Source organism: Methylobacterium terricola, assembly GCF_006151805.1.
Classification (GTDB): Bacteria; Pseudomonadota; Alphaproteobacteria; order Rhizobiales; family Beijerinckiaceae; genus Methylobacterium; species Methylobacterium terricola.
On the sequence record NZ_VDDA01000002.1, the window covers coordinates 327,674 to 385,200 of the forward strand.

The 57,527-nt window shown below is 71.9% G+C and carries 49 protein-coding genes (2 of these 49 running past the window's edge); 23 read left to right on the plus strand and 26 right to left on the minus strand.

Going from position 1 to position 57,527, the window contains the following annotated elements; translation table 11 throughout:
* Positions 1-874: the 3' portion of a glycosyltransferase family 4 protein gene (locus FF100_RS05880; RefSeq protein ID WP_246101934.1), read on the plus strand. The gene continues 260 nt to the left of window position 1, outside the view; the window shows 874 of its 1,134 coding nt (coding positions 261-1,134); its start codon lies beyond the left edge, outside the window; the stop codon is at positions 872-874.
* 505 nt (positions 875-1,379) lie between these two features.
* Positions 1,380-3,650 carry an amylo-alpha-1,6-glucosidase gene (locus FF100_RS05885; protein ID WP_139034630.1) on the plus strand — a complete coding sequence of 757 codons (2,271 nt, stop codon included), beginning with the start codon at positions 1,380-1,382 and terminating at the stop codon, positions 3,648-3,650.
* 134 nt (positions 3,651-3,784) lie between these two features.
* Here FF100_RS05885 and infC read toward each other — a convergent pair whose 3' ends face one another.
* Together infC and FF100_RS05895 are read right to left on the minus strand one after the other, a co-directional pair.
* Positions 3,785-4,306, minus strand: a complete 522-nt coding sequence (infC, locus tag FF100_RS05890) for a translation initiation factor IF-3 (protein ID WP_246101935.1) — start codon at positions 4,304-4,306, stop codon at positions 3,785-3,787.
* 223 nt (positions 4,307-4,529) lie between these two features.
* Positions 4,530-5,762, minus strand: coding sequence for a glycosyltransferase family 4 protein (locus FF100_RS05895; RefSeq protein WP_139034632.1), 1,233 nt, complete (start codon positions 5,760-5,762; stop codon positions 4,530-4,532).
* A 226-nt stretch (positions 5,763-5,988) separates the two neighbouring features.
* Here FF100_RS05895 and FF100_RS05900 point away from each other — a divergent pair, with 226 nt between their 5' ends.
* Positions 5,989-6,750, plus strand: a complete 762-nt coding sequence (locus FF100_RS05900) for an alpha/beta hydrolase (protein ID WP_139034633.1) — start codon at positions 5,989-5,991, stop codon at positions 6,748-6,750.
* Positions 6,751-6,788: 38 nt separating this feature from the next.
* On the opposite strand, the gene FF100_RS05905 is transcribed toward FF100_RS05900, so the two are convergent.
* The 16 genes from FF100_RS05905 to FF100_RS05980 form a co-directional block, all read right to left on the minus strand.
* Positions 6,789-7,058, minus strand: coding sequence for a BQ00720 family protein (locus FF100_RS05905; protein WP_139034634.1), 270 nt, complete (start codon positions 7,056-7,058; stop codon positions 6,789-6,791).
* A gap of 88 nt (positions 7,059-7,146) precedes the next feature.
* Positions 7,147-7,581 carry an Hsp20 family protein gene (locus FF100_RS05910; protein WP_139034635.1) on the minus strand — a complete coding sequence of 145 codons (435 nt, stop codon included), beginning with the start codon at positions 7,579-7,581 and terminating at the stop codon, positions 7,147-7,149.
* A 162-nt stretch (positions 7,582-7,743) separates the two neighbouring features.
* Positions 7,744-8,415, minus strand: coding sequence for a DUF2939 domain-containing protein (locus FF100_RS05915; RefSeq protein ID WP_139034636.1), 672 nt, complete (start codon positions 8,413-8,415; stop codon positions 7,744-7,746).
* A 34-nt stretch (positions 8,416-8,449) separates the two neighbouring features.
* Positions 8,450-8,983, minus strand: coding sequence for an RNA pyrophosphohydrolase (locus FF100_RS05920; protein ID WP_139034637.1), 534 nt, complete (start codon positions 8,981-8,983; stop codon positions 8,450-8,452).
* Between the two features lie 80 nt (positions 8,984-9,063).
* Positions 9,064-10,257 carry a divergent polysaccharide deacetylase family protein gene (locus FF100_RS05925; protein ID WP_139034638.1) on the minus strand — a complete coding sequence of 398 codons (1,194 nt, stop codon included), beginning with the start codon at positions 10,255-10,257 and terminating at the stop codon, positions 9,064-9,066.
* Between the two features lie 150 nt (positions 10,258-10,407).
* Positions 10,408-11,736 (minus strand): S41 family peptidase, encoded by a 1,329-nt coding sequence (locus FF100_RS05930; RefSeq protein WP_139034639.1) that lies wholly within the window; start codon positions 11,734-11,736, stop codon positions 10,408-10,410.
* Positions 11,736-13,010, minus strand: coding sequence for a murein hydrolase activator EnvC family protein (locus FF100_RS05935; protein ID WP_139034903.1), 1,275 nt, complete (start codon positions 13,008-13,010; stop codon positions 11,736-11,738). The genes FF100_RS05930 and FF100_RS05935 overlap by 1 nt, the downstream gene beginning before the upstream one ends.
* A gap of 44 nt (positions 13,011-13,054) precedes the next feature.
* Positions 13,055-13,543: a 23S rRNA (pseudouridine(1915)-N(3))-methyltransferase RlmH gene (rlmH, locus tag FF100_RS05940; protein ID WP_139034640.1), complete on the minus strand. Its 489-nt coding sequence runs from the start codon at positions 13,541-13,543 to the stop codon at positions 13,055-13,057.
* 28 nt (positions 13,544-13,571) lie between these two features.
* Positions 13,572-13,904, minus strand: coding sequence for a ribosome silencing factor (rsfS, locus tag FF100_RS05945; protein WP_139034641.1), 333 nt, complete (start codon positions 13,902-13,904; stop codon positions 13,572-13,574).
* A gap of 264 nt (positions 13,905-14,168) precedes the next feature.
* Positions 14,169-14,786 (minus strand): nicotinate-nucleotide adenylyltransferase, encoded by a 618-nt coding sequence (locus FF100_RS05950; RefSeq protein ID WP_139034642.1) that lies wholly within the window; start codon positions 14,784-14,786, stop codon positions 14,169-14,171.
* Between the two features lie 37 nt (positions 14,787-14,823).
* The gene (locus FF100_RS05955; protein ID WP_171070079.1) at positions 14,824-16,113 is read right to left on the minus strand and encodes a glutamate-5-semialdehyde dehydrogenase; all 1,290 of its coding nucleotides are present in this window, start codon (positions 16,111-16,113) and stop codon (positions 14,824-14,826) included.
* A 135-nt stretch (positions 16,114-16,248) separates the two neighbouring features.
* Positions 16,249-17,670: a pilus assembly protein TadG-related protein gene (locus FF100_RS05960; protein WP_139034644.1), complete on the minus strand. Its 1,422-nt coding sequence runs from the start codon at positions 17,668-17,670 to the stop codon at positions 16,249-16,251.
* A gap of 265 nt (positions 17,671-17,935) precedes the next feature.
* The gene (lepA, locus tag FF100_RS05965) at positions 17,936-19,741 is read right to left on the minus strand and encodes a translation elongation factor 4 (protein ID WP_139034645.1); all 1,806 of its coding nucleotides are present in this window, start codon (positions 19,739-19,741) and stop codon (positions 17,936-17,938) included.
* Positions 19,742-19,914: 173 nt separating this feature from the next.
* Complete coding sequence (locus FF100_RS05970; RefSeq protein ID WP_139034646.1) at positions 19,915-21,000, minus strand: NAD(P)/FAD-dependent oxidoreductase; 1,086 nt, start codon at positions 20,998-21,000, stop codon at positions 19,915-19,917.
* Between the two features lie 110 nt (positions 21,001-21,110).
* A complete protein-coding gene (locus FF100_RS05975; protein WP_139034647.1) occupies positions 21,111-22,721 on the minus strand; it encodes a phosphoenolpyruvate carboxykinase in 1,611 nt (536 codons plus the stop codon).
* A 229-nt stretch (positions 22,722-22,950) separates the two neighbouring features.
* Entirely contained in the window at positions 22,951-23,730 is a 780-nt protein-coding gene (locus tag FF100_RS05980; protein ID WP_139034648.1) for a HugZ family pyridoxamine 5'-phosphate oxidase, read from the minus strand.
* Positions 23,731-24,040: 310 nt separating this feature from the next.
* Here FF100_RS05980 and FF100_RS05985 point away from each other — a divergent pair, with 310 nt between their 5' ends.
* The 5 genes from FF100_RS05985 (at position 24,041) to FF100_RS06005 (ending at position 28,096) form a co-directional block, all read left to right on the plus strand.
* Positions 24,041-24,757: a response regulator transcription factor gene (locus tag FF100_RS05985; RefSeq protein WP_048432104.1), complete on the plus strand. Its 717-nt coding sequence runs from the start codon at positions 24,041-24,043 to the stop codon at positions 24,755-24,757.
* 55 nt (positions 24,758-24,812) lie between these two features.
* Positions 24,813-26,648, plus strand: a complete 1,836-nt coding sequence (locus FF100_RS05990) for a stimulus-sensing domain-containing protein (RefSeq protein WP_425463287.1) — start codon at positions 24,813-24,815, stop codon at positions 26,646-26,648.
* Between the two features lie 3 nt (positions 26,649-26,651).
* The gene (locus FF100_RS05995) at positions 26,652-27,101 is read left to right on the plus strand and encodes an HPr kinase/phosphorylase (protein WP_139034649.1); all 450 of its coding nucleotides are present in this window, start codon (positions 26,652-26,654) and stop codon (positions 27,099-27,101) included.
* An 88-nt stretch (positions 27,102-27,189) separates the two neighbouring features.
* On the plus strand, positions 27,190-27,591 hold the full coding sequence (locus FF100_RS06000; RefSeq protein WP_043749418.1) for a PTS sugar transporter subunit IIA: 402 nt from the start codon (positions 27,190-27,192) through the stop codon (positions 27,589-27,591).
* 175 nt (positions 27,592-27,766) lie between these two features.
* Positions 27,767-28,096: an HPr family phosphocarrier protein gene (locus tag FF100_RS06005; protein WP_139034650.1), complete on the plus strand. Its 330-nt coding sequence runs from the start codon at positions 27,767-27,769 to the stop codon at positions 28,094-28,096.
* Between the two features lie 6 nt (positions 28,097-28,102).
* On the opposite strand, the gene FF100_RS06010 is transcribed toward FF100_RS06005, so the two are convergent.
* The 4 genes from FF100_RS06010 to FF100_RS06025 all read right to left on the minus strand — a co-directional run bounded on the left by FF100_RS06010 (position 28,103) and on the right by FF100_RS06025 (position 32,619).
* Entirely contained in the window at positions 28,103-29,065 is a 963-nt protein-coding gene (locus tag FF100_RS06010) for a GNAT family N-acetyltransferase (protein WP_139034651.1), read from the minus strand.
* A gap of 116 nt (positions 29,066-29,181) precedes the next feature.
* Positions 29,182-30,279 (minus strand): CobW family GTP-binding protein, encoded by a 1,098-nt coding sequence (locus FF100_RS06015; protein ID WP_139034652.1) that lies wholly within the window; start codon positions 30,277-30,279, stop codon positions 29,182-29,184.
* 53 nt (positions 30,280-30,332) lie between these two features.
* Positions 30,333-31,112: a hypothetical protein gene (locus FF100_RS06020; RefSeq protein WP_139034653.1), complete on the minus strand. Its 780-nt coding sequence runs from the start codon at positions 31,110-31,112 to the stop codon at positions 30,333-30,335.
* Positions 31,113-31,116: 4 nt separating this feature from the next.
* Positions 31,117-32,619, minus strand: coding sequence for a D-alanyl-D-alanine carboxypeptidase family protein (locus FF100_RS06025; RefSeq protein ID WP_139034654.1), 1,503 nt, complete (start codon positions 32,617-32,619; stop codon positions 31,117-31,119).
* Between the two features lie 376 nt (positions 32,620-32,995).
* On the opposite strand from FF100_RS06025, the gene queE reads away from it, so the two are divergent.
* From queE to dnaN, 5 genes are all read left to right on the plus strand, one after another.
* Positions 32,996-33,628, plus strand: coding sequence for a 7-carboxy-7-deazaguanine synthase (gene queE / locus FF100_RS06030; protein ID WP_139034655.1), 633 nt, complete (start codon positions 32,996-32,998; stop codon positions 33,626-33,628).
* A 91-nt stretch (positions 33,629-33,719) separates the two neighbouring features.
* Complete coding sequence (gene queD / locus FF100_RS06035; protein ID WP_139034656.1) at positions 33,720-34,076, plus strand: 6-carboxytetrahydropterin synthase QueD; 357 nt, start codon at positions 33,720-33,722, stop codon at positions 34,074-34,076.
* 146 nt (positions 34,077-34,222) lie between these two features.
* Positions 34,223-34,933 (plus strand): nucleotidyltransferase family protein, encoded by a 711-nt coding sequence (locus FF100_RS06040; RefSeq protein WP_246101936.1) that lies wholly within the window; start codon positions 34,223-34,225, stop codon positions 34,931-34,933.
* 499 nt (positions 34,934-35,432) lie between these two features.
* Positions 35,433-36,935, plus strand: coding sequence for a chromosomal replication initiator protein DnaA (dnaA, locus tag FF100_RS06045; RefSeq protein WP_139034657.1), 1,503 nt, complete (start codon positions 35,433-35,435; stop codon positions 36,933-36,935).
* 146 nt (positions 36,936-37,081) lie between these two features.
* Positions 37,082-38,203 carry a DNA polymerase III subunit beta gene (gene dnaN / locus FF100_RS06050; RefSeq protein ID WP_139034658.1) on the plus strand — a complete coding sequence of 374 codons (1,122 nt, stop codon included), beginning with the start codon at positions 37,082-37,084 and terminating at the stop codon, positions 38,201-38,203.
* A gap of 279 nt (positions 38,204-38,482) precedes the next feature.
* On the opposite strand, the gene FF100_RS06055 is transcribed toward dnaN, so the two are convergent.
* Entirely contained in the window at positions 38,483-39,901 is a 1,419-nt protein-coding gene (locus tag FF100_RS06055) for a M20 family metallopeptidase (protein ID WP_139034659.1), read from the minus strand.
* 271 nt (positions 39,902-40,172) lie between these two features.
* Here FF100_RS06055 and FF100_RS06060 point away from each other — a divergent pair, with 271 nt between their 5' ends.
* The 4 genes from FF100_RS06060 to FF100_RS06075 are packed head-to-tail and all read left to right on the plus strand — an operon-like array spanning position 40,173 to position 45,725.
* The gene (locus FF100_RS06060; protein ID WP_139034660.1) at positions 40,173-41,981 is read left to right on the plus strand and encodes a peptide ABC transporter substrate-binding protein; all 1,809 of its coding nucleotides are present in this window, start codon (positions 40,173-40,175) and stop codon (positions 41,979-41,981) included.
* A 9-nt stretch (positions 41,982-41,990) separates the two neighbouring features.
* Positions 41,991-42,950, plus strand: a complete 960-nt coding sequence (locus FF100_RS06065) for an ABC transporter permease (RefSeq protein WP_060846339.1) — start codon at positions 41,991-41,993, stop codon at positions 42,948-42,950.
* Complete coding sequence (locus FF100_RS06070; RefSeq protein WP_139034661.1) at positions 42,916-43,845, plus strand: ABC transporter permease; 930 nt, start codon at positions 42,916-42,918, stop codon at positions 43,843-43,845. The genes FF100_RS06065 and FF100_RS06070 overlap by 35 nt, the downstream gene beginning before the upstream one ends.
* A gap of 11 nt (positions 43,846-43,856) precedes the next feature.
* Positions 43,857-45,725 (plus strand): ABC transporter ATP-binding protein, encoded by a 1,869-nt coding sequence (locus FF100_RS06075; protein WP_139034662.1) that lies wholly within the window; start codon positions 43,857-43,859, stop codon positions 45,723-45,725.
* Positions 45,726-45,946: 221 nt separating this feature from the next.
* On the opposite strand, the gene FF100_RS06080 is transcribed toward FF100_RS06075, so the two are convergent.
* The 3 genes from FF100_RS06080 to FF100_RS06090 form a co-directional block, all read right to left on the minus strand.
* Complete coding sequence (locus FF100_RS06080; RefSeq protein WP_139034663.1) at positions 45,947-47,416, minus strand: heme biosynthesis protein HemY; 1,470 nt, start codon at positions 47,414-47,416, stop codon at positions 45,947-45,949.
* A 146-nt stretch (positions 47,417-47,562) separates the two neighbouring features.
* Entirely contained in the window at positions 47,563-50,109 is a 2,547-nt protein-coding gene (locus FF100_RS06085) for a COG4223 family protein (protein WP_246101937.1), read from the minus strand.
* A 121-nt stretch (positions 50,110-50,230) separates the two neighbouring features.
* Entirely contained in the window at positions 50,231-50,986 is a 756-nt protein-coding gene (locus FF100_RS06090) for a uroporphyrinogen-III synthase (RefSeq protein WP_171070081.1), read from the minus strand.
* A gap of 208 nt (positions 50,987-51,194) precedes the next feature.
* Between FF100_RS06090 and tsaD the strand changes: the two genes are divergently transcribed.
* The 6 genes from tsaD to FF100_RS36930 all read left to right on the plus strand — a co-directional run.
* Positions 51,195-52,265 (plus strand): tRNA (adenosine(37)-N6)-threonylcarbamoyltransferase complex transferase subunit TsaD, encoded by a 1,071-nt coding sequence (gene tsaD / locus FF100_RS06095; protein ID WP_139034664.1) that lies wholly within the window; start codon positions 51,195-51,197, stop codon positions 52,263-52,265.
* A complete protein-coding gene (locus tag FF100_RS06100) occupies positions 52,262-53,161 on the plus strand; it encodes a GNAT family N-acetyltransferase (RefSeq protein ID WP_139034665.1) in 900 nt (299 codons plus the stop codon). The genes tsaD and FF100_RS06100 overlap by 4 nt, the downstream gene beginning before the upstream one ends.
* Positions 53,158-54,153 carry an NAD(P)H-dependent glycerol-3-phosphate dehydrogenase gene (locus FF100_RS06105; protein ID WP_139034666.1) on the plus strand — a complete coding sequence of 332 codons (996 nt, stop codon included), beginning with the start codon at positions 53,158-53,160 and terminating at the stop codon, positions 54,151-54,153. Before FF100_RS06100 ends, FF100_RS06105 begins: the two co-directional genes overlap by 4 nt.
* 292 nt (positions 54,154-54,445) lie before the next feature.
* Complete coding sequence (locus FF100_RS36920; protein WP_171070064.1) at positions 54,446-55,918, plus strand: outer membrane protein; 1,473 nt, start codon at positions 54,446-54,448, stop codon at positions 55,916-55,918.
* A 585-nt stretch (positions 55,919-56,503) separates the two neighbouring features.
* On the plus strand, positions 56,504-57,025 hold the full coding sequence (locus FF100_RS38305; RefSeq protein ID WP_171070046.1) for a PE family protein: 522 nt from the start codon (positions 56,504-56,506) through the stop codon (positions 57,023-57,025).
* Positions 57,026-57,326: 301 nt separating this feature from the next.
* Positions 57,327-57,527, plus strand: partial view of a translational initiation factor gene (locus tag FF100_RS36930; protein ID WP_171070065.1) — the 5' portion only. 465 nt of this gene lie beyond the right edge of the window; only the first 201 of its 666 coding nucleotides appear in the window; its start codon is at positions 57,327-57,329; the stop codon falls past the right edge of the window.

Consider the following 57,527-nt stretch of genomic DNA (forward strand, 5'->3'; position numbering starts at 1 on the left):
CGACGTCATTCACTTCCACATCGACCTCCTGCAGTACCCGCTGTTCGAGGACCTGAACCACAAGTGCGTCACCACCCTGCACGGGCGGCTCGACGTGCCGGACTTCATGCCGGTCTACCGCACCTTCACGGGCATGCCCCTGGTGTCGATCTCCGACCACCAGCGCGGGCCGATGCCCGAGAACGCCAACTGGCTCGAGACCATCCATCACGGCCTGCCGGCGGAGAATTGCCGCTTCTCGCCCAACCCGAAGGACGGCGGCTACCTCGCGTTCCTCGGCCGCATCTCGCCGGAGAAGCGCCCCGACCGCGCGATCGAGATCGCCAAGGCCTCGGGCGTCAAGCTGAAGATCGCCGCCAAGGTCGACAAGGCCGATCAGGAATATTGGGACGAGGTCATCGAGCCGATGACCCATCATCCGCTGGTCGAGTATATCGGCGAGATCAACGAGGACCAGAAGCACGAATTCCTCGGCAACGCCCTGGCGCTCGCCTTCCCGATCGACTGGCCGGAGCCCTTCGGCCTGGTGATGATCGAGGCGATGTCGGCCGGCACGCCGGTGATTGCGTGGCGCAACGGCTCCGTGCCGGAGGTCATCAAGGACGGCGTCTCGGGCGTCGTGGTCGAGTCGATGGACGAGGCCATCGCGGCGGTCGAGACCTGCAAGGCGATGAGCCGCGAGGGGGTGCGCCGCTACTTCGAGACCCGCTTCACCGCGAGCGTCATGGCCCGCTCCTACGTCGCCGCCTACGAGTCGCTGCTCGCCGGCGACAGGGACGCGATCAAGATCCCGGGCCTGACGATCGGCGCGCCCGCCACCCTCAACGGTGCGACCAACGGCGCCGCCACCCGTCCGGTGCTCCGCGCGATCTGATCCACCCGACGGTTCCGACGACACGAGGCCCGGTCCCCGCGAGGGGGCCGGGCCTTTTTTGTTGGCAACACCCGTCGCGATCCAGGACGATTCTTGAGGTGCCAATCCCCTTTCCCGGACGACTGAAGCGGGAGCGGAAGGAGATCCGGGAACCGGCACGAAAAGCCGCGAAGCGTCTTTGTATCTGCAACGTTTCAGCATACGGAGCCGCTTCGCGGCACGTCTCCCCTGGATCCCGGATCTCCTTCCGCTTCGCTCCAGTCGTCCGGGAAAGGGGTGTTTCCTGCGCAAAGCTGTCCGGCCTGCCCGAAATCCGGGCCGCCCCCGCGCCGTACACCCCCTGGCACCCGCCGCATGATGGCCCACATTCGCTCTAGCGTAGGGCCGAACCTGCGAATCGCTGCGGGTCTCAGCCCCCGCTGCCGCCCGGGCGTCCCCGGGAGCCCCGAGATTTCGCCTCCGATCCCCGCGACGCGTCGCGGAGCGAAACCCTAAGGAGTCCACCGTGCTGAAGGTCGCGACCGCCCCCGACGACGAGACGCTGCCGCAATACCACATCGAGGCCCAGACCTCGCTGGTCGAGCGCCAGCTGCGCTCGCTCAAGCACGGCGACGCCTTCGCGGTGCTCGACAGCTACGGCGATATCGGCGTGTTTCCGGGGCCGGAAGGGCTGTATTTCCAGGATACCCGTTTCCTGTCGCGCCTGGAGCTGACCGTCGAGGGCCAGCGGCCGATGCTGCTCGGCTCCGTGGTGCAGGACGACAACGGCGCCCTCTCGGTCGACCTGACGACGCCGGACATCCGGCTGGAAGCCGGCGACGAGACCAGCATCCCGCGCGAGATCATCGCGCTTGAGCGGACGAAATTCCTGTTTCGCGGCACCTGCTACGACCGGATCGGCCTGCGCAACTACGACACCAAGGCGCGTCACCTGCGGGTGGTGGTGAGCTTCGACGCCGATTTCCGCGACCTGTTCGAGGTGCGCGGCAGCGACCGGCCTCATCGCGGCACCCGCAGCGTCGAGGTGACGGCCGCCAACGAGGTGACGTTCACCTATGACGGGCTCGACCGTCGTCGGCGCACCACCCGCCTGCGCTTCGGCCCGAAGCCCGCGCGGCTGGAGCCGCACAAGGCCGAGTTCGAGGTCAAGCTCGCTCCCGGCGGGCGCGCCTCGATCTTCGTGCGGGCGATCTGCGACACGGTCGATCACAGCCGGGACGGCGAGGCGGTGGTCGGCAATGCCCTGCCGTTCACCCACGCGGCCTATCCGAGCCCGCGCCGCGAGGACGGTCACCCGAAGGGTGAGGGCATGACCTTCGCGCTGGCCTATCGCGACGCGCGCCGCGACCTGCGCAAGGCCACCGCCAACATCACCACGATCGAGAGCTCGAACGACCAGTTCAACGAGGCCGCCTGCCGCTCCACGGCCGACCTCTACATGCTGCTCAGCCGCACGCCGAACGGCATCTACCCCTATGCCGGCATCCCCTGGTACAGCACGGTGTTCGGCCGTGACGGCATCATCACCGCCATGATGACGCTGTGGATCGATCCGGAGATCGCCAAGGGCGTGCTGCGCCACCTCGCGGCGACGCAGGCGACCACGATCGATCCGGCCGCCGACGCCCAGCCCGGCAAGGTCCTGCACGAGACCCGCAACGGCGAGATGGCGATCCTCGGCGAGGTGCCGTTCAAGCTCTACTACGGCACGATCGACGCGACGCCGCTCTTCGTGATGCTGGCCGGGCAGTATTACGAGCAGACCGGCGACTTGGCGACGATCAAGGCGATCTGGCCCAACATCCTGGCGGCGCTCAACTGGATCGACGAGTACGGCGACCGCGACAAGGACGGCTTCGTCGAATACGCCCGCGAGACCGAGAAGGGCCTGGCCAACCAGGGCTGGAAGGACAGCCACGATTCGATCTTCCATGCCGATGGCCGGATGGCGCAGGGCCCGATCGCGCTGTGTGAGGTCCAGGGCTACGTCTATGCCGCCAAGAAGGGCGCCTCGAAGCTCGCGGGCCTGATGGGCGACGACGTCCTGTCGGAGCGGCTGAAGGGCGAGGCCGAGCGGCTGCGCAAGGCCTTCGACGAGAAGTTCTACCTCGCCGAGATCGGCACCTACGCCATCGCGCTCGACGGGGAGAAGCGTCCATGCGCGGTGCGCTCCTCGAATGCCGGCCACGCCCTGTTCACCGGCATCGCCTATCCGGAGCGGGCCGCGAGCGTCGCCGCGGTGCTGATGTCGAAGGACGGGTTCAACGGCTGGGGCGTACGCACCATCGCGGTCGGCGAGGCGCGCTACAATCCGATGTCGTACCACAACGGCTCGATCTGGCCGCACGACAACGCGCTGATCGCGCTCGGCTTGGCCCGCTACGGCCTGAAGGCGGAGGCCGCCCGGGTGTTCGAGGGCCAGCACGGTGCCTCGCTCTACCAGGAAGGGCGGCGGCTGCCGGAGCTGTTCTGCGGCTTCATCCAGCGCAAGCAGCGCGGGCCGACCAACTATCCGGTCGCGTGCAGCCCGCAGGCCTGGGCGGCGGCGGCGCCGTTCGCGTTCCTGGCCGCCTGCCTCGGGCTCGAGCTGCGTCACGACCGCAACCGGATCCGCTTCCGCGATCCGATCCTGCCGGCCTTCCTCGACGACGTCCTGATCCGCAACCTGAAGCTCGGCGGCAGCCACGTCGATCTGCTGCTGCACCGCCACGGCAACGACGTCACCGTCAACGTGCTGCGGCGGACCGGCGACGCGCAGGTGATGCTGCTGAAGTAGCCTGGAGAAAAGCGATGGGCCGGGACATGCCCGGCCCTTCGATGTTCCCCGCGCGGGTTTCCATGAAGCCCGCGCCCAGGGAGCGTTCCATGATCCGTCCCGCGCCTCAGAACCGCGCAGGAATGCCGTGAGCCTTAGCGCGGCGCCAGGATCATGATCATCTGGCGGCCTTCGAGCTGCGGCTCGCTCTCCACCTTGGCGATTTCTTGCGTCTCGTGCTTCACGCGCTCGAGCAGGCGCAGGCCCAGATCCTGGTGCGCCATCTCGCGACCGCGGAACCGCAGGGTCACCTTGACCTTGTCGCCTTCCTCGAAGAACCGCTGCACGGCCTTCATCTTGACTTCGTAGTCGTGCTTGTCGATGCCGGGACGGAGCTTGATCTCCTTGACCTCGACGGTCTTCTGCCGCTTGCGCGCCTCGGCCTGCTTCTTCTGCTCGTTGAAGCGGAAGCGGCCGTAGTCGAGAAGCTTGCAGACCGGAGGCACGGAGTTCGGCGCGATCTCGACGAGGTCGAGGCCCGCTTCCTCGGCGACCTGCAGCGCCTCGAAGAAGCCCATGACGCCACGGTTCTGGCCGGTATCGTCGATGAGCTGCACCTCGCGGACGCCGCGGATGTCCCGGTTGGCGCGCGGCCCGTCCTTCTGCGGGGCCGGCATGGCTCTCATAGGTCTGCGAATGGCTTCATTCTCCTCAATCACGTCGTCCGGCGGCGGTCCGCCGACCGGAAACCACTCTGGGTCGGTCCCGAACCACCGCGCGGGTAGACTCCGGTGTACGCTATCACCTTGGCGAGATCGCCCATTTTGTCAACTCGCCGGGCGCTGCGTTGGTTGCGGATCGGTCAAGCATCCGTGAAGTCTTGACCGGATCCGGATCGTCTCAGGGCCCCTCCCCCGCCACGCCGACGCCGAGCAGGTCGGCGTAGATCGCCAGGGTGTCGGCCAGCATCAGCTCGAGGGAGAAATGCGCCTCGACGTGGCGGCGGGCGCGGCGCACCAGGGCGTCGCGGGCGCTGGCTCCGAGCTGCAGCGCCTCCGAGAGCGCCCCGGCCAGCGCCTGCGGGTCGCCGGCCGGGACGCGCCAGCCGGTGCGCTCGGACGCCGCCACCTCCGGCGGGGCCAGGACCGTCTCGGGCACCGCACCGAGATCCGAGACCACCACCGGCGTGCCGAGGGCCTGGGCCTCGACCGCCGAGCGGCCGAAGGCCTCGGGCTCGGTCGACGGCACCGCGACCACCGAGGCGGCCCGGTAGGCCGCCGGCATGTCGCTGCAATGCCCGACGCGCTTGACCTGGCCCGCGAGGCCGTGGGCGGCGATCATCGCGTCGAGCTCGCGCAGGTAGGCGGTGCGGCCCTGCGGATCGCCGGCGAGCACCACGGTGAACTCGCCGAGACCCTGGGCCCGGAGCGCCGCGGCGGCCTCGATCAGGACCCGGTGGCCCTTCCAGGCGGTGAGCCGGGCGGCGAGCAGCACCACCCGCTCGTGCGGGGCGACGCCCCAGGCCCGGCGCAGGGCCTCGACCCGCTGCGGCGCGACCTGGCCGGCGGCGAAGGCCGCGAGATCGGTGCCGCGGTGGATCACCCGGACCCGGTCGCCGGCGACCTGCGGGAACAGGCGGCGGATCGCGTCGGCGGTGAAGTGCGAGTTGGCGATGACCACGTCGCCGCGGGCCATCACCGAGTTGTACAGGAGCTTGGCCGGCGAGCGGCCGGCATAGCTGCCGTGATAGGTGGTGACGAACGGAATCCGCAGCCGCCGCGCCGCGCCCAGGCCGACCCAGGCCGGGGCCCGGGAGCGGGCATGGATCAGGTCGACCCCCTCGGACCGGCAGATCCGCGCCAGCCGCCCGACATTCAGCGCCATCGCGAACGGGTTCTTGCTGCGGGCCGGGAACGGCACCCAGGCGCCACCCTTGGCCTGCAACTCCCCGACGAGGCGCCCGCCCTCGGTGGCGACCAGCGCCCGGGCGCCGGCGGCGGCAAGGGCCGCCGCCACGTCGACGGCGGTGCGCTCGGCGCCGCCGGCGTCGAGTTCGGGGATGATCTGCAGGATGGTCCGGCCCGCCAGCGGGTGGCTCGCGGCCGGGAACGGCGTGGCCTGGCTCGACGGCATGGGACTCCGGGTCAGGGTCAGGGGTCTGATCGCAGCACTCGTGGCGTGTCGGTGCCCGCTCCGCGCAGGAATCGAGGGTGCGCCGGCGGCCGCCGGTGTAGAAGCCGCCTGTCACGATCCGCACCGGGACGATGCATCAAGGTCGCCCGACGCCGTTGCGGATCGGTAAACCTTGGTCACCGACGGCCCGCGACCAGGGGCAATGCCGGAATAACGGGGATAACACATGGACGACACACAACGCCCGCCCGCCACCATGCTGACCGTCGGGGGCCGCCGCCTCGCCACCCTGGTGCGGCCCGGCGCCGGGCCGCCGGTGGTCTGGCTCGGCGGGTTCCGCTCCGACATGCGCGCCAGCAAGGCCGAGGCGCTGGACGCCTGGGCGGCGCGGGAAGGCCGCGCCTTCGTGCGCTTCGACTATGCGGGACACGGCGAATCCGAAGGGATGTTCGCCGAGTGCACCATCTCCGACTGGCTCGCCGACGCCGAGGGCGTGATCGCCGCCCTGGCGCCGCAGCGCCCGGTGCTGGTCGGCTCGTCGATGGGCGGCTGGATCGCGCTGCTCGCCGCGGCCAAGGTCCGGCCCGCCGGCCTCGTGCTGATCGCGCCGGCCACCGACTTCACCGAGGCGCTGATGTGGGCGCAGTTCCCGGAGGAGATCCGGGCGCAGATCCTGCGCGACGGGGTGTGGCAGCGTCAGTCGCAATACTCGCCCGAGCCGACGCCGGTGACCCGCGCGCTGATCGAGGACGGCCGCCGCCACCTGATGCTCGGCACGCCGATCGATCCCGGCTGCCCGGTGCACATCCTGCAAGGGATGGCGGACCCGGACGTCCCGTGGCCGCACGCGATGCGGCTCGTCGAGCGGCTGCCGGATACGGGCGTGATCCTGACCCTGATCAAGGAGGGCGACCATCGCCTCTCCGGTCCCGCCGACCTCGACCGCCTGGTCGCGGCGGTCGAGGGGATCGCGTCGCGGGACGCGTAAGGCCTTCCCGGGAGGCGTCACCGCCTCCCGCCGCGCGCTCAGTGCACGCTCACCGCCTGCAGGTCGTGCGCCCAGGCATTGGCGAAGGCGGCATCGCGGCTGTCGGTCAGCAGGATCGGGGCGCCGCTCGCCGAGAGCAGGGCGAACAGGTCGAGGCCGGGGGTGAGGTCCGGGGCCTCGGGGAAGAGGCGCTTCACCTCCTCCGAGCGCATCGCGCGGACATAGGCCACGTGGCCCTCGCCGAGGGCGGCGAGCGCGGAGGGGTCGAGGGAGGAATCGAGGTCGGGATTCAGGGGGGTGTCGGACATGGTGCGCCCTCCTCACAGGCGGCAGGACGGGGTGTCGGTGCGGGCCCCGGGGCGGCCCGCCGACGGTGTGCCCCTCATATGGGGATGGTCATTCGACGTCGCGCGACCCGATGTCGATCCGTCGCACGATGCGCTCCGGCTCGGGCCGGGCGAGGTCGATCGACAGGAGGCCGTTCGACAGATCGGCGCCGAGCACCTCCATGCCGTCGGCGAGCAGGAAGGCACGCTGGAACTGCCGCGCGGCGATGCCCCGGTGCAGGAAGGTCCGGCTCTTGTCGTCGGCCTGGCGGCCGCGGACGATGAGCTGGCTCTCCTCCAGGGTCACGTCGAGCTGGTCGCGGGTGAAGCCGGCCACCGCCAGGGTGATCCGCAGCCGCTCCGGCTCGCGCTCGGTGCGGGGCAGGCGCTCGATGTTGTAGGGCGGGTAGCCGTCATTGGCGGCCTTGGCGACGCGGTCGAGCGCCTGCTCGATCTCGTCGAAGCCCAGCAGGAACGGATGCCCGAACGGCGATGGACGCGTCATGATGTCGGCGAAGCCCTGTTGCGGAGGCACTTCGGTCAGGTCCGGGCCCGCATCCGCAGCGCCCGCCGGGGCCGACCGCAACTCCGCCGGCTCCACCCGGAAATATGAGGGGCGCAGGGGACCGCATCAAGGGCGAGCTTGACCGTCAGGAACCCGCAGCCGTCAGCGCTGCATCGCCCCGGTGAGTCGCTGGCTGATGCGCTCGCGGAGCGCCGAGGGCAGCTCGAGGTCGACGACCCGCCAGGTCCAGCCGCGCAGGCGCAGGCGCAGGCGGAAGCGGTTCTCGAGCGGTCGGTCGGGCGGGTAGCTCACCACCATCCCGCGAAAGCCCCGCGGCTCCGACGAACGGAACAGCGCGAAGAGCTGGCCGACGGTCGAGGCGTGCAGGCCGAGGCCGCCGGTGGTCTCGGGTGGCGGGGGCGCGTCGGTGCCCGTGACCTCCGTCTCGGCGCCGCCCTGGCCCGCGCCGCCGGAGGGGGTACGGCGCGCCAAGCCGGCGCGGACCGGCCAGCCGTCGTCGAGGAGGTCGATCAGGGTCTCGGGCGTGACCAGGGACTCGACCAGCGGCCCGGCAAGCGCACCGCTCGCCTCGGTCAGGATGGTGCGCTCGCGGGCCGAGAGGTCGCGGCGGGCCGCGATGGCGTCGACCGCGGCGGCGAGCGCCTGCCGGGTCAGGGACAGCCGCAGGGTGCGGAAGTTCACCCTTTGCGCCACGGCCGCCGCGTCGTGGGCCTGCACCGCCTGCGACAGCCGGTAGAGCGCGATGTAGGGCGAGAGGCCGTAGGCGAGCCACAGCAGCAGGACCGCGAGCCCTGAGAGCCACCAGCGCGTCATGCGGGCTCGCGGTCGGAGCGGTGCGGGGGAGCGGTCACGCCGGGCGCGCGAGATGCGCGAAGGCGGCGATCACCTGCTCGTAGACCGGGCGCTTGAACGGGATCACCAGGGCGGCGAGGTTGGCGAGCGGCTCCCAGCGCCAGCCGTCGAACTCCGCCTTGTGGACGCCGCCGCCCGGCCGCAGGATGTCGATCTCGCGCTCGTCGCCCTCGAAGGCGAAGGCGAACCACTTCTGCGTCTGGCCGCGATAGCGCCCCTTCCAGGGCTTGCCCGCCGCGACGATGGGCAGGTCGTAGGAGTACCAGCCCGGCGCCTCGGCCAGCAGGCGCACCGAGCCGGGCGCGACGTTGGTCTCCTCGTAGAGCTCGCGCAGGGCGGCGTCGCGCGGCGCCTCGCCCTCGTCGATGCCGCCCTGCGGCATCTGCCAAGCATGGGCGCCGAGATCGGCGGATTCGTGCCGCCGGTGCCCGGCGAAGACCAGGCCGTCGCGGTTGAACAGGGCGATGCCGACACACGGCCTGTAGGGGAGATTGGCCAGGGCGGTCTCGGGGCGGTGGAGCGATGCCATGCGGCGACCTTAGAGCAATTTCGCGGGCTTTGGACGGGAGATCCGGCAAAAATGCGGGGCCCGTGCGGTCGTGCGCCGTTTCAGGCGCCGGAACGCATGGCTCGGCTCGCCGGCACCAGCAGGATGCCGCGGGATTCGAGGTCTCGCGCCCAGCGGGCGATACGGTCGATCGAGAGCGGCAGGGCCGTGGCCGAGGCGAGGACGACGCCGGATTTGCGCGCCGCCTCCTCCAGCCGGGCGAGCTCGCGGTCGATGGCGTCGGGGCGCGGCACCGCATCGACGACGATCTCGGCCCGAGCCACCGGCACCTTGGCCTTGCGGCCGACCTCGCGGGCGAGCGAGCGCGGCGAGGTGCCGTCGTCGAGGAAGCCGAGTCCGCGGCCCCCGATCTCGCGCAGGACCGGCTCCAGGGCGGCGGCCTCGCCGGTGAGGCGCGCGCCCATGAAGTTCATGACGCCGACCGCGCCGGGCACCCGGGCGAGGACGAAGGCGAGGCGGTCGAGATTCTCGGCGGGCTTCGCTCCGGTCAGCAGGGTCTGGGGTCCGGGATCGTTGTCGGGATAGTCGAACGGCTCCATCGGCGCCTGCACCATCACCTCGTGCCCGGCCTCGCGGGCGCGGGTGGCGCTGCGGGTCACGTCGGCGCCGTAGGGCGCGAAGGCGAGCGTCACGGCGGGCGGCAGGCGCTGGATCGCGTCCTGGGTCGCCGCCTGGCCGATGCCGAGGCCCGACACCACGAGGGCGATGCGGCCCGCGACCGCCCCACCCCGCTCCAGCCCGGCGGCCTCCGGCCTCGCATAGACGTCGAGGGCGCGGGCGCCGTCCGGCCCGATCTTCGGCAGGCTGCCGTAGCGGCCGCGCTCGGCGAGCCGCGGGTCGGGGGCGGGCTTGAGCTGCACCGGGGCGTTGGGGGGGACCCGGATGACCACCGAATCCGGCGCCGTCGTGCCGTCCGGCCGGCTGACCGAGACGCCGGAGGCGCGCTCGACCTCGTCGGCGGTGCGGCTCGCCGGGCCCGGCCGGGCCGGCACCGCCGGCTCGGGCACGGGCGCGCTCGGCGCCCGCACGGCGATGGTCGCGACGGCGTAGGGCTCGCCCGCCAGCGGATCGTCGCCGACGACCAGGACGGCGCCGAGCGCCAGGGCGCCGATGCCGAGGGCGGCGCCGACGAGCGGACGGTGGGTCAGGGCGGAGCGCCAGCGCGCGGTGCGGGCGGTCGCCTCGTCCCGCAGCCCGAGGGGACGGGTCAGGATGGTGTCGGACGCGAGCGGCACAGGCGTGAGGTCCCGCGACCGTGTCGCTGCCACAGAAGCGGAAGGCCCGCAGCGCCGGTCGTGACCGGTATTGCGGGCCTTCGTGGTAAACGCGGCGTTAAGACGGGCGCCTGCGATCGTCGGCGGGCGCCCGGACCGGACCGGTCCCGGTCAGTTCGGCTTCGGATCCGTGGTCTTCGCGGTGTTGGCCGCGCCCTTCTGCACGCCGTGCAGGAAGTCGACCGCGGCAATCAGCTGCTTGTCCTTGGCCGGATCCGGCGGGACGTAGGCCGACGAGCCGCCGCGCTCCTCGGTGTCCTTCTGCTTGAGGTGGCCCTTGAGGCCGGCCTCGCCCTTGGTCTCGTCCTTGCCCTTCAGCTCGTCGGGCACGTCCTGCAGCACCTCCTGGTCCGGCTCGATGCCCTTGGCCTGGATCGAGCGGCCGGACGGGGTGTAGTAGCGCGCGGTGGTGAGCCGCAGGGCGCCGTTGCCGCCGAGCGGGATGATCGACTGCACCGAGCCCTTGCCGAACGAGCGGGTGCCGAGCACGGTCGCCCGCTTGTGGTCCTGAAGCGCGCCGGCGACGATCTCGGAGGCCGAGGCCGAGCCGCCATTGACCAGGACCACGATCGGCTTGCCCTTGGTCAGGTCGCCGGACTTGGCCGAGAAGCGCTGGGTCTCGTCCGGGTTGCGGCCGCGGGTCGAGACGATCTCGCCGCGGTCGAGGAAGGCGTCGGAGACCATCACCGCCTGGTCGAGCAGGCCGCCCGGGTTGTTGCGCAGGTCGATGATGAAGCCCTTGAGCTTGTCGCCGGGCAGCTCGGTCGAGATCTTGTCGATGGCGGCCTTGAGTCCGTCATAGGTCTGCTCGTTGAACTGGGTCAGGCGGACATAGCCGATATCGCCGCCCTCGGTGCGCGAGCGCACCGGCTTGATCCGGATCAGGTCGCGGTTGAGCGTGACCTCGAGCGGATCCTTGGCCTCCTTGCGGGTGATCTTCAGCTTGACCGGCGAGTTGACCGGGCCGCGCATCTTGTCGACGGCCTGGTTGAGGGTCAGGCCCTGGACCTGGTCGCCGTCGATCTGGGTGATGACGTCGTTGGCCAGCAGGCCGGCGCGGGCGGCCGGCGTGTCGTCGATCGGGGTGACGACCTTGATCAGGCCGTCCTCCATCGTGACCTCGATGCCGAGGCCGCCGAACTCGCCCTTGGTCTGGACCTGCATGTCACGGAAGCTCTTGGCGTCCATGTAGCTCGAATGCGGGTCGAGCGAGGTCAGCATGCCGTTGACGGCCGCCTCGATCAGCTTCGCCTCGTCGGGCTTCTCGACGTAGTCGGTGCGGATCTTCTCGAACACGTCGCCGAACAGGCTGAGCTGGCGATAGGTCTCGGCCGAGGCGGCGACGGCGCTCGTGCTCGAGAGCAGGTGGGTCTGGGTCGCCACCGTGGCCGTCCCGGCGCCCAGGATGGCTCCGAACAGGACGAGGGAAACTTTGCGCATTATCCGCGAACCTTCTCGCTTGACCCTTTGGCCCACCAAGGATCCGGGTCGATGGAGCCACCGTCTTTTTTGAACTCGACGTACAGGACGGGATCGTTCCGCCCACCGGCTCCTGCCGAAGGTGCGGAGCCCGTGTCTCCCATCACGGCGACCGGCTCCCCCGCGAGCACGAACTGACCGACCTCGACGTTGATCTGGTCCATGCCCGCCAGGAGGAGATAGTAGCCGTCGCCCGCGTTGATGATCAAGAGACGACCGTAGGAGCGGAACGCCCCCGCGTAGGCCACCCAGCCGTCGGCCGGAGAGGAGACGACGCCCCGCGGGCGCGTCATGAGCGATATGCCGCGGCTCGTGCCCCCTGCCCCGTCGGGGCTGCCGAAGGTCCGCACCACCTCCCCGCTCACCGGTCGCGGCACCAGGCCGCGAACCTGGGGAAACGGCACCTTCGGGGCGAGCCGTGCGGGGTCGCGAAGCGCGGCGGCGGCGAAGCGCTCGCGGGTCTCGCGGCTCTCGGCCTCGGCGGCCTCCTTGGCGGCGCCGGCGGCGCGGCGGGCAGTGGCGAGGTCGCCGTCGAGGCGGTCGACCAGGTCCTTGAGCGAGCGCGCCTGGCCGGCGAGGCCAGTGGCGCGGTCGCGCTCGGCGGTGAGCCCGCTCTCGGCCTCGCCGAGCCGCGCCTGGCGCGCCGCGATGAGCGCGGTGAGGCGCTGGCGCTCGGCCGCCCAGCCCTTGATGTCGCCGCGCAGGGTCTCCTGGTCGGTGGCGATCATGCCGCGCAGGCGCACCAGCTCGGCGAGGTCGCCGGCCAGGGTCTCGGCCTCGCCCTGCAACTCGGGCACCACGGCGCCGAGCAGCATCGAGGTGCGGATCGCCGCCAGCACGTCCTCCGGCCGCACCAGCACCGCCGGCGGCGGGCGCCGGCCCATGCGCTGGAGCGCCGCCAGGACCTCGGCGATGACGCCGCGGCGGGCCTCGAGCGAGCGGCGCAACGCCGTCTCGCTGCCCGCCATGGTCTGGAGCCGAGCCTCGAGGTCGGAGATGCGGCCTTCCGCCTCCTGCGCCTTGCGGGCGGCGTCGATCAGGGCCTGGTTGAGCCGGGCGCCGTCGCCCTTGATCTCGGCCACCTCGCGCTCGAGCTTGGCGCGGGTCTCGGTGCTCGCCGCGAGCGCGCTCTCGATCGCCCGCAGGCTCTCGGCCTTGCGGTCCTTCTCGGCCTGGGCTTTCGCGACGGCATCGGCCGCCGGGTCCGGTGCCGGCTGGGCGCTGGCGCAGCCCATGCCGGCGAGGAACGCCGCCAGGACGGCAGGGAGACGCGCTCGGGTCACGGGGCGCCGCGGTGATAGGGATGGCCGGAGAGGATCGTCATGGCCCGGTAGAGCTGCTCCAGGGCCAGGACACGGACGAGCCCGTGCGGCAGTGTGGCGGCGCCGAAGGCGAAAATAAGGTCGGCCCTGGCTCTGACACTAGGATCGAGCCCGTCGGCGCCGCCAATCACGATGGCGAGACCAGGCCGGCTGCCGTCGCGCCAGGCGCCGATCTGCGCGGCGAAATCCAGGCTGGCGATGGCGCGCCCGCCCTCGTCGAGGACGATCGTCGCGGCGCCGGCCGGCAGCGCCGCCAGGATCGCGCCCGCCTCCTCGGCGCAGCGGTCCGGCGCGCGCCGGGCCCGGCTCTCGGGGATCTCGGTCAGCTGCAACGCGGAAAAGCCGAGGCTGCGGCCGAGCGCGTCGGCACGGCCGCGATACTCCTCGGCGAGGTCGCGCTCGGGGCCGCGCTTGAGGCGGCCCACCGCGACGAGGGCGAGCCGCATGGCGGCGGTCCCGGATCGTCGGACGGCGTCAGCCGGCGAGGCGGTCGGCCGGCCGGTCGGCGCCCCAGATCTTCTCGAGATTGTAGAAGTGCCGCACCTCGGGCCGGAACACGTGGACCAAGAGATCCCCGGCGTCGATCAGCACCCAGTCGCAGGCCGGCATGCCCTCGACCCGGGGATTGCCGAAGCCGCGAGTCTTGAACTCCTGGATCACCTTGTCGGCGATCGAGCCGACATGGCGCTGCGAGCGGCCGGAGGTGATGATCATCGCGTCGGCGAGCGAGGTCCGGCCGACGAGATCGATCTCGACGGTGTCCTCGGCCTTCATGTCCTCGAGACAGGCGAGGGCAACCGACCTCATGTCCGCGGCCTCGGGCGCGTCGATCCGGGAGTCCTGCGCCCGGGATTCCTGCGCTTCGGCCTGAGCGGGAAGCTCGTTGTCCTGAGCTTCGTGAGAGATTGCGTCGTTCAGTGCCGACCCCTGTCGATGAGGCACCCGCCTGGCGCCACGAGACGATGTTGCCCGCGGCGCGCACAGCGGCGCCGATGCTGTCGTAGGATGACAGTGGCGCGCCGGTGCCGTTTTTTCAAGCGCAAGCCCGCGCGAATCCCGAGCCATCGCCGGTCAAGGCCGGGTTTTCGCCGCCCGCAGGGCGGTCGAGGACAGGCTGTTGCGGGGTCCGTGCAGGAAGACCCAGGCCGGCGGCGGCCGGTCGGCCAGGGTGATGGCGGCGGATTCGTCGATGCGCGAGGCCGCGAGCGCCCGGGCGGCGGGCGAGGCGACGGCCCTCAGGGTGTAGCCCGGGCGGTCGATCACCGCGAACGGCATCCGGGCGGCGATCTCGCGCCAGCCGCGCCAGCGATGGAAGCTCGCCAGGCTGTCGGCGCCCATGATCCAGACGAAGCGGGCCTCCGGGTGCCGCATGGTCAGCCAGCGCAGGGTGTCGATGGTGTAGCGCGGGCCCGCGTGACCGATGCCCAGCGACGCCTCGAAATCGGTCACGGCGATCCGGGGATCGGCCGCGACCGCCCGGGCCGCCGCGGCGCGGGAGGCGGCGCCGGGCAGGTCGCTGCGGTCCTTCAGCGGGTTTCCGGGGCTCACCAGCCACCACACCCGGTCGAGGGCGAGGCGCCGCAGGGCGAGCCGGCTGACATGCCGGTGGCCGGCATGGGCGGGGTTGAACGAGCCGCCATAGAGGCCGACCCGCAGGCCCGGCGCGAGGGGCGGCAGGCGCAGGATCAAGGGTGCATCCGGACCGGCCGTCCCTCGTCTCAGCCGATCACGGGCGGATCTGCCCGGTGCCGCGGACGCGGTACTTGAAGGTGGTGAGCTGCTCGACGCCGACCGGGCCGCGGGCGTGCATCCGCCCGGTGGCGATGCCGATCTCGGCGCCGAAGCCGAACTCGCCGCCATCGGCGAACTGGGTCGAGGCGTTGTGGACGACGATCGCCGAATCGACCTCGGCCAGGAAGCGCTCGGCGGCTGCCTGATCCTGGGTCAGGATCGCCTCGGTGTGGTGCGAGCCGTAGGCGTCGATGTGGTCCATCGCGGCCTCCAGGCCGTCGACGACCCGGACCGAGATGATCGCGTCGAGGTATTCGGTGCGCCAATCCTCCTCGGTCGCCGGGCTCACCCGCGGATCCACCGCCTGCGCCGCCTCGTCCCCGCGCACCGCGCAGCCGGCCTCCAGGAGGTCGGCCACCAGCGGCGCGAGATGGGTCGCCGCGCAGGCGCGGTCGACCAGCAGGGTCTCGGCAGCGCCGCAGATGCCGGTGCGGCGCATCTTGCTGTTGCGCACGATCGCCCGGGTCATGGCGAGGTCGGCCCCTTCGTGGACGAAGACGTGGCAGATCCCTTCCAGATGGGCGAAGACCGGCACCCGCGCCTCGTCCTGCACCCGGGCCACCAGGCTCTTGCCGCCGCGGGGCACGATCACGTCGATCGCGCCGTCGAGGCCGGTGAGCATGGCGCCGACGGCGGCGCGGTCCTTCGTCGGCACGAGCTGGATCGCGTCGGCCGGCAGGCCGTGGCGGGTCAGGCCCTCGACCATCGCCTGCGCGATCGCGGCGGCGCTGCGGTGGCTCTCGGAGCCGGCGCGCAGGATCGCGGCGTTGCCGGCCTTGAGGCACAGGGCGCCGGCATCCGCCGTCACGTTGGGACGGCTCTCGAAGATCACCCCGATCACGCCGAGGGGCGTCGCCACCCGCTCGATCGTCAGGCCGTTCGGCCGCTCGTAGGTGGCGAGGGTCCGCCCGACGGGATCGGGCAGGCCGGCGATGCTCTCCAGGGCTCCGGCGATGCCCTCGATCCGGGCGGGATCGAGCGCCAGGCGGTCGAGGCTGGCGGCGGACAGTCCCTTGGCCCGGCCCTCCGCGAGGTCGGCGGCGTTGGCCGCCAGGATCGCCGCGCCCGCCTCGCGCAAGCAGGCGGCGGCCTCGCGCAGGGCCGCATCCTTCACCGGGCCTGGGACCGGAGCCATCCGGCGGGAGGCGGCGCGTGCACGCCGGCCGATCTCGCGCATCAGCGCGTCGACATCCTCGGGGCGGGGCTTCAGGCTCAGCACGGACACGGTCATCTCATCCCGGCCGCGGCGAGCGGCCCAAGGTGTCGAAGGGGATCCGTCATGCCACGGCGGGCCGGCGGGCGACAAGGGCGCCGGGCAACGGCTGGCCGAGGGCGCCCTCCCGGCCTGGGACGGGTCCGATCATCTCGCCAGCCCGACCACGCTGCTCGACGGCCCGAGGCCCGTGGGCACCGGGCCGTCGGTGGCGCCGTAGCGGGTGTTGATGACCAGGCGGGGCTGATAGTCGAGACGGATCTTGTTGGCGACGATCGCCGTGTACTCCGACTGATCGGCGACGACCTGACTGGAACGGACCCAGAAGGTCCCGCGCGGCAGGTAGATCGTCCCGACCAGACGCCGGGCGGAATCGCTCATGATGACGTATTGCTGTCCCTCCATGGTCGATCTGTCCTCGAATAGCATGACTCCCGCCATCGGCCCGGTCCGGGGCGCCGTGAGCTCGACAGCCGAATTCGGCAAAAATACGAGCGGTCCGATGCTTTTAATCTGACTATTCGTGTAGTTCCCGGTGAAATAGATCCCGACATCATCTCCCTTCAGTGAGCCAATGGCCTTGATTTTGCTGACATTTCTGCACTGTTTTATGCCTGACGCGATCTCGCAAACCTCCTCGATCATGGCCATCTGCTGGGGCGGGCCGACGACCAGCGGGCCGTCCTTCATGACGAAGATGCCTGGTCTGAGCCTGACCTCGGCACCGTCCTTGATCATCAGTCCGCCGCAATAGGTTCCGGGATCGAGGGTGTAGCGTCCCCCGCTGAGTATCAGGTTGTTTTGAAGGCAGCTGCCGACCGGCGGCGCCGGCCGCTCCGCCAGCGGATCCTTGATGGCCGGGCAGCCCGAGACGGGAAGCGGCGAGAAGTTGGCCGATTGTCCCCAGAACCCTCCGACCGCGCAGGTGGTCGAGGCCTGGAGCAGGCTCGCGCCGCCGCCTACGAGACCCCTGACGTCCGAGGACATGGCATAGACCGCACAATCGCCGGCCTCGATCCTGGCCCAGTTGTAGAGCTGGAGCGCGCCCAGACCGGTTCGCGAGAGCGCCACGATGCACAGCTTGGTGGTGCCCACGGTCTCGGCGGTGGCCGACAGGCTGAGATCGGTCAGATAGGGTGTGACCAACCGGCGCATGATCGCGAATTTGCGCTGGCTCAGGGTGACGGTGACCGCGTTCGGCGTCCGGCCCCTGGACGCGTCGATGGGAATGAAGTGCCCGCCGGGCCTCTCCCGGATCACCGGCGTGACCGTGACTTTCACGGCCCCGTCGCCGCGCTGCAGCTTCACATTGCTCTTGGCGTAGGATTCTGCCAGCGATTGCATCCGCAATGCGTTCGCACCGGAGACCTGCAGATCCGAGATCACCGCGAGGGCGGCCGCATCGGCCGCCTGCTGCAGCGTCGTCCGCTGCATCGTCCAGGTCGCGTAATCGACCGCGAGGCCGACCATGCCGAGCAGGACCGGACCGAGGAGGCCGAAGATGACGACGATGCTGCCGGATCGATCGGCCCAAAAGCGGCTCCCGCCGCCTGCTCCCCGCCCGATCATCGGTTCCCTTGTTCCTTCCCCCATGACGCAAAGATGATGCGCCGGGCAGGTTAAGGTGACCTTGCGGAATATAGCACGTTGACACCACTGCTGGGTGCGAGCTTCGGGTGGAAACTCTTCGCACAACTCGAGATTGCCTCGATCTTGTCTCGCGTCATAGGCAGGCCGGATGATCCGGCGGTTGCCGGCAGGCACTGGCCACGAAAAAAGCCGCCGGGACGGCCGGCGGCTTCTCACGGGCAGACGAGCCGGGCGACTTCGCGGATCAGCTGTCCATCTTCAGGGCGGCGATGAACGCCTCCTGCGGAATTTCGACCTTGCCGAACTGGCGCATGCGTTTCTTGCCCTCCTTCTGCTTGTCGAGGAGCTTGCGCTTGCGGGAAATGTCGCCGCCGTAGCACTTGGCGGTGACGTCCTTCGACAGGGCCCGGATGGTCTCGCGGGCGATGATCTTGCCGCCGATCGCCGCCTGGACCGGGATCTGGAACAGGTGGCGCGGGATCAGGTCCTTCAGCTTCTCGCACATCGCCCGGCCGCGGCTCTCGGCACGGGTGCGGTGGACCAGCATCGAGAGCGCGTCGACCGGCTCGGCATTGACCAGGATCGACATCTTGACGAGGTCGCCCTCCCGGTAATCCGAGATGTGGTAGTCGAACGAGGCGTAGCCCTTCGAAATCGACTTCAGCCGGTCGTAGAAATCGAACACCACCTCGTTGAGCGGCAGGTCGTAGACGACCATGGCGCGCTTGCCGACGTAGTTGAGGTCGATCTGGGTGCCGCGCCGGTCCTGGCACAGCTTGAGCACGCCGCCGAGATACTCGTCCGGGGTGAGGATCGTGGCGCGGATCCACGGCTCCTCGATCGTGTCGATCTTCATCACGTCGGGCATGTCGGCCGGGTTGTGGAGTTCCTTCTTCTCCCCGTCCTGCATGTTGAGGTGGTAGACCACGCTCGGCGCGGTCGAGATCAGGTCGAGGTTGAACTCGCGCTCGAGCCGCTCCTGGATGATCTCGAGGTGGAGGAGCCCGAGGAAGCCGCAGCGGAAGCCGAAGCCGAGCGCGGCGGAGGTCTCCATCTCGTAGGAGAACGAGGCGTCGTTGAGCCGGAGCTTGCCCATCGCGCCGCGCAGGTTCTCGAAATCGGCGGCGTCGACCGGGAACAGGCCGCAGAACACCACCGGCTGCACCGGCTTGAAGCCCGGCATCGCCTCCTTGGTCTTGCGCTTGTCCTCGGTGATGGTGTCGCCGACGCGGGTATCGGCCACTTCCTTGATCGAGCCGGTGAAGAAGCCGACCTCGCCGGGGCCGAGCTCGGCCATGTCCTGCATCTTCGGCCGGAACACGCCGAGGCGCTCGACGCCGTAGGCCGCGTCCGCGCCCATCATGCGGATCGTCATGCCCTTCTTGAGCACGCCGTCGACGATGCGCACCAGCACCACGACGCCGAGATAGACGTCGTACCAGGAATCGACCAGCAGCGCCTTGAGCGGGGCGGCCCGGTCGCCCTTCGGCGGCGGCAGGCGGGTCACGATCGCCTCCAGCACCGCCTCGATGTTGAGACCGGTCTTGGCCGAGATCGGCACCGCGTCCTTGGCGTCGATGCCGATCACCTCCTCGATCTGATCCTTGACCCGGTCGGGCTCGGCCGCCGGCAGGTCGATCTTGTTGAGGACCGGGACGATCTCGTGGTTGGCGTCGAGGGCCTGGTAGACGTTGGCGAGCGTCTGCGCCTCGACGCCCTGGGACGCGTCGACGACGAGCAGCGAGCCCTCGCAGGCGGCGAGCGAGCGCGACACCTCGTAGGCGAAATCGACGTGGCCGGGAGTGTCCATCAGGTTGAGGATGTAGTCGCGCCCGTCCTGCGCCTTGTATTCCAGGCGCACGGTCTGCGCCTTGATGGTGATGCCGCGCTCCTTCTCGATGTCCATCGAGTCGAGCATCTGCTCGCTCATGTCGCGCGCCGCGACCGCCCCGGTGATCTGGATCAGCCGGTCGGCCAGGGTCGACTTGCCGTGGTCGATATGGGCGACGATCGAGAAGTTGCGGATGTTGTCGATGGGGGACGCGGTCATCGTGTGGCTTGTCTCCGGCGCGCAGGCGCGGCGATGCGCGTGGCGCACGGCGGTGAGGGTAAGAGTCGACGGGAGATAGCAGCGGCACCTCGCCGCGCCAAGACGGCGGCCGGACGCACGCGGGTGTTGATGGAGGTGGTGATCGGCGGAGGGGAGCGGCCGCGCGGCAGCCGTCACGCCCCCAGCCGGTCCGCCACGTCCTCCGCCAGCGACAAGCTCGACGTCAGCCCCGGGCTCTCGATGCCGAAGAGATGGACGAGCCCCGCCAGCCCGTGCTCGGCCGGGCCGTCGATCAGGAAGTCGGCGGCCCCCTCCCCCGGTCCGGACAGCTTCGGGCGGATGCCGGCATAGTCGGGCACCAGCGCCCCGTCCGGGAGCCCGGGCCAGTAGCGGCGGATCGCGGCGTAGAACAGGGCGCCGCGGCCGGGATCGACCTCGTAATCGGGGGCGTCGATCCACTCGACGTCGGGGCCGAAGCGCATCCGCCCGGCGAGGTCGAGGGTGAGGTGGATGCCCAAGCCCCCCTCGACGGGCGCCGGGTAGATCAGCCGCGCGAAGGCCGGCCGGCCCGTGCAGCCGAAATAATTGCCCTTGGCCAGCACCAGCCGCGGCACCCGCGCCTCCGGATAGCCCTCGGTCGCCCGGGCGAGGGTCTGCGCGCCGAAGCTCGCGGCGTTGACGACGGCATCGATGGCGAGTTCGTCGTCGCCGAAGCGCGCGACCCAGCCCCCGGGCGTGCGGGTCAGGCGCTCGATCGGGGTGTTGAAGGCGAGCGCGCCGCCGGCCGCCTCGATGTCGCCCTGGAGCGCCAGCATCAGGGCGTGGCTGTCGACGATGCCGGTCTCGGTGGACAGGAGCGCGGCGTGGCAGGTCAGGTTCGGTTCGAGCCGCCGTGCCTCCGCGCCGTCGAGGAGCGACAGGCCCTCGACCCCGTTCTCGACCCCTTGCGCGTGGATCGCCGCGATCTTGGCGCCCTCCGGCTCGGTCGCCGCGACGATCAGCTTGCCGACCTTGGCGTGCGGGACCCCGTGGCTCTCGCAGAAGGCGTAGAGCCGGCGCCGGCCCTCGACGCAGTGGCGCGCCCGCAGCGATCCGCCAGGGTAGTACATCCCGGCATGGATGACCTCGGAATTGCGCGACGACACGCCGGTGCCGATGCCGCCCGCCGCCTCGGCGACGATCACCTCGTGGCCGCGCAGGGCCAGCTCCCGACCGATCGCGAGGCCGACCACGCCGGCCCCGACCACGAGCACCATCATCGGCCGCTCCTCCCTCAAATTTCTTCGTTCCGGTGTCTGCGTTCCGGCTCTTGCAACGAAAAAGGGCCCCTCTCCGGGGAGAAGGGCCCTCTCGCGGTCAAGGCCTGAGATCAGGCCGCGATCGACATGGTCGGCTCGGCGGCCCGCACGTCGGCGTCGACATGGGCCTCGAAGCGCTTGAAGTTGTTCTGGAACATCTCGACCAGGCTCTTGGCGGTCGCCGCGAAGGCCGCCTTATCCTGCCAGGTCTTGACCGGGTACAGGATGTGCGGCTCGACGCCCGGCACCGAGGTCGGCACCGCGAAGCCGAAATACGGGTCGCGACGGAAATCGGCCTTGGCGAGCGAGCCGTCGAGGGCCGCGGTCAGCAGCCGGCGGGTGACCCGGATCGGCATGCGGCGGCCGACGCCGACGCCGCCGCCGGTCCAGCCGGTGTTCACCAGCCAGCAATCGACGTGGTGACGGGCGATCAGGTCGCGCAGCAGGTTGCCGTAGACCGACGGGTGACGCGGCATGAACGGCGCGCCGAAGCAGGTCGAGAAGGTCGCCTCCGGACCCTTCAGCCCCTTCTCGGTGCCGGCCACCTTGGCGGTGTAGCCGGAGAGGAAGTGGTACATCGCCTCGGCACCGGTCAGCTTGGCGATCGGGGGCAGCACCCCGAAGGCGTCGCAGGTCAGCATGACGATGTTCTTCGGGTGCCCGGCCTGGCCGGTGGCGCTCGAATTGCTGATGAACGGCAGCGGGTAGGCGCAGCGGGTGTTCTCGGTGCGCGAGGCGTCGTCGAAATCCGGCAGGCGGGTGACCGGATCGATGACGACGTTCTCCATCACGGTGCCGAAGCGCTCGGTGGTGGAGTAGATCTCGGGCTCGGCCTCCTTCGACAGGCGGATGGTCTTGGCGTAGCAGCCGCCCTCGAAGTTGAAGATGCCCTTCGGGCTCCAGCCGTGCTCGTCGTCGCCCAGCAGCACGCGGTTCGGATCGGAGGACAGGGTGGTCTTGCCGGTGCCCGACAGGCCGAAGAACAGGGCCGAGTCACCCTCGTGGCCCACATTCGCCGAGCAGTGCATCGGCATGACGCCCGCTTTGGGGAGCACATAATTGAGGTAAGTGAAGACCGACTTCTTCATCTCGCCGGCATAGGACGTGCCGCCGATCAGCACGATCTTGCGCGAGAAATCGACCGCGATGACGGTCTCGGTGCGGCAGCCGTGCCGGGCCGGATCGGCGCGGAAGCTCGGCAGGTCGATGATGGTCAGCTCCGGCTCGAAGCCGGCGAGGGTCTCGCGCTCCGGGCGGATCAGCAGGTTGCGGATGAACAGCGAGTGCCAGGCATACTCGGTGAAGACCCGGGTGCGGACCCGGTGGCCGACCTCGGCGCCGCCGACGAGGTCCTGGGCGAACAGCTCACGCCCCTCGGCATGGGCCAGGAAGTCCTCGAGCAGGGTCTCGAACTGGGGCCGGGTGATGCCGCCGTTGTTCTCCCACCACACCTCGTTCTCGGTGTCGGCGTCGCGGACCACGAACTTGTCCTTGGGCGAGCGGCCGGTATGGATGCCGGTCTCGGCCACCAGGGCGCCGCCAGCGGCCAGCTGCGCCTCGCCGCGCTGCAGCGCGTGCTCGTAGAGGCTCGGCGCCTCCAGGTTCCAGCTGACGCGTTTGAGGTTGCGGAGGCCGATCTTGTCGGCGCCGAACGCCTCGTTGAATACGCCGATGTCGTTCACGCCTGTTCCTCCTGGCGCCGACCTCTGGACACACGGCCGGCAGCCGGTCCGGATCGGGCCGATTGACTTAACCTTCGCATCGGGTGCGGTGACCGTGCTTCTCGTAGCAGGTCGCGCGCCTGGGCGCCGAGGCCGATCAAGGCGCCTCGGTGGGCAGCTTTAGTAGGTGGCGAAACTTCACGGTTCAATCGAATTCGCTCATTCCGACGGTGACAAGCCGGACTTTGTGTCAGGGGCTGTCGGTCGGGCCGGGCACGGCGCGGGCCTCCGCCGCCATCGCCACCAGGGTCGGGCGCAGGGCGGCGGGAGTCGCGAGCCGCTGCGGGAAGGTGACCCTGGCGGTGCGCTCGCCGGCGACGAGATCGAGCCCTTCGGGATCGAGGCCGGTCAGCCGCCACGGCCCGGGCCCCTCCCCGGCGAGCCGCGTCGCGTAGAGCCCGATTGCGTCGAGGTGGTCCTCGTTCATGTGGGCGACGGCGGCGGGCTCGGATTCGGCCAGGGCCTCGAGCCCGGCGAGGTCGGCCAGCAGCTCCGGCCCCGTCAGCGTCGCGGCACGCGCGAAGCCGCCGTTGAGGTGGCCGGCCCGGACCGCGAGCCGGAAGAAGGCGAAGTCCGGGAAGTCGGCGTAGAGCGCGGCCTTCGGGTGGCGGGCGAGGAAGCGCGCCCGCACCCGCGGCTCGGTGCTGCGCTCCGCCGTGCCGGTCACGGTCAGGCGCGGATGGGCGAGCGGATCGCCCTTGCCGCCCTGGGAGAGGAGAACCGAGCAGCGCGGATCGGCCTCAAGGTTGAGGGTATGGGCCGAGAGGCGCGAGAGCAGCATGAGCGGCGTCCCGTCGTGGTCGGTCGCCACCGTGACGAGGGAGGCGAAGGGGGCGCCCCCGTCCCGCTCCAGGGTGGCAAGGGCCCCCGCGCGGGTCTTGCGCAGGAGCGACTTGGCGAGTCCGATCGCGTCGAACGGGGCCTCGGCGGCCGGCAGCGGCGCGGCCTGCTTCCTGTCTGCCTCGGCCATGCGGTCTCCCCCCTCGTCCTGCCGGTTTCGCGCCTTACCTTGGCGTCGGCGTGCAGGCCCGTCCAGGCCGCGCGACGCCGCGGGACCGGGGCCCCGATCGGCCGAACCTGTGGCGGCCTCGCCACGGGTGCTCGCTTTTTCGGCGGGATGGCCTTAAGGGAGTCGAAATCGTGGCGCTGCGGCCACTGTCCAGCCTTTTTGGATGGAACCCCGCGCCGCCCGAGATCTGCCGCGGAACCGGTTCCAGTCGGGTGGCGTTCAGCAGGGCCGGTGTGTCCTGCGGGCGACGCCCGCGCCCCAGGGAATGCCCATGCCGACCATCGCCCTCGTCGATGACGACCGCAACATCCTGACCTCCGTGTCGATCGCCCTGGAGACCGAGGGATACAGGATCCAGACCTACACCGACGGCGCCTCCGCCCTCGACGGCCTGAAGCATTCGCCGCCCGACCTCGCGATCTTCGACATCAAGATGCCGCGCATGGACGGGATGGAGCTGCTGCGCCGGCTGCGCCAGAAATCCGACATTCCGGTGATCTTCCTGACCTCGAAGGACGAGGAGATCGACGAGCTGTTCGGCCTGAAGATGGGCGCCGACGACTTCATCCGGAAGCCGTTCTCGCAGCGCCTGCTGGTCGAGCGGGTGAAGGCGGTCCTGCGCCGCTTCGCCGCCAAGGAGGCGGGGCCCGGCGCCTCGGCCCGGGAGGCGGAGGCGGCGGCCGCCCGCTCGCTGGAGCGCGGCCAGCTGATGATGGATCCGGAGCGCCACACCTGCACCTGGAAGGGCGAGCCGGTGACGCTGACCGTGACCGAGTTCCTGATCCTCCAGGCGCTGGCCCAGCGCCCCGGCGTCGTGAAGAGCCGCAACGCCCTGATGGACGCGGCTTACGACGACCAGGTCTATGTCGACGACCGCACCATCGACAGCCACATCAAGCGCCTGCGCAAGAAGTTCAAGGTCACCGACAACAGCTTCGACATGATCGAGACGCTGTACGGCGTCGGCTACCGCTTCAAGGAAATGTGAGAGACTTGACCGCCAGAGATTTTGCCGCGTGAGCGAGGGATCGAGCCTCGGCGCCGTGCGCCGCCTGCTGGGCGGCACGGGCCGGTACTTCCGCGGCGGGGGGCGGCGGCCGGACGGATCCGCCCCGAAACCGGCGAGCGAGATCGATCCGGACGCGGAGGCCGCGCGCGAGCCGTTCGGGCCGCGCACGGTCCGGCGCTGGATCGCCGAGCGCTTCGCCTCGAGCCTGACCCGGCGCATCGTGGTCCTGAACCTCGCCGGGCTGATCGCGCTCCTGATCGGCTTCCTCTACCTCAACCAGTTCCGCCAGGGCCTGATCGAGGCCCGGGTGCAGAGCCTGCTGACCCAGGGCGACATCATCGCGGGAGCCATCGCGGCCTCGGCGACGGTCGATACCGACGCGATCACCATCGATCCCGACCGCCTGCTCCAGCTCCAGGCCGGGGAAGGCGGGGCGTTCGGCGACGAGGCGCCGTCCGGCCTCGAATTCTCGCTCAACCCGGAGCGGGTGGCCCCGCTCCTGCGCCGCCTGATCACGCCCACCGGCACCCGCGCCCGGGTCTACGACCGCGACGGCACGATGCTGATCGATTCGCGCGGGCTCTACATCCGCGGCGACCTCAGCCGCGACCCGCCGCCCGCGCACAAGGAACGCCCGAGCCTGATCGAGCAGGCCTGGAACGCCGTGCGGACGCACGTGCCGGGCCTCGGCCGCCCCTCCTCGGCCGACGAGCCGGGCCCGGCCGACGGGCGCACTCTGCCGGAGGTGCAGCGGGCGCTCGCCGGCGCGCGCGGCACGCTGGTGCGCCGCAACGGCCCGGGCGAGACGATCGTGTCGGTGGCGGTGCCGATCCAGCGCGGCCGCACCGTGCGCGGCGCCCTGCTGCTCTCGACCCAGGAAGGCGACATCGACAAGATCATCGCGGCCGAGCGCTTCTCGCTGCTGCAGGTCTTCATCATCGCGGCGCTGGTGATGGTGGTGCTGTCGATGCTGGTCGCCGGCCAGATCGTCGGCCCGGTCGGGCGGCTGGCGCAGGCCGCCGAGCGGGTGCGCACGGGCATCAAGTCGCGCCAGGAGATTCCCGACTTCACCCGGCGCACCGACGAGATCGGCCACCTCTCGGGGGCGCTCCGGGACATGACCCAGGCCCTGTACCGCCGCCTCGACGCGATCGAGAACTTCGCCGCCGACGTCTCGCACGAGCTGAAGAACCCGCTGACCTCGCTGCGCAGCGCCGTCGAGACCCTGCCGCTCGCCAAGACCGACGAGTCCCGCGGCCGGCTGATGCAGGTGATCCAGCACGACGTGAAGCGCCTCGACCGGCTGATCAGCGACATCGCCGACGCCTCGCGCCTCGATGCCGAGCTGGCCCGGGCCGAGGCCGGACGGGTCGACCTGAGGAGGCTGATCACCACGGTGGTGTCGGTCGCCAACGAGCGCCGCCGCCGGGGCGACGCGCCCATCGACCTCACGGTGGAGCCGGCACCGGCCGGGGTCGAGGATCCGTTCGCGATCCTCGGCCATGACAGCCGGCTCGGCCAGGTCGTCAACAACCTCCTCGACAATGCCCGATCGTTCTCGCCGAAGGGCGCGAGCGTCCGGGTGGCCCTGCGGCGGCGGCGCAACGCCGTCGAGCTGACGGTGGAGGATGATGGCCCGGGGATCCCGCCCCACGCCCTGGAGCGGATCTTCGAGCGCTTCTACACCGACCGGCCGGAACAGGGCTTCGGCCAAAATTCGGGCCTCGGCCTGTCGATCTCGCGCCAGATCGTCCAGGCGCATCGCGGCACGATCCGGGCCGAGAACCGGCTCGGACCGCCGGGCGAGGACGGCGAGCCGGCCTTGCTCGGGGCGCGCTTCATCGTCCGCATCCCGGCCCAGAGCCGCTGAGGCGTGGCGACGGTCCATGCCAGCTGCGTGGTGCTCGGCGAGGACGGGATCCTGATCCGCGGCGCGCCGGGGAGCGGCAAATCGACCCTGGTCCGTGACCTGATCGGGCTCGGCGCTATCTCGGGCGTCTTCGCCGCCCTCGTCGGCGATGACCGCATCGCGCTGACGCAGCGGCATGGGCGCCTGCTCGCGGCCTCGCATCCGGCCGTCGCCGGGCTCCTGGAGATCCGCGGCCTCGGCCTGCAAGCCGTTGAACCGACGATGCCTTCGGCCATCCTGCGCCTCGTCGTCGATCTCGCCGCGGACGCCCCGCGGATGCCCGAGCCGGCCGGGGAGACGGTTCTCCTCCGGGGGGTGCGGCTGCCCAGGATCACTCTTCCGCCGAATCCCGGCCTAGCCGGAACGGTGATGTGGCGTTGGCGCCGCCTCCGTGTCATGATGATGACCGATTGATGCGGATATCGCCGCATTGCTCTTGCGCTCGCCTTTGCGCTGCACAAAATGGCGGCTCGGCTCCAACGGGGCGTCGGAACTCGTGTCGATGATTGGAATGGTGCTCGTCACCCACGGCTTGCTCGCGACGGAATTCAAGGCCGCGCTGGAGCACGTCGTCGGGCCGCAGGAGCAGCTCGAGACGATCACCATCGGCCCCGAGGACGACATGGAGGTCCGTCGCAAGGACATCATGTCGGCGGTGTGCCGGGTGAATTCCGGTGACGGGGTCGTCGTGCTGACCGACATGTTCGGCGGCACGCCGTCGAATCTCGCGCTCTCCTGCATGAATGGCGGCTCGGTCGAGGTGGTCGCCGGCATCAACCTGCCGATGCTGATCAAGCTCGCCAGCGTGCGCGACGAGGAGAGCCTCGGCGACGCGGTGCTCCACGCCCAGGAGGCGGGGCGCAAGTACATCAACGTCGCCTCGCGGGTCCTCGCGGGCAAGTAGGCGGCGGACGCGTCCCAGCCCCTTCCCCGGTGCCGTGACCCTCGATTCCTTCGCCCTCCGCCCTAGCTTTCCACGGATGCCCGGTTACCCTCCGGGCCGATCCCCTCCCGAGACGCGCGAGAGCCGGACGACCGCCCGTGACGGTCCGAACCGGATCCGAGCAGGTGCCCCGCCGATGACGCCTTTCACCGACACCGACGACGAGGATGCCGACCTTCCGCCGGTGCCCGAGGGCGCAAGCGCCCGCGACCTGCCGATCATCAACCGGCGCGGCCTGCATGCCCGGGCTTCGGCCAAGTTCGTGCAGACGGTGGAGAAGTTCGGTTCCGAGGTCACGGTGAGCCGGGGCGGCGAGACGGTGGGCGGACGCTCGATCATGGGCCTGCTCACCCTCGGCGCCGCGCAGGGCACCAGCATCCGGGTCACGGCGCTCGGCCCCGACCAGGATTCCTGCATGGAGGCGATCGCCGCCCTCCTCGCCAACCGCTTCGGCGAGGACGAGTAGGCGGGGTCACGCCCGCAGGCGCAGCAGGCGGCGCAAGGCCGTCCGCGGGCGCGGCGGCTGCACCCGCCCCTCCCCCGCGACCGTGACCACCGCCTCGACGCGGGCGGGCTCCGGCGCGTGCACCGAAGGCTCGGCCAGGAACAGTCCTGCCTGGCGCCAGATCGTGTCGTGCCGCCCCGTGGCGAGGTGGATCGCCGCCGCCACCACCTCCCCGTCCCGCCGCACCAGGTCGACCCAGGCCTGCCGCCGATGGGCGAAGCGCCGCGTCACCACCCGGAACGCCGTGGCGGCCGCCGGATCGGCGAGCAGGCTCTGGCCCCCGCGCCGGGCATCCAGCACCAGGAAATGCTCGACGGCGCCGCGTAAGCGCACCGGATCGCGCACCCGCTCCAGCGAGGTGCGGCCGGCCGGCAGGGTCAGGGGGGCCGGCGCGGGAGCCGGTGCCGGGGCCTGATCCGCCACCGCGAGGCGCCGCCCGGAACTGCCGGCGGCCTCGCCGAGGGCGACCGCGAGACCCGAATCCGGCCGCAGGTCCGGCCAGAGCAGGTCGACGAGGCGCAGCGGCGAGTGACGCAGGTGGTCGAGGGCGGCGCGCAGCACGGCGGCCGCATGGTCGGCATCGACCGCGGCCTCCGCGGTGCCGGCAAGCGGCAGGCGCCACAGCTGCGCCCGGCCAGCCAGCCCCTGGCGCGCCGGCAGGCGCAGCGGCAGCACGCCGCGCAGGATCGGCGCCCGAAAGCCCTCCTGCCAGACCATCAGCAGGGCCAGGGTCTGCCCCTCCGCGAGGTGCTGCGCCATGGTGAGGGTGAAATCGGGATCCGCGTAGACGCTCGGCTCCAGCGCTCGGCCCATCAGGCTGCGCCAGGCTTCGACCTCCGGCTCGCGCAGCGAGGCGGGATGGCGCAGCTCCGCCCGCAGGGTCACCGCGCCGGTCAGGCCGCCCTCGATCAGCGTGAAGGGAGTGCTCATCGCCGCCTCGTTCCGGATCACCCGTCCCGAAACGGGACAGGGGTGCGGCCCCATCGGCCGCTCCGGCCGAGACGGTTCAAGAGCCGTGCCTGCCGGGGCGGGACGGCCCCCTGTCATCAACCGCCCGGGATCGCCAGCGGGTTGCCGGTCAGCGCCGCGGCGTCCGGCGCGTCGATGGCCGGGCGGCCGAGGAACGCGTCCCACAGCCGGCGCACGAAGGCGGGGTCGAGGTCGCGCACGATCAGCACCAGCCGCGAGCGGGTGTCGCCATCGGGCCAGGCCGGCAGGGTGGCGGGCGTGTGGATGACGTGCTGGACGCCGTGCACCACCACCGGCCGGGACGGGTCGTCGGCGAGGGCCACCAGGCCCTTCAGGCGCAGGAGCTTCGGGCCGTGGGCCGAGCGCAGCAGGTCGAGGAACATCTCGAACGCCGCCCGCGGGACCGGCGCATCGCTGACGAGATGGAAGGCCCGGATCGCCGCATCGTGCCGGTTCACGTCGTGAGGGTGGGGATGGCCGTGCCCGTGATGGTCGTGGTGGTGGTCGGCCCCCGCGCCGAGCCAGGCCCGCACGTCGGCGACCTTGCCGTCGAGGTCGAACAGCCCGGCCAGCAAGGCGTCGGCCGGGGCGTCCGGCGCCAGGATCGGGGCGCCGGGATTGATCCGGTCGAGCCGCGCGCGCAAGGCCTCGGCTCCGGCGCCGTCGAGGTCGGTCTTGGTCAGCACCAGCCGGTCCGCCACCGCGACCTGGCGCAGGGCCTCCGGATGCGCGTCGAGGGTGCCGTCGCCGTTGACCGCATCGACCACCGTCACCACGCCCTGGAGCGCGTACCGCATCGCCAGGTAGGGGTGATACAGCAGGGCGTGCAGGATCGGCGCCGGATCGGCGAGGCCGGTGGTCTCGATCACCACCCGGCGGAACGGCTGGATGCGGCCGTTGTCGCGCTTGCGCAGCAGGTCCTCGAGGGTCGCGATCAGGTCGCCGCGTACCGTGCAGCACAGGCAGCCCGCACCGAGCAGGATCATCCCCTCGTCCACCGTCTCGATCAGCAGGTGGTCGAGCCCGACCTCGCCGAACTCGTTGACGATCACCACCGTGTCGGCGAGCTCCGGCGCCCGCAGCAGCCGGTTGAGCAGCGTGGTCTTGCCGGCCCCGAGGAAGCCGGTGAGGACCGTGAGCGGGATCGGCGCAGGGCGGCCGGGGGCGTCTGTCATCGGGTGGGTCTCGTGGGGCTCTTCCTGCGAACTGCGCATCGGAACGCCGGACGTCAATCCCGGTGGGCTGGGCCATCAAGCGGCACCTGCGCCAGCACGCCGCCATCCAGCACGAGGTCGTCGGTGGCCCAGAGCAGCCACAGGGCGCCGACCGCGAGGCGCAGGACCGGACGGTCCCACCAGCGGGCGATCAAGGCCGCCAGCGCCGTGGTCTCCGCCGGGTCGAGGTCGTCGGTGAGAGCGTGCAGGCCGACGAGGTAGAGCCCGGTTTCCGGCCGGCCCATGATCCGCTGGATCGCCGCCAGCGCGTCGGCACCGCCGCGGGACTCGGGATAGACCCGCAGGTAGAGCCGGCCGAGATTGACGGTGCCCGAGAACGGGCCGCGCAGCTCGACCGTGACCGGGCCGAGAGCGGCGAGCGCCGCCGTCTGCTCCGGGGTGACAGGGGGGACCGCGTCGGGCCCGGTCGCCAGGGAACCGCACAGGGTCGCGTGCAGGCGATCCCGGCGGCGGGCCGCGACGTCCCAGGCGATCTTGTGCGCGAAGGGGGCGGCGCGCAGCTCGCGATCCAGCGCGGCGTAGGCCGGCGCGGCGGCGAGATCGCGATAGGGCACCGGCAGCACGAGCGAGACCACCCGGGGGTGGCGGCCGTTCTCGTAGAACCGGCCCGGCGTGGCGGCGATCACGCCCGGATGGTCAGGCGCGACCAACGGCAGGTGCGCGCGGCGATAGGCCTCGTCGAGCACGAGGCCCTCGCCCGGCGCGAACGGCGTCAGGCTGCGGCGATAGGCCAGGACCGCGTCCGGGCAGAACACGGGCGCTGCGGCGCCCACCGGCTCAGTCGTCCTTGTTGCGCGCCGATTTGACGGCGGGCTTCGCCGCGGGCTTGGCGGCCGGCTTGGCCTCCGCCTTCTGCGCCGGCTTCGCCGCCGGCTTGGCATCCTTGGCGGCCGGCTTCGCCGCGGGCGTCACGGCGGCCTTGTGGCCCTTGAGCGGGCCCTTGGGCTCGGCGATCACCGCGGTGGCCGGGCCCGTCGAGGTGAGGGCGGAGGCCGAGGCCGGGGTCGCGCCCTTCTGGCGCGCGAGGAGCTTGGGTTGCGGCACGGTCGCGCCGGTGGCGGCGATGCTGCGGCTCGGGGCGGGCTTCGGCTTGGCCACCTTCACCCGGGGGGATGCCGGCTTGGCCGGCGCGGCATCGTCGGTCGCCGCGATGGCGCTCTCGGCCGGGTCGCGGCCGGTCCAGACCAGCACGGGCTGCAAGGGCGCACGGGGCGGCAGGGCACGGTTGCGCAGGGCCGCACTGTTCATGGTCGCGAAGGCGAGCGCCGAGGAGGGCGGCGCGCCGGCGGCCATCAGCTGGGCGTTGGCGTTGTCGGCGTTGCCGCCGGCGGCGGCTCCGGCGGTCACCGCGGAGGAATCCGAATCCGTCGGCATCGGCCGGCGCTTGTCGCAGATATACGGCCGCATGTCCGGCGGGACGGCGATGCCCGAGGTCGGCAGCTCGGCCAGCGTCTGGCCGCCGAAGCTGAAGCCCGACTGGCCGAAGCCGTAATCGAACAGGTCGGCCGCCTTCAGGTCGCGCTCGCGGGCGCTCGCCTGCCCCATCACCACGGTGAGGATGCGCCGGCCGTTGCGGTTGGCGCTCGCCACCACATTGAAGCCGCCCGAGCAGATGAAGCCGGTCTTCATCCCGTCGACGCCGGCATAGCGTCCGAGGAGGCCGTTATGGTTCGGCATCACGGCGCGGCCGAACTGGATCGCCGAGATCGAGAACAGGTCGCGGTTCTCGGGGAAGTCGCGCAGCAGCGCCCGGCCGAGCACCGCCATGTCCCGGGCCGAGGTCCATTGCCGGGCGTCGGGCAGGCCGTTGGGATTGTACCAGTGGCTGTCGCGCATGCCGAGGCGTTGCGCGGCGTCGTTCATCAGGGCGGCGAAACCGTCGATCGAGCCGCCGAGATTCTCGCCGATCGCCCAGGCGACGTCGTTGGCCGACTTCACCATGATGATCTTGAGGGCGTTGTCGAGGGTGAGCTGGGTGCCGGGCTTGAAGCCCATCTTCGAGGGCGGCTCGGCCGCCGCGGCCTCCGAGATGGTGAGCAGCTGGTCCATCGAGGCGCGGCCCTGGCGCACCAGGTCGAGGGCGACGTAGGTCGTCATCAGCTTGGTGATCGAGGCCGGGTACCACGGGTCGGTGGCGCCCTGGCTGTAGATCACCTTGCCGGAATCGACGTCGACGACCAGCATCGGCGCGGTGACGGCCCCCGCCGTTCCGGCGGCCAAACAGGCGCCGAGGCCGAGGAGGCGTCCGGCGAGGCGCGGCAGCAGCGCACGTGTCAACATTCGGATGAGTTCCCGTCGTGCCGGTGCCGCCCGCGGCGCCCCTCGCGACCGTCCGGCACCCGGCTGAGGCCGTCCGGTCGCGCCGCCCCCGGCACCGCACGGCGGACCGACCGTGATTGTAGGGCAACGGCGAAGCTTTTGACAGCGCCGCGCGATGCTCCCATCAACGCGCCATCCGTGGCGGGAGCATGGCGGCGGCGCCATCCCCGGCCCGTCCACAGGCGCGGGCCGGACCCGCGCCCGGTGCGCTTGCCGGCGCGATCCCCATCTGACACGGCAGGGACGCTACCTGAATCTACACCATCTGAGCCTGCACCGCCTGACCTCACCTGGAGCAACGCGCGACGCCCCGTTGCGGCGCCCGACGATCGACATCATGAGCTACGCCGTCAAGGAGATCTTCCACACCCTCCAGGGCGAGGGCGCCCAGGCCGGGCGCGCCTCGGTGTTCTGCCGCTTTGCCGGCTGCAACCTGTGGAGCGGGCGCGAGGCCGACCGGGCTGACGCGGTCTGCCGCTTCTGCGACACCGACTTCGTCGGCACCGACGGGATCGGCGGCGGCCGCTTTCCCGATGCCGAGGCGCTGGCCGCGGCGATCGCGGCCTGCTGGGGCGAGGCGCGAGGCCGGCGCTACGTGGTGTTCACCGGCGGCGAGCCGCTGCTGCAGCTCGACGGGGCCCTGCTCGCCGCCGTGCATGCGAAGGGCTTCGAGGCGGCGGTCGAGACCAACGGCACGCAGGAGCCGCCGGCGGGGATCGACTGGGTCTGCGTCAGCCCCAAGGCCGGCGCTCCCCTGCGGCTCACCCGCGGCGACGAGCTGAAGCTTGTCTACCCGCAGGCCGGCCTCGATCCGGACGCCCTGGCCGGGCTCGATTTCCGCTACCTCTGGCTCCAGCCGATGGACGGGCCCGACCGGATCGCCAACACCGAGGCCGCGGTGGCCCATTGCCTGCGCGACGCCCGCTGGCGCCTCAGCCTGCAGACCCACAAGCTGATCGGGATCCCGTGAGCGTCCGCCCGCGGTTTCGCGCCGCGGGCCAACGGTGCTAAGGGGCTGGCCGCACCGATCCCCCGACACAGTATCAACCCACCATACGCCGATGAAGATCACCCAGGCCTTCACGTTCGAGGCGGCGCACCGGCTGCCGAACGTGCCCGAGACCCATCGCTGCCACCGCATGCACGGCCATTCCTACCGGGTCGAGCTGACCCTGGACGGGCCGGTCGATCCGGCGACCGGCTGGGTGGTCGATTTCTTCGACGTCGAGGCCGCCTTCGCGCCGGTGCTCGCGCGCCTCGACCATTACTGCCTCAACGAGGTGCCGGGCCTCGAGAACCCGACCGCCGAGCACATCGCGGCCTGGATCTGGGACAAGACCAAGCCGGCCCTGCCGCTGCTGGCCTCGGTCAAGGTGTTCGAGACGCCGATGTCGTGGGCAGACTATACCGGCGCGTGAGCGCCGGATGGGCGGACCGGTCCGGCGCATGACCCCGGATGCCGGTGTCCGTCCGCGACAATCTCCGTCCGCGGCAATCCTGCATCGCCCGGCGTCACATCCCGGGCTCCGCCGTGCGGCCCGAGTTGACGAGGCGAGGTGTCGACGTGAGCGCCCGATCGTTCGATGCACCTGATCGCATCCCCTCCGAGGACGCGGCGCACCTGCGACGCCTGGAGGCGATCGTCCGGGCCGATCCCGGCCTGATGGCGCTGCTGGCCGCGGCCCGGTCGCTCGCCTTGCCGCAATGGCGCCTCGTCGCCGGCTGTCTCTACCAGACCGTCTGGAACGCCCTGACCGGACGTCCGCGCGGCCACGGCCTCCGCGACTACGACCTGATCTACTTCGATCCCGACACGTCCTGGGAGGCCGAGGACGCGGTGCTGCGCCGCGCCGCCCCGGTCCTCGCGTCCTGCCCCGGCCCGGTCGAGATCCGCAACCAGGCCCGGGTCCATCTCTGGTTCGAGGCCCGCTTCGGCGTCCCCTACCCGCCCCTGCCCGACGCCGACGCGGCGCTCGCCCGCTACGCCGCGATCGTCCACGCCGTCGGCGTGCGGCTGGAGCCCGACGACAGCCTCTCGATCGCCGCGCCCTTCGGCCTTGCCGACCTGTTCGGGCTGGTGCTGCGCCCCAACCCGGCGCTCGCCAACGAGACGGCCTACGCCGCGAAGGCGGAGCGGGTGCGCGCCCTCTGGCCCGAGCTGACGGTGCTGCCGTGGGATGGAGCGGTTCAGGCGCCCGTCAAGTGCAGGAAGGACACGCCGGCGCTGTCCACCGGCCTGTCCCCCGGGCCCTCCCCGTTCTCGACAAGCCGTTGAGCCTGCACGGCTCTTTCGGAGGCTCGCGCGAGACTTCAACGAAACGGTCACGATTCCAGGATCTTGCCGCCGGACAGGCTGTGGATGGGGCGTGGGCGGAGATCTTGCGTAAGGATCGGTTTACCTTAGGCCCAATCGTTCCTGTTGCGAGACATCCCCTGGACGGACTAGTTTTCCACTTGTGCCCGCCCTTCGCGCGGGTCTCGTCCCGCTCTCCGTCGACCTGGCCCGCCCCGCGGCGCGCGAGGCCGTGGACGGGTCTCCGAGACGGCCGCCAACCCTCGGACCCGCCTCGCGGTTTTCGAAGGCCGGCAGGCCTTAAGAGAAACGAGACCAGTTGTTGATAGACCGGGGTGAACCACGGGACAGAGGCTGAAGTCAGTTGACTTCGACGGCCTTTGACCCCGCTGCCCGCCTCCGTTCGAGGCGCATGGCGGCAAGCGTATCTGCGTACGGACCGGGAGCGGGCAGCCGCCGTCGGGCCGAGAAGGGACCAGTCATGCGTGTTGACGGCAGCTTGGCGGCAGGGGTCGGCTCCGGCCGTGGCGGCAACGGCGACGACGGCCGCGAGACTGCGGGTGCCGAGATCGCGGGAGCCTGGCAGCGGGTGAAGCGCCGCCTGCGGGCGGAACTCGGCGAGGACGTGTTCGCGAGCTGGTTCGCCCGGCTCGAATTGCAGGACGTCTCCGGCGGGGTCGCCCGCCTCACCGTCCCGACCCGGTTCCTCAAGAGCTGGATCGAGTCGCACTACCTCGACCGGGTCCTCGCCACCTTCCGCAGCGAGGCCGACGGCATCGAGAGCCTCGAGGTCGGCGTGCGCGGCGCGATGGCGCCGGCCCGGGCCGGCGCTCCGGCGGTGGCGAAGCCCGCCGCCAGCCCGCGGCCGGCGGCGTCCCCCGGTCCGGCGGTCGAGGTCTCGGAGCCCGAGCGCGCCGCCCGCGGGCAGGCTCCCGAGGGCGATCTCGGCGGCGCGCCCCTCGACGCGCGCCTGACCTTCGAGAGCTTCGTCGTCGGCCGCTCGAACGCCCTGGCGCATGCCGCGGCCGAGCGGGTCGCCCGGCACGACGGTGGCCCCGCGCTCTACAACCCGCTCTACTTCCATGCCGGCGTGGGCCTGGGGAAGACCCACCTCCTCCACGGCATCGGCCATTCCGTCAAGAATGCCGGACGCCGGGTGATCTACCTCACCGCCGACCGCTTCATGTACGGCTTCGTCAACGCCCTGAAGACCCAGAGCGCGCTCGCCTTCAAGGAGAAGCTGCGGGCGATCGACGTCCTGATCCTCGACGACGTGCAGTTCATCCAGGGCCGCTCGATCCAGGCCGAGTTCGGCCACACCCTCAACGCCCTCATCGATGCCGGGCGCCAGGTGGTGGTGGCCGCCGACCGGCCGCCGACCGAGCTGGAGGCCCTCGACGAGCGGGTCCGCTCGCGCCTCGCCGGCGGCCTGGTGGTCGAGATCGGCACCCTCGACGAGGCCCTGCGCGCCTCGATCCTGCAATCGCGCCTCGAGGCGGTGCGGGCGACGCATCCGGCCTTCGAGGTCGGGCCGACGGTGGCGGAGTACGTCGCCAAGGCGATCACCGCCAATGGCCGCGACCTCGAAGGCGCGGTCAACCGGCTGCTCGCCCACGCGACGCTCACCGGCGCCCCCGTCACCCTCGACACCGCCGAGACGGCGATCCGCGACCTCGTGAAGAACCGCGAGCCGAAGCGGGTCAAGATCGAGGACATCCAGAAGCTGGTGGCGAGCCGCTACAACGTCTCGCGTTCCGACATCCTCTCCGAGCGCCGCACCGCCGCGGTGGTCAAGCCGCGCCAGATCGCCATGTACCTCTCGAAGGTGCTGACGCTGCGCTCCCTGCCGGAGATCGGCCGGCGCTTCGGCGGGCGCGACCACACCACGGTCCTGCACGCGGTGCGCAAGATCGAGAAGGCGATCGGCGAGGACACCGCGCTCTGCGACGAGGTCGAGCTGCTGAAGCGCATGCTCCAGGACTGACATCCGAGGGCAGGCCCGGTCACGGGCCTGCCCCGGCTTGCGTTCGCGGAGCGCCTTCGCCAAAATTCCCGTCCCGTGCACGCACGGGGCAACGAGTGCGGTTGCCGGCCTTGAACGGTCGGTCGTTCGAGACACGGATCACCCTGATGAAAGTCACCGTCGAGCGCGCGGCCCTTCTTCGGTCGCTCGGCCACGTGCACCGCGTCGTGGAGCGGCGCAACACGATCCCGATCCTGTCGAACGTGCTGCTGCGCTCCGGGCCGGACGGCCTCCAGCTGAAGGCCACCGACCTCGACATCGAGGTGACCGAGACGATCCCCGCCGACGTGGTCGACGGCGGCGCCATCACGGTGCCGGCCCACGTCATCTACGACATCGTCCGCAAGCTGCCCGACGGCGCCCAGGTCTCCCTCGAGACCAGCGGCGAGACCGGGCAGATGCTGATCCGCTCCGGCCGCTCGCGCTTCACCCTCGGCGCCCTGCCGGAGGCGGATTTCCCCGATCTCGCCGCCGGCGAGCTGCCGCACTCCTTCGCGCTGCCGGCCGCCGACCTCAAGCGCCTGATCGACAAGACCCAGTTCGCGATCTCGACCGAGGAGACGCGCTACTACCTCAACGGCATCTTCTTCCACACCATCGAGGCCGAGGGCTCGCTCAAGCTGCGGGCGGTCGCCACCGACGGCCACCGCCTCGCCCGCGTCCAGATGGAGGCGCCGGAGGGCAGCGGCGGCATGCCGGGCATCATCGTGCCGCGCAAGGCGGTGGCCGAGATCCAGAAGCTCGTCGAGGATGGCGGCGAGACCGTCGGCGTCGAGATCTCGTCGGCCAAGGTGCGGTTCAGCTTCTCGTCGGGCGTCACCCTGATCTCGAAGCTGATCGACGGCACCTTCCCGGACTACGCGCGCGTCATCCCGACCGGCAACGACAAGCGCCTGACGGTCGAGCGCGACCAGTTCGCCAAGGCGGTCGACCGGGTCTCGACGATCTCGTCCGAGCGCGGCCGGGCGGTGAAGCTCGCCATGACCGACGGGCGCCTGTCGCTCTCGGTCAACAACCCGGATTCGGGCTCGGCGACCGAGGAGCTGGACGTCGACTACGAATCCGGCCCCCTCGATATCGGCTTCAATGCCCGTTACCTCCTCGACATCACGGCCCAGCTCGACGGCGACACCGCCCTGTTCCGCCTCGCCGATCCGGGCTCGCCGACGGTGATCCAGGATCGCGAGGGCGCGCCGGCGCTCTACGTGCTGATGCCGATGCGGGTGTGAGGATGGGATTGCGCGCGGCGCGTGTCGCGCGCGTCACCGGACGGCCTCGGTCCCGGAAGCGTCGATCCCGGCGGACGATGCAGGATGCGGCGGACCGCGTCCTTCGCTGCCAGTCGCGGCGATGGATCCCGGGCTCCGCGTCGCGGCGCCGGGACGGTGGAATGGACGGCCTTTGACGGCATCGACCGTGCCAGGGCGAGGCCGTTCGGCCTCGTCCGAGGAGGCCATGCGTGACGCGGATCGGCGTCACATGACATCCTCGGCGCGCGTCCGGGTCCCTCACCCCACCGACATCGTCAGCGGCGGCTGCACCTCCGGCGGCAGGGGCGAGACGTAGCCCTCCGGCCCGGTGCGGGCCTTCAGCTCCGCCTTGGCGGCGTCGCGCAAGGAGGCATCCGTCGCGAGCCGGGCCCCGAGCGCCGCCATGGCCTTGGCCACCTGCACCATCGCCTTGTGGGCGGCCGGGGTCTTGCCCTGCGCCACCACCTGCCAGGTGTGGAACGGCGTGCCGACCGCCACCGTCGGGGCGTGGGCCTGGACCGTCGGTACGACCCAGCTCACGTCGCCGACATCGGTCGAGCCGATCGCCGGGTTGCGGCGGGCGTCGAGGGGCACCAGGAACTCGGCCAAAGGTGCGTCGGTCACCGGCAGCCCGATGGTGCGGTAGACCGCCGCGATGTCCTGCGGGGTCAGCGTGCCCTGGATCTGCTTGGCGAAGGCGCGGTCGGCCTCGTCGAAATGCGGCGTGCCGAGGTCTTCCATCACCCCGTGCAGGGCCTCCTCCAGCGGCGTGTTGCCGACGAGGTTCGAGACCGCGCTGACGATGCGCATCTCCATCGTGGTCTCGGTCATGAGCGCCGCGCCCTCGGCGATCTTGCGGACCCGGTTCACCAGCTCGCGCATCCCCGGCAGGTCGCGGGCGCGGATCGAGTAGCGCACCCGGGCATGGGCCTGGACCACGTTGGGGGCGATGCCGCCGGTATCGAGCAGCGCGTAATGCACCCGCGCGTCGCTCGGCATGTGCTCGCGCATGTAGTTGACGCCGACATTCATCAACTCGACCGCATCGAGGGCCGAGCGGCCGAGATGCGGGGCCGCCGCCGCGTGCGAGGCGCGGCCGGTGAACACGAAATCGGCCCGGGTGTTGGCGAGCGAGAGCGGCGGCGTCACCTCCCAGAAGCTCGACGGGTGCCAGGTCACGGCGGCGTCGGCATCCGCGAACAGGCCCTCGCGCACCATGAAGGCCTTGGCGGCGCCGCCTTCCTCGGCCGGGCAGCCGTAGTAGCGCACGCGGCCCGGCAGGCCCTGCTCCGCGAGCCAGTCCTTCAGGGCGGTGGCGGCGAGCAGTGCCGCCGAACCGAGCAGGTTGTGCCCGCATCCATGGCCGTGGCCGCCGTGCTCGATGGGAATATGGGCCGCCACGCCCGCCTCCTGGCTCAGGCCGGGCAGCGCGTCGTACTCGCCGAGGAAGGCGATGACCGGCCCGCCCTCCCCGGCCTCGCCGATCACCGCGGTCGGGATGCCGGCGACGCCCTCGGTGATCCGGAAGCCCTGGTGGCGCAACTCGGCGGCATGCGCCGCGGACGAGCGTTCTTCCGTGTAGCAGACCTCCGGCGTGCCCCAGACCTCGTCGGAGAGGGCGATCAGCCGGTCCTTGTGGGTGTCGACCTGGCGCCACACGGCGTTGCGGTTGTCCATGGGGTTCCTCCCAGACGCAGCCCTCGGGCTGCCTTGCGCGGGAGCGTCATGCAGGTGGCTTGCCGGCTCAAGCGCGGCGGGTGCGGACGAGGGGCGCGCGTCCGGAATGGCTCTCGCGATGGCCCGGATCGCGCGCGAATGGCCCGGCCTTTGCAATCCGCGGCCATTTGGGCGCTGACAACAGCGCCGATGTTTGCTTGACCGCTTGTAAGGACTCGCGGCGGGCGCGATGCTGACGGCCGCCAGAGGCCAGCCAGAAGGGTGTTTGTCGATGACCGAGCGCGGCGTAACCGAGCATGACCTGCGCACCCTGATCGGCGAGGTGAAGGACGGGAGCCTGTCGCGGCGCGGCTTCGTCGGCCGGATGCTGGCGCTGGGCCTCTCCGCCCCGATGGCCGGGATGATGCTCGCCCAGAACGGCGTCGCCTTCGCGGCGAGCGGCTTGCGCGACGCCTACAAGCCCACGAAGGCCGGCGGCGGCGGGCCGTTGAAGCTGCTGTTCTGGCAGGCTGCGACCCTGATCAACCCGCATTTCGCGGTCGGCACCAAGGACCAGGAGGGCTCGCGGATCTTCTACGAGCCGCTGGCGGCCTGGGATGCCGAGGGCAACCTGTTCCCCGTCCTGGCGGCCGAGATCCCGTCGAAGGAGAATGGCGGCGTGGCCGCCGACGGCCGCTCGGTGACCTGGAAGCTGAAGCCCAACGTCAAGTGGCACGACGGCAAGCCGTTCACCGCCGACGACGTGGTGTTCACCGCCGAATACGCCGCCAACCCGGCCACGGCCGCGGTCACCGGCGGCAGCTACCTCAACGTCAAGGTCACCAAGGTCGACGATCTCACCGTCAAGCTCACCTTCAAGGAGCCGACGCCGTTCTGGGCCGACGCCTTCGTGTCGAGCGCCGGGATGATCATCCCGAAGCACGTCTTCGCCGATTACAACGGCGACAAGTCCCGCGACGCACCGGCCAACCTGGCGCCGGTCGGCACCGGCCCCTACAAGTTCAGCGAGTTCCGCCCCGGCGACATCCTGCGCGGCGTGCGCAACCCCGATTACCACGTGCCGAACCGGCCGTTCTTCGACTCGATCGAGATGAAGGGCGGCGGCGACGCGGTCTCGGCCGCCCGCGCGGTGCTCCAGACCGCCGAGTACGACTATGCCTGGAACATGCAGGTCGAGGACGAGATCCTGAAGCGGCTCGAGGCCGAGGGCAAGGGTCGGGTCAAGATGGATTTCGGCGGCAACCTCGAGTTCCTGCTGCTCAACGCCACCGACCCGAATGTCGAGGTCGACGGCGAGCGCGCCTCGCTCAAGACCAAGCACCCGGCCTTCTCGGACCCGGCGGTGCGCAAGGCGATGAACCTGCTCGTCAACCGGGCGGCGATCCAGCAATTCATCTACGGCCGGACCGGCCGGGCCACCGCCAACGTCTTCAACGGCCCGGCGCCCTTCGTGTCGAAGAGCACCTCCTTCGCCTTCGATCCCGACAAGGCGGCGCAGATCCTGGAGGAGGCCGGCTGGAAGAAGGGTGGCGACGGCATCCGCGCCAAGGACGGCAAGAAGCTGAAATTCGTCTTCCAGACCTCGATCAACGCGCCGCGCCAGAAGACCCAGGCCATCATCAAGCAGGCCGCCCAGAAGGCCGGCATCGAGATGGAGCTGAAATCGGTGCCTGGCTCGGTGTTCTTCTCCTCCGATGTGGCAAATCCGGATACCTACCCGCATTTCTACGCCGACATGGAGATGTATACCTGGAACATGACGCAGGCCGATCCGGCGGTGTTCGCCCTGCAATACGTCTCCTGGGAGGCCGCCACCAAGGCCAACAAGTGGCAGGGCCGCAACATCTGCCGCATGCAGAACCCGGACGTCGACGCCGCCTACAAGGCGGCGCAGGGCGAGCTCGACCTCGTCAAGCGCGCCGCCTGGTTCGTCAAGATGAACGACCTCGTGGTCGCCGATTACGTCCTGCCGCTGCTCCATCGCGCCCAGGTCTCGGCGATCAACGGCAAGCTCGAGGCCCCGGCGAGCGGCTGGGACAATTCGCTGGCCTTCCTGGCCGAGTGGTACAAGCAGGCGTAACGACACCCGATGGGAGCCTATCTCCTCCGCCGCCTGCTGATCGCGATCCCGAGCTTGCTCGGGATCAGCCTCATCCTGTTCACCGTGCTCGCGCTCGCCCCCGGCGATCCGTTCGGCGAGCTTGCCACCAACCCCAACGTGCCGCCGGAGGTGCGCGAGGCGCTGCGGCTGAAATTCGGCCTCGATGACCCGATCCTGGTGCGCTACCTGCACTGGCTGACGGCGATGCTCCAGGGCGACTGGGGCTTCTCCTTCGCCAGCCGGGTCGACGTCGACGATCTGATCCTGCAGCGCCTGCCGACCACCCTGTTCGTGGTCGGCTCGTCGCAGGTGCTGGCGCTGCTCATCGCCGTGCCGGTCGGCATCCTGGCGGCGATCCGGCCCTACTCGGTCTTCGACCAGGTGGCCAACACCCTAGCCTTCATCGGCTTCTCGCTGCCGACATTCTTCACCGGCCTCCTGTTCATCCTGCTGTTCAGCCTGACCCTCGACTGGCTGCCCTTCGTCTACCAGGCCGATATCTCGGCGACGGGCTGGCGCTGGGCCTGGGAGCATGTGCGGCAGGCGATCATGCCGGTCTGCGTGCTCGGCTTCTTCCAGGCCGCGTCCTATACCCGCTACGTCCGCGCCTCGGTGCTCGACGTGGCGCGCCTCGACTACGTCACCACCGCCCGGGCCAAGGGCCTGTCGGACGGCACCGTCACGGTCCGCCACATCGCCCGCAACGCGCTGATCCCGGTCGTGACGCTGGTGGCGCTGCAGATCCCGGCGGTGTTCGGCGGGGCCATCGTCACCGAGCAGATCTTCCGGATTCCCGGGATCGGCTCGCTCCTCATCAACGCGATGCTCGCCAACGACACGCCCGTGGTGATGGCCGTCACCTTCGTGTTCGCCTGCCTCGTCGTCCTGTTCAATCTCGTTGCGGACCTCCTCTATGGCTGGCTCGACCCTCGCATCTCCTACCGCTGAGGCGGCCCCGGCCCCCGCCCCGGCGGCCTCGGGGCGGGATACCTGGCGGCGCTTCCGCCGCCACCGTCTCGCGGTCGTCAGCGTCGGGGTGCTGGGCTTCCTGGTGCTGGCGGTCCTCGTCGGCGGCTGGGTCTGGCCGGTGGCGATCGACGAGATCGACTTCGCGGCGACGCTCCAGGGCCCGTCCTGGGCCCATCCGCTCGGCACCGACGATCTCGGCCAGGACCTGCTCGCCCGGATGATCTATGGCGGGCGCATCTCGCTGGCCGTCGGCTTCGCCGCCATGGTGGTGGCGACCTTCGTCGGCGTGGTGGTCGGCGCGCTGGCCGGCATGTCGCGGCGCTTCCTCGACCCGTTCCTGATGTGGCTGACCGACCTGTTCCTGTCGCTGCCGCAACTCCCGCTCCTGCTCCTCATCATCTACCTGTTCCGCGACCAGCTGAAGCAGCTCTTCGGCGTCGAGGGCGGCGTGTTCGTGATGATCGTCGCGGTGATCGGGGGCCTGCGCTGGATGCCGGTGGCGCGGCTGGTGCGGGCGCAGTTCCTGTCGTTGCGCGAGAAGGAGTTCGTCGAGGCGGCGCGCTCGCAGGGCGCGACCGCCTGGCACCTCGTCACCCGCCATATCCTGCCGAACGCGATCGGGCCGGTGATCGTCGCGGCGACGATCGAGGTCTCCTCCGCGATCATCGCCGAATCGACCTTGTCGTTCCTCGGCTTGGGCTTCCCGCCCGACATCCCGACCTGGGGCCGGCTGCTCTACGACGCCAAGGACCACCTCGACGTGGCGCCGCACTGGGCCTTGTTCCCGGGCGCGGCGATCTTCCTGACCGTCCTGTCGATCAACTTCATCGGCGACGGCCTGCGCGACGCCCTCGACCCGCGGCGCGTGCTGTGAGGATGACACCCATGGAAACCCCGGTCAGCCCCACCCCGATCCTCTCGGTCCAGGATCTCACCGTCGCGTTCCGCTCCGAGCAGGCCTGGCGCCCGGTGGTGCACGGCGTCTCGTTCGACATCGGCCCGAAGGAGACCGTCGCCCTCGTCGGCGAATCCGGCTCCGGCAAGAGCGTCACGGCGATGTCGATCATGCGGCTGACTCCGCGCGACGCGACCCGGACCGGCGGCCGCGTGCTGCTGGAAGGCCGCGACCTGCTGCGCCTGCCCGATGCCGAGATGCGGCGCATCCGCGGCGACGACGTCGCGATGATCTTCCAGGAGCCGATGACGAGCCTCAACCCGGTGCTCACCGTCGGCTTCCAGATCGGCGAGGCGCTGCGGCTACACCGTGGACTCTCGCACAAGGAGGCCGAGGCCGAGACCGTCCGACTGTTCGACAAGGTCCGGATCCCGGCCGCGGCCTCGCGGGTGCACGAATATCCGCACCGCTTCTCCGGCGGCATGCGCCAGCGGGTGATGATCGCGATGGCGCTGGCCTGCCGGCCGAAGCTCCTCATCGCCGACGAGCCGACAACGGCCCTCGACGTCACGATCCAGGCCCAGATCCTCGACCTGATCAAGCTCCTCCAGGAGGAGGAGGGCATGTCGGTCCTCTTCATCACCCACGACATGGGGGTGGTGGCCGAGATCGCCGACCGCACCGTGGTGATGGTCGACGGCCGCGCCGTCGAGGCCGGGGCGACCGAGCAGATCTTCCGCCGCCCGGTCCATCCCTACAGCCGCGCCCTGCTCGCCGCCGTGCCGCGCCTCGGTGCGATGCAGGGCAAGACCCGGCCGGCCCGCTTCGAGATCGTCGACCGCGCCACCGGCGAGCCCGAGACAGCTCCGCCCCTCCCCGACACCGTGCGGGAGGGCGAGCGGCCGGTGCTGGAGGTGAAGGGGCTCACCACCCGGTTCGATATCCGCGGCGGGTTGCTGTCGCGGGTCCGCGGCAGGGTCCACGCGGTCGAGAACGTGTCCTTCGCGGTGCGGGCGGGCGAGACCCTGGCCCTCGTCGGCGAATCGGGCTGCGGCAAATCCACCACCGGCCGGTCGGTCCTGCGGCTGATCGAACCCGTCGCCGGCTCCGTGCTCCTCGACGGCGAGGACGTGCTCGGGCTGTCGCCGGCCGACCTGCGGGCCCGGCGCCGGCGGATGCAGATGATCTTCCAGGATCCCTTCGCCAGCCTCGACCCGCGGATGAGCGTCGGTAGTGCCATCGCCGAGCCGCTGCTGATCAACCGCCTGTGCTCGCGCTCCGAGGCCCGCGCCCGCGCCGCCGACCTGCTGCGCCGGGTCGGCCTCAAGCCCGAGATGGCCGGCCGCTTCCCGCACGAATTCTCCGGCGGCCAGCGCCAGCGCATCTGCATCGCCCGGACGCTCGCCCTCGAGCCCCGGCTGATCGTCGCCGACGAATCGGTCTCCGCCCTCGACGTCTCGGTGAAGGCGCAGGTGGTGAACCTGATGCTCGACCTGCAGGCGTCGCTGGGTCTCGCCTACCTGTTCATCTCGCACGACATGGCGGTGGTGGAGCGGGTGAGCCACCGCGTCGCCGTCATGTATCTCGGCGAGATCGTCGAGATCGGTCCCCGCGCGGCGATCTTCGGTGCGCCGCAGCACCCCTATACCAAGAAGCTGATCGCCGCCGTCCCGGTCCCCGATCCCGGCCGTCGGCGTCAGCTTCACGCCGTGCGCAGCGACGAGATCAAGAGCCCGATCCGCCCGGTCGATTACGCGCCGCCGGAGCGGCTGTACCGGGAGGTCTCGCCCGGTCACGTCGTGCAGGTCTGGGGGCCGGAATGGGAGGCGCCGGCGGGGGCCGTGGCGGCGGTGGCGTGAGGGCCTGATCGGTCGCGCAACGACCCCGACATCCTCAGGATCATCCCGGGGCTCGCCGCAGGCGAGAGCCCGGGATCCATGACCGCCGACGCCGCGGACCAAGGCGGACAATATTCCGCTTCATCTCGCATCGTGAGCGGTCATGGATCCCGGGTTCCGCGGCGCGGCCCCGGGACGACATCGAGGGGGTCAGCGCGGTCGGGGGATACCGGCCGCAGCCTTCACCGCCCCGGCCCGACCACCTCGGGCACCTTCACGGGTACCGGCACCACGCCCGGGCCCGCCGGCCCCGAGGCCAGGGTCCCGATCGTCGTCACGCCATTGCCGGCTTTCGTGGCCGGCTCGCCGCCATTGAGCGCGCTCGCCGCCGGCTCGGCGTCGTGTGCGGTTCCGTGGGCACGGCCGAGCAGGTCCGGCGGCGTCTGCCAGACGAAGGCGTCGAGGCGGCCGCTGACCGGGGAGATCGGCGCCCAGCGGTCGGTGACGAGGCCGTCGGCGCACCAGGCCGGATCGCGCGGCGCGCGCATCGCCCGGGCCTGCCACTCGCGGGCCTTGCCGGACGCCGCGCCGTGCTCGGCCTCCTCGATCTCGGCCATCAGGTCGTAGGCCCGCACGGTCGGGCTGTCGGCGAGCAGCGGCGCCAGCACGTCGCGGGCGCGGCCGAACTCGCGGGCGTCCAAAGCCGCGCGGGCGATGGCGAAGCGCGCCTCCGGGTGCCAGGACGAGATCCGGGCCAGGGTCTCGGCGCGGGCGAGGCGATCGCGGCTCGAATCGCCCGTGCGCAGGTCGAGATAGACCCGGGCGAGATCCGGATGCGGGTTGATGCGCCACGCGGCCTCGACCACCCGGGCGCCGCGCTTGAGATCGCTGCGGCGGGCGAAGAGGCGCCCGGCCAAGGCCGCTGCCGGCACCAGGTCGGGGGCGATCTTCACCGCCTCGCGGGCCTGGGCGAGCGCACGCTCCGGATCGCCGGCCTCGAGGTCCTGGGCGCTGGCGGTCAGCAGCACCGCGCGCTGGCGGCGCATCGCCGCCTTGTCGGACAGGCCGAGGCTCGCGCGGCGCGACACGGTGTCGAGGGCGCCGGCCCAGTCGCGGTCGGCGCACTGGCCTTCCATCACCGCCTCGTTGGCCCAGGTTACGCTCGGGGCGAGGCGGGCGGCCTCCAGGGCGTAGGCCCGGGCCGAGGTCTCGTCGTCCTGGCGGCGCGCCTCGACGAACAGGCCGCGCAGGCCGAGCACCCGGGTCTCGGGATCGTCGACCATGCGGCGGAAGGCGCGCTCGGCCCCGGCGCGGTCGCCGGAGATCTGGGCCGCCTGGGCCGTCAGCAGCAGGGCGAGCGGCTCGGCGCCGAGCAGGCGCTCGGCCTCGCCGGCCAGCCGGCGCGCCGCAATCGGGTCACCGGAGCCGACCGCCACCATGCCGCGCGACAGCGCGTTGTAGCCCCGCTCCTGGCGCCGGCGCCGGCTCGACAGGCTCAGCCGTTCGGGCAGGTTGATGACGCCGCGGGCGAAGGCCCAGATGAAGCCGAGCACCACGGCGAGAACCATCACGCCGACGAGCGCCGCCGCGAGGCTGGTCGCCAGCTCGTAGCCGCCCCAGGTCACGGTGACCACGCCGGGCCGGTCGGCGAGCCAGACCGCCCCGTAGGCGGCGAGGGCGAGGAGAGCCACGAAGGCGAGTGCGCGCCACATCTTTCCATCAACTCCAGAAAGCCGCGCTGCCGCCGAGGGCGCGCGAGGGGGCGTCATCAGAGCCCCGAGAGATCATCGCGGCCGCCGTGGCGGCCGCACCGGGAACGGAAGCGACGCGGCCGCGAGGGCGGCCGCGCCTCGAGGGGTCAGCGGGTCGCCGGGCCCTGGAGGGCCGCGAAGGACGCGGCGAGCCGCGCCCGGGCGGCGTCGCCGGCGGCCGCGCGGGCCTTCAGGCGCTGGCCGAAATCGCCGGCTTCCTTGCGGGCCTGCTCCGGCAGGGCATCGAAGGCCTGGGCGGCCTCGCCCACCGCGCCGCGGGCGAGCGCGTCCTGGATCTTCGCCACCCCGGCCTCGGTCGGATCGGCGCCGGCGCTCTGGGCCGGGGCCGCGCCCTCGGATCCGACCTTGCGCACCGAGACGATCGACTCGGCCATGCTGGTCAGCCGGTCGGTGATGCTGCCGCGCTCCGCCACCGCCCGCTGCCTGGCGGCCAACGCCGCGGCGTTGAGCTTGGCGGCGACGGGCTGGAAGCTCTGGGCCAGGGCGGCGGCGGTCGGCGCACCGGCCTGGGCGAAGGGCTCCAGCGGCGCCAGCGCCGCGGCCTGGCCGGGATCGAGCTGCTTCAAGGTGGCGAGCGCATCGGCATAGGGCGCGCCGGAGGCGAGCGCGCTGGCGATCCGGTCGGAGGCCACCACCCGGAGCGCCGCCTGGACGCTGCTCGCCTCGGCCCGGCCCTCCACCGCCTTGGCGAGGTCGGCGAGGCGCTGGTCGACGGTCTTGGTGCGGGAATCGGCGGCTTGCTGGAGCTGGTCGAAGCGCTGGTCCGCCGCCTTGGCCCTCGTGTCGAGGGCCTGGCGCAGCTCGTCGAGGCGCTGGCCGAGCGCCTTGTCGGCCTGTTCCTCCGCGGCCGCCCGGGTGCCGAGATCGGCCTGGAGCGCCTTCAGCCCCTTGTCGAGCCCGTCGAGCCGGCCGCGCAGGTCGGCCCCGTCGCTGCGGCCCTGGAGCGCGGTCACCGCCTGGGCGAGGCCGTCGACCCGCTGGCGCAGGCCGGCATCCCCCCCGGTCCGGCCCTGGAGATCCGCGATCTGCTTCTCGATGCCCTGGAGGCGGGCCGGGTCGATGCCGGCGCTCGGGGCCTGGACGGGGGCTTGGCTGGGCGTCTGGGCCGGGGCCTGCGCCGCGGGCGCCGGCTGGCCGGTTCCTGCGGTCGGCGCGGCCTCGGCCTTGCGCAGGGCCTCGTCGGCGCGCTGGCTCGCCGCCTTGGCGGCGGCCTCGGCGGCCCGCACCGCGTCGGGCAGCGGGCGCAGGGTCGATTCGACCGAGGCGACGCGCCGGTCGAGGGCCTGGACGCTGTCGCGCGGCGCGAATTCGGCCAGGCGCTGGTCGAGCGGCACGGTGCCGGCGGCCTCGCCTTGGGGCGCGGCGGGCTTCGGCAGGTTGATGCCGTAGGCCGGGCCATAGGTGGTCGCGCCGTAGAGCAGGCCCGCCCCGACCACGCCGCCGAGCAGCGAGGCGGCCAGCAGCGAGCCGAAGCCGGCGCCGGACCGGGCCTGCGGCGCCGCGGCGGCCGGAACCGTCCCGGTGCTCCGCACAGGGTCCGGCTTCGGCGCATCCTTCGCGGCCCCCGTCCCGGCCGCCGCGCCCGTCGCTTGCGGGCCGGTCGCTTGTGGCCCGGTTTTGGGCACCATCGACGGCTTGGCGCCGGCGGCGCCCGTCATCGCCGGGTTCGGGCCCGAGTCCGCCGAGGCGGCGCCCGAGGTCGCGCCGGTGCCGGCCGCAGGCGATTTGGTGTCGAGCGGCTTGGTGTCGAGCGGCTTGCCGCCCGGGGGTGTCGTGCCTGGAGTCGCTGCGCCCGGACTGGCTGCGCCCGGGGTCGTTGCGCCCGGGGTCGCTGCGCCCGGGGTCTTGGCGGCCTCCGACGGCTTGGGGCCGGGAACCGCGGTCACCGGCGCGCCGGGCTTGGTCTCCGCGGGCTTGGTCTCGCCGACCTTGAGCGGGCCGCTGCCAGGGCCCGTGACCCCCGCGGCGGTCGCGGGCTTGGGAGTCCCGGTCGAGGACGTCGCCGGGGATGCGGTCGTGGAAGGGGAAGTGACGGAAGACGGCGTGCCCGGCTTGGCCTCTCCCGGCTTCGTCTCGCCGGGCTTCGCGTCGCCGACCTTGAGCGGGCCGCTGCCAGGACCCGTGACCCCCGCGGCGGTCGCGGGTTTCGCCACGCCCGCCGGCGTCGCGGCGGAGGCGGCGGCCGCGGCACCCGTCACGGCGACCGGCGCGCCGGGCTTGATCTCGGCGGGCTTCGTCTCGCCCGGCTTGGCCATCGTGCCCGCCGGCGCGCCGGCGGACGACGTCGTGCCGGTGGCGCCGAGCGGCTTCGGCCCCGGGCCGGTCGCACCAGGCTTCGCGACCTCGGCCGGCTTCACCTCGGCGGCCTTCACCGGCTCGCCGGGTCTCACGGCCGCTGCGACGGGCGAGGCGGGCTTCGTGGCGTCCGGCTTCGGCGCGTCCTTGCCCGGGTCGGTCTTCACCGGGTCGGTCTTGGCCTGATCGGTCTTGGCTTGATCGGCCGTCGCTGGTTCGGCCTTGGGCGTCTCGGCGACGCGCGTCGCCTTCAGGTCGATGATCGGCCCATCCCCGCTGCCGCCGCGCCCGCCGGGACGGTTGCGCGAATCCTTCTGGTCCTTGTCGGATGGGGTCACGGCCGGAGATCCTCACCTCGTGAGCCGGGCCGGGAGGCCGCCGGAAGGCGGCCCATCGGCGCGGCGGGAGCGCGACCGCTGGGCAGGATCCCGCCCGGGCCACGCGCTGGTTCATCGTCCCTTAGCATCGCTCCCGGCCCGGGCGAAGGGCCGGCGACGCCTCTGCGTCACTGTCCGGAAGAAAGGGCGCGAGACCGGCGAGGAGGGTGTCCTCGTCCGGTCGCGCCGCGACCACATGGGACGGAATGCCGGCCGCGACCAGGGGTGCGGCCACGTCCGCCGACAGGCAATGATGCGCCACGCGTCGAAACGCCTCCTCGCATCCCGCCGCCCGGGCCAGGCCCAGCGCGGTCGCGGCGCTGCGGCGGGAATAGTGCAGGGCCGCGTCGAGGGCGTCGTCCGCGAGCGCCGCCGCCACCGGCTCCGGCAGTTCCGGCAAGGCGCGGGCCGCGTATGCGACCCACACCGTCAGCCGGTAGCCGCGGGCCCCGAGCGTCGCGGCCGGCTCGTCCTTGCGCTCGCGCCCGGCGGCGTGGACGAGACGCGCGCCCCGCGGCAGGCCTGCGCCGATCAGGTCTGCCAGCGCCCGGGCGTCGCCTCCGGCCTCCTGCACGCCGCGAAGTCCCGCCTCCCGCGCGGTGGCGGCGGTGCGGGCCCCGACGCAATAGGCCGGCAGGGCGACGAGCGGCGTGCCGGCCAGGGCCGGGATCGCGCTCGCGCTCGTCAAGACCAAGGCGTCGAACGGGCCTTCCGGCGGCGGCGCGCCGCTCGGGGCGAGATCGAGGACCGGGGCGAGGAGCGGATGATGACCGAGCCCCGCGACCCGCTCGGCCGTGCGTGCGCCGGCCGGCAGGGGCCTGGCGATCCACACGTGCAAGGCCGTCCCGCCCTCCATCCCCCGCGTCACGCGCTCGTCCCTTTCCCTCTGGCCTTCATGCCACCACTCGCTCGGCCAGCCCCTTACTTCGCCAGCCCCCACTTGCTTCGCCAACCCCCACTTGGCCGGCCCCGCGCCGGCGGGTTATCTGGGGCACCATACCGGCCGCCGCGCGGCGTGCCAGCCCCCTCGCGAGATCACCCCCCTCATGAACGTCCTCGGGATCGAGACCACCTGCGACGAGACCGCGGCCGCGATCGTGGCGGTGGGCGAGGAGGGGCGCGGCGAGATCCGCTCCAACGAGGTGCTGAGCCAGATCGCCGAGCACGCCGCCTATGGCGGGGTGGTGCCGGAGATCGCGGCCCGCGCCCATGTCGAGGTGCTCGACCGGCTGGTCGCCCGGGCCCTCGACCACGCCTCGCTGCGCCTCGCCGATCTCGACGGCATCGCGGTCGCAGCCGGGCCGGGGCTGATCGGCGGCGTCCTGGTCGGGCTCGTCACCGGCAAGACCCTGGCGCTGGTGTCGCGAAAGCCTCTGATCGCGGTCAACCACCTCGAGGCCCACGCCCTCACCGCCCGGCTCACCGACGGCCTCGCCTTCCCCTACCTGCTGCTGCTCGCTTCCGGCGGCCACACCCAGCTCGTCGCCGTGAAGGGCGTCGGCGAGTACGTGCGCCTCGGCGGCACCATCGACGACGCCATCGGCGAGGCCTTCGACAAGGTCGCGAAGCTGCTCGGCCTCGCCTATCCCGGCGGGCCGGAGGTCGAGCGTGCCGCCGAGAGCGGCAATCCGGAGCGCTTCGCCCTGCCGCGGCCGATGCTCGGCCGGCGCGAGCCCAATTTCTCCCTCTCGGGCCTCAAGACGGCGTTGCGGATCGAGGCCGAGCGGATCGCACCCCTGACCAACCAGGACGTCGCCGACCTCTGCGCCAGCTTCCAGGCGGCGGTCGTCGACGTGGTGGTCGACCGGGTCCGGGTGGCCCTGCGCGATTTCGGTCCCGTCGCCGGCCATCCGACCGCCCTGGTGGTGGCCGGCGGCGTCGCGGCGAACGGCGCCCTGCGCCGGGCCCTGTCCCGGCAGGCGGGCGAGGCCGGCCTGCCGCTCGTCGCCCCGCCCCTGCCGCTCTGCGGCGACAACGGCGCGATGATCGCCTGGGCCGGCATCGAGCGGCTGCGGCTCGGTCTCACCGACGACATCACCGCGCCGGCCCGTCCTCGCTGGCCCTTCGCCCAGGCCAAGGATGACGCCAAGGACCAGACCACGATCCCCGCCGCATGACCCCCGGGGAGATCGCGGCGCAGCAGCGCCGCTGGCGGACGCTGGTCGACGAACGCCTGCCCGAGGAAGCGGGACGGCATCCGGACTGGCCGGTCTCGCAGAACCACTGCTTCGCCCGCATCCTGCTCGACAATGCCTGCGGCGGACCGTGGCGCGAGAGCGTGGCGCCGCCGGCCTGGGCCAACATGCCGCCCGAGCGCCTGGCCCTCGCGGTGAGCCTCGGCGAGGCGGTGCTGGCCGGCCGCCAGGATCTCGCGGTGCTCAACCACCGCTCGCTCCTGTGGCGGCGCAAGCGCCCGGTGCCGCCGCCGCCCAACAGCCTGCCGGGCGACGGCTTCGCCTTGCGGCGCTGGCGCCTCTCCGACGACGCGCCCTTCGCCGCCCTCTGCGCCGACCCGGAGGTGATGCGGTACTTCGCCAGCACCAAGACCGCCCGCGAGAGCCAGGCCGAGGCCCGGGCGCTGGACCGGCGCTTCGCGGAGGACGGGTTCGGCCCCTGGGCCGTCGAGGCGCCGGAGGGGTTCTGCGGCTTCGTCGGCTGCTGGCGCCCGGCCCGGCCGCTGCCCCTCGGCGAGCTGGCCGGGCCTGGGACGGGCCTCGACGCGAACGGCCTCGTCGAGATCGGCTGGCGCCTCGCCCGCTCCGCCTGGGGACGGGGTTTTGCCGTGCGCGGCGCCCGCCTCGCCCTCTCCGACGCCTTCGCCCGCTGCGCCCTGCCCGAGATCGTGGCCTACACGGCCGAGGTGAACGGCCCCTCGCGCCGGGTGATGGAACGCCTCGGCATGCGCGAGGCCGGCGGGTTCGAGCATCCGGCCCTGCCCGAGGGGCATTCCCTGCGGCGGCACCGGCTGTACCGGCTCGCGGCGGCGGATTTCATGGCGGGAGATGCGGTATGACCACCATCGGCCCGATCGCGGTCCTGGGCGGCGGGGCCTGGGGCACGGCGCTCGCGAACGCCGCCGCGACGGCGGCACCGCGGCCCGTCGTGCTGTGGACGCGCGACGCCGTCGCCGCCGCCGCCATGGCCCGCTCGCGCGAGAATGCCCGCCACCTCCCCGGGGTGCCGTTGCATCCGGGCGTCCGGCCGACCGCCGACGCGGCCGATCTCGCCGTGGCCGAGGCGGTGCTGGTGGTCACGCCGGCACAGACGCTCCGCAGCGTGCTGACGGCGCTCCGCCCCCGGCTCGGGCTCGGAGCGGCGCTGATCCTGTGCGCCAAGGGCATCGAGCGCGGCACGGACGCGTTCCTGACCGACGTGGCGGCGCAGGCCGCGCCCGGCGCGCCGATCGCGGTTCTCTCCGGCCCGAGCTTCGCGGCGGACGTCGCCCGCGGGCTGCCCACCGCCGTGACCCTGGCGAGCCGTGACGGCGACCTGGCGGCGCGCCTCGCCGCCGCCCTGTCGGGGCCGACCTTCCGGGTCTATCACGGCAGCGACCCGCGCGGGGTCGAGATCGGCGGGGCGGCCAAGAACGTGCTCGCCATCGCCTGCGGGGCGGCGATCGGCCGGGGCCTCGGCGAAAGCGCCCGGGCGGCCCTGGTGGCCCGCAGCTTCGCCGAACTGATGCGCTTCGCCCGCGCCTGGGACGCGTGCCCCGAGACCCTGATGGGCCTGTCCGGCCTCGGCGACCTCGTGCTCACCGCCGCCTCGGCCCAGTCGCGCAACTTCGCCTTCGGCGAGCGCCTCGGGCAGGGCGTCAGCCTCGCGGAGGCCTCCGGCGGCAAGCTGGCGGAAGGAGCCCTCACCGCGCCAGGGCTGGTGGCGCTGGCCCGCCGGCGCGGGGTCGAGATGCCGGTCGCCGAGGCGGTGGCCGGGCTCGTCTCCGGCGCCCTCCACCTCGACGAGGCCATTGCCGGCCTGCTCAGCCGGCCGCTGCGGGCCGAGATCTGATACCGCCGTGCCTTCGAACGGATCGGTTCGAAGGCGCAGGGCGAGCCCGAACGGGCGTCGGCGCCGACGCGTCGGACGCGGTGGTATCGAGGTGTCGATGCCACGGCGCGAGGGTATGACGCGGTCCGGCGCGGCCCGGGCCTCGTCGAGACTCCTGTCGGGTATCGTTACGCAAATGCCGCGCCGGCGCCGAATGTCGGCGCGTTAATCAATTTTCGACTGTCACGCAGCGAGTTTGCGATTAGTCTTCTCGCTGTCTTCGACAGTCTATCGCGCCGGTTCGATCCCCTCGATGATTCGCCTTCCCGCCTGTGCCGTGGGCATCCTCGGCATGCTCGCCGCCGAACCCGTCCGGGCGGCCGACCTCCCGGCACCGGTCGCCGTTGCGCCCGCCGCCCTGCCCGTCCCCCAGGATTGGTCGGGCTTCACCATCGGCAGCCATTTCGGCGGCGTGGCCGCGGGGCGCGGCGCCCGCGGCCTCGTCGGCAGCGATGGCGGCAGCGTGGTACCGACGCTGTTCGGCGGCCGGGGCGGCCGCACCGGCATCGTACCCGGACGCATCGAGGGCCGCACCGTCTTCCAGGGGCTCCATGCCGGCTATAACGGCCAGTGGGGCGCCGCGGTGGCTGGCCTCGAAGCCGACGTCGCGAGCCTCGGGCCCCTCGACGACGTGCTCGGCAGCGTCCGCGGCCGCCTCGGTCTCGCCACCGACCGGGTCCTCGTCTACGGCACCGCCGGCCTGGCGCTGCGTTCGGTTCGCCCGCTGGTGCTCGGCACCTTCCTGGGCGGCGATGGCGGCGCTGGCGGCAATGGCGGCCCGGGTGGCTCGGGTGGTGCCGGCGGCAACGGGTTCGGGACCCTGACCGTGGCCCGTGGCGGCACCGACGGCGTCGGCGTGGTCGGCGGAGGCGGCGTCGAGGTCAAGCTGACGCCGCAGCTCAGTACCGGCCTCGAGGCCTTGTACTACAGCTTCGACGGGCCGCGCCTCGCCGGCGTGCCACGCGATTTCCTCACCCTGCGCGGCCGCCTGACCATCCATCCCGGGGCGGCCCTCGCCGCTACGGGGCCCGCCGGCTGGTCCGGCGCCTATCTCGGCGGCCATCTCGGGGCGCTGCACGTCCTGTCGAACGGCAGCTTCGGCACCACGGCCCTCGCGAACGGCGAGGCCGGCGGCGCCGGCACCCGGGGCATCGACGGCGGCGGGGGCGGTGGCGGGGCCGTCGCCTTCGCGGGCGCGGCGCGCAGCCCAGCGATCCTCGGCGGCCTCCATCTCGGCTACAACTGGCAGAAGGCCGCCCTGGTCTACGGCGCCGAGGGCGATGTCTCGTTTCCCGACGCGGCCAGCCATCGCGCCCTCGGCTCGATCCGCGGCCGTCTCGGCTGGAGCGCCGGCCCGGTCCTGCTCTACGGCACCGCCGGCGTCGCCTTTGCCCGCGACGAGGGCGTGCGCGTCGTCTTCGCGGGCCAGGGCGGGACCGGTGGCGACGGCGGCACGGGCCTCGCCGGGCCGGGCGGCGCGGGGGGCGCCGGCGGAGCCGCCCTGGCCGTCCGCAACCGGGCGACGGAGGTCGGGTTCGTGCTCGGCGGCGGGCTCGAGACGCGGTTGAGCGACAGGATCAGTGCCGGGGCCGAGGCGCTCTACTACGGCCTGCCCGACAGCGGCCTCGCTCCGGTGCCAGGCGGTTCGGGCCGCCTGGTTGTCGCGGGCCGCGGCAACGACGCCCTGGTGCTGCGCACCCGGCTCACGGTGAGCTTCCAGCCCTGACGGGCGGATCCGGTCACTCCGGCCTCCATCTGACCAAGCCGGCGAGGCCTGGGTGCTCGTGCGCCTGGGCCTTCTCGTCGTGAGATCGGGACACGCGGTGCGCTTGGCGGTCCCGGTGGACGGGCGACTGACGTAGACTTGCTGTCGCTCATGGTCGTCCCGTGTTGTTCCCAATTCTTCCGAGAACAACGCGACGCATCGAGGATCTTCCCCGCTCCAGCCATGTCAGGTCCGGCGACGCGGGTCGACAATGACTTCATTCCTAGAGCGTCGGATGTCGGCTGGCCGTCCGTCTCAGTCTTTGTAAGACCATAATCACGAAGATGTCTTGATATCCGACCTGAACGAAGAACGTGGCAAATATTTTCGAGTCGTTCAGTGTTCATCCAGTGTTAATCGTTCGAAAAAAATCGGTACGATCGATCGTATCCTTCGAATTGATGATGAATTTGGGCGTGCTGCGGTTTCTATAGTGTGCCGCGCCTGTATTGGCGTTGCGGCGCTCCGGATCGACGGGTTCAGCGGCCCCGACCCCATCCCACACGACAAGGCCGGCACCTGAGCGTGCCGATGCAGGAGGGTGTCATGCTCAAGACGATGATGGCGATCGTGTCGGCCGTCGCCCTGGTGGCGGCTTCGGTCCCGGCTTCCGCCCAGGCGGTCGGTGGCAGAGGCGGCGCGGGCGGCGGCGGATATTACGACGGCTATGGCGGTGCCGGCGGCGGCGGCGGCAGTGCCAATCGGGGCGGGCGAGGCGGAGACGGTGGCAGGGGCGGCAGCGGCTATTACGGCGGTGGCGGCGGTGGCGGCGGCTGGGGCGGCAGCGGTACCCGGGGCGGCCGGGGCGGCCGGGGCGGTGGCGGCGGCAGCGGCTATTACGGCGGCGCGGGCGGCGGCGGCGGCGGCGGCGGCTCGGGCGCCTATGGCGGCATCGGAGGCGGCGGCGGCCGGGGCGGCATGGGATCCTATGGCGGCCAGGGCGGCCAGGGCGGCGGCGGCGGCGCGGCCTCTGGATACGGCAACAAGGGCGGTCGGGGCGGCGCGGGCGGCAACGGCAGCCATGGCGGCGTCGGCGGCGCAGGCGGCCAGGGCGGCAACGTCTACTGATCCGGGTCGATCGTGCGGGATGATCGTGACGATGTCGGACCCGCCTGCCGATGCAAGGCTGATGCGCGATCCGCAACGCGAACGCGATCGCGGAGCAATCGCCAAGCCCTCGGCCGGATGTCGCGAATGCCATCGCTCGGGTGTCGCAGGAGTATTCGCGACGTTCCGGTCTCCGCTTCGCCGGACCATGCTCCAGACTCCGCGGCTCCGGTCGCCGCACCGCGGAGGAAACCGTCGTCCGGACCCCACGGTCCGGGCGGCGCGCGGCCGGCGGCCCGAACCCGGATGTGAGTCGGATCCGATGAAGACCTCTTTCCTCTTGCTGACCGCGGGCGGCGTGGCCGTGGCCGGCACCCTCGCAATGGCCGGTCCGCGGCCGGCGGCTCCGGATGCCGGCACGGCCATGCAGCGGACCGGATCGGGCGATGGGGCCGGATGGCCCGGAGCCCCCGGCGGCCGTGCCGGCGCGCCGGGCCGGGTCGGAGGCTGGAGCGCCGCCGGC

Bases quoted from the DNA above. Each gene is read 5' to 3' on its own strand.
- infC (WP_246101935.1), bottom strand. From the start codon at position 4,306: ATGCCGGCCCCGCAGAAGGACGGGCCGCGCGCCAACCGGGACATCCGC.
- FF100_RS05895 (WP_139034632.1), bottom strand. From the start codon at position 5,762: ATGCCGTCGAGCCAGGCCACGCCGTTCCCGGCCGCGAGCCACCCGCTG.
- FF100_RS05900 (WP_139034633.1), top strand. From the start codon at position 5,989: ATGGACGACACACAACGCCCGCCCGCCACCATGCTGACCGTCGGGGGC.
- FF100_RS05905 (WP_139034634.1), bottom strand. From the start codon at position 7,058: ATGTCCGACACCCCCCTGAATCCCGACCTCGATTCCTCCCTCGACCCC.
- FF100_RS05910 (WP_139034635.1), bottom strand. From the start codon at position 7,581: ATGACGCGTCCATCGCCGTTCGGGCATCCGTTCCTGCTGGGCTTCGAC.
- FF100_RS05915 (WP_139034636.1), bottom strand. From the start codon at position 8,415: ATGACGCGCTGGTGGCTCTCAGGGCTCGCGGTCCTGCTGCTGTGGCTC.
- FF100_RS05920 (WP_139034637.1), bottom strand. From the start codon at position 8,983: ATGGCATCGCTCCACCGCCCCGAGACCGCCCTGGCCAATCTCCCCTAC.
- FF100_RS05930 (WP_139034639.1), bottom strand. From the start codon at position 11,736: ATGCGCAAAGTTTCCCTCGTCCTGTTCGGAGCCATCCTGGGCGCCGGG.
- FF100_RS05935 (WP_139034903.1), bottom strand. From the start codon at position 13,010: ATGGGCTGCGCCAGCGCCCAGCCGGCACCGGACCCGGCGGCCGATGCC.
- rlmH (WP_139034640.1), bottom strand. From the start codon at position 13,543: ATGCGGCTCGCCCTCGTCGCGGTGGGCCGCCTCAAGCGCGGCCCCGAG.
- rsfS (WP_139034641.1), bottom strand. From the start codon at position 13,904: ATGAGGTCGGTTGCCCTCGCCTGTCTCGAGGACATGAAGGCCGAGGAC.
- FF100_RS05960 (WP_139034644.1), bottom strand. From the start codon at position 17,670: ATGATCGGGCGGGGAGCAGGCGGCGGGAGCCGCTTTTGGGCCGATCGA.
- lepA (WP_139034645.1), bottom strand. From the start codon at position 19,741: ATGACCGCGTCCCCCATCGACAACATCCGCAACTTCTCGATCGTCGCC.
- FF100_RS05970 (WP_139034646.1), bottom strand. From the start codon at position 21,000: ATGATGGTGCTCGTGGTCGGGGCCGGCGTGGTCGGCCTCGCGATCGGT.
- FF100_RS05980 (WP_139034648.1), bottom strand. From the start codon at position 23,730: ATGGCCGAGGCAGACAGGAAGCAGGCCGCGCCGCTGCCGGCCGCCGAG.
- FF100_RS05985 (WP_048432104.1), top strand. From the start codon at position 24,041: ATGCCGACCATCGCCCTCGTCGATGACGACCGCAACATCCTGACCTCC.
- FF100_RS06000 (WP_043749418.1), top strand. From the start codon at position 27,190: ATGATTGGAATGGTGCTCGTCACCCACGGCTTGCTCGCGACGGAATTC.
- FF100_RS06005 (WP_139034650.1), top strand. From the start codon at position 27,767: ATGACGCCTTTCACCGACACCGACGACGAGGATGCCGACCTTCCGCCG.
- FF100_RS06010 (WP_139034651.1), bottom strand. From the start codon at position 29,065: ATGAGCACTCCCTTCACGCTGATCGAGGGCGGCCTGACCGGCGCGGTG.
- FF100_RS06015 (WP_139034652.1), bottom strand. From the start codon at position 30,279: ATGACAGACGCCCCCGGCCGCCCTGCGCCGATCCCGCTCACGGTCCTC.
- FF100_RS06025 (WP_139034654.1), bottom strand. From the start codon at position 32,619: ATGTTGACACGTGCGCTGCTGCCGCGCCTCGCCGGACGCCTCCTCGGC.
- queE (WP_139034655.1), top strand. From the start codon at position 32,996: ATGAGCTACGCCGTCAAGGAGATCTTCCACACCCTCCAGGGCGAGGGC.
- queD (WP_139034656.1), top strand. From the start codon at position 33,720: ATGAAGATCACCCAGGCCTTCACGTTCGAGGCGGCGCACCGGCTGCCG.
- dnaA (WP_139034657.1), top strand. From the start codon at position 35,433: ATGCGTGTTGACGGCAGCTTGGCGGCAGGGGTCGGCTCCGGCCGTGGC.
- dnaN (WP_139034658.1), top strand. From the start codon at position 37,082: ATGAAAGTCACCGTCGAGCGCGCGGCCCTTCTTCGGTCGCTCGGCCAC.
- FF100_RS06055 (WP_139034659.1), bottom strand. From the start codon at position 39,901: ATGGACAACCGCAACGCCGTGTGGCGCCAGGTCGACACCCACAAGGAC.
- FF100_RS06060 (WP_139034660.1), top strand. From the start codon at position 40,173: ATGACCGAGCGCGGCGTAACCGAGCATGACCTGCGCACCCTGATCGGC.
- FF100_RS06065 (WP_060846339.1), top strand. From the start codon at position 41,991: ATGGGAGCCTATCTCCTCCGCCGCCTGCTGATCGCGATCCCGAGCTTG.
- FF100_RS06070 (WP_139034661.1), top strand. From the start codon at position 42,916: ATGGCTGGCTCGACCCTCGCATCTCCTACCGCTGAGGCGGCCCCGGCC.
- FF100_RS06075 (WP_139034662.1), top strand. From the start codon at position 43,857: ATGGAAACCCCGGTCAGCCCCACCCCGATCCTCTCGGTCCAGGATCTC.
- FF100_RS06080 (WP_139034663.1), bottom strand. From the start codon at position 47,416: ATGTGGCGCGCACTCGCCTTCGTGGCTCTCCTCGCCCTCGCCGCCTAC.
- tsaD (WP_139034664.1), top strand. From the start codon at position 51,195: ATGAACGTCCTCGGGATCGAGACCACCTGCGACGAGACCGCGGCCGCG.
- FF100_RS06100 (WP_139034665.1), top strand. From the start codon at position 52,262: ATGACCCCCGGGGAGATCGCGGCGCAGCAGCGCCGCTGGCGGACGCTG.
- FF100_RS06105 (WP_139034666.1), top strand. From the start codon at position 53,158: ATGACCACCATCGGCCCGATCGCGGTCCTGGGCGGCGGGGCCTGGGGC.
- FF100_RS36920 (WP_171070064.1), top strand. From the start codon at position 54,446: ATGATTCGCCTTCCCGCCTGTGCCGTGGGCATCCTCGGCATGCTCGCC.
- FF100_RS38305 (WP_171070046.1), top strand. From the start codon at position 56,504: ATGCTCAAGACGATGATGGCGATCGTGTCGGCCGTCGCCCTGGTGGCG.